The organism is Bartonella saheliensis (assembly GCF_902162175.1).
The window spans coordinates 1-42021 of sequence record NZ_LR607208.1; the positions used below are offsets into that span (position 1 = coordinate 1).

At 38.9% G+C, this 42021-nt stretch carries 40 protein-coding genes and 2 pseudogenes; 26 read left to right on the top strand and 16 right to left on the bottom strand.

Features of this window, described 5'->3' with window-relative positions; translation table 11 throughout:
• From FS875_RS05660 to FS875_RS05675, 4 genes are all read left to right on the top strand, one after another.
• Nucleotides 1-1181 (top strand): autotransporter domain-containing protein (locus FS875_RS05660; RefSeq protein ID WP_246067867.1); only part of this gene is annotated, 1181 nt, incomplete at its 5' end.
• Between the two features lie 1026 nt (nucleotides 1182-2207).
• Complete coding sequence (locus FS875_RS05665) at nucleotides 2208-4694, top strand: autotransporter family protein (protein WP_144754199.1); 2487 nt, start codon at nucleotides 2208-2210, stop codon at nucleotides 4692-4694.
• Between the two features lie 1026 nt (nucleotides 4695-5720).
• Nucleotides 5721-8210: an autotransporter family protein gene (locus FS875_RS05670; protein ID WP_144754202.1), complete on the top strand. Its 2490-nt coding sequence runs from the start codon at nucleotides 5721-5723 to the stop codon at nucleotides 8208-8210.
• Between the two features lie 142 nt (nucleotides 8211-8352).
• Nucleotides 8353-10335 carry an autotransporter outer membrane beta-barrel domain-containing protein gene (locus FS875_RS05675; RefSeq protein ID WP_144754205.1) on the top strand — a complete coding sequence of 661 codons (1983 nt, stop codon included), beginning with the start codon at nucleotides 8353-8355 and terminating at the stop codon, nucleotides 10333-10335.
• 205 nt (nucleotides 10336-10540) lie between these two features.
• Here the strand turns inward: FS875_RS05675 and FS875_RS10545 are convergent, their stop codons facing one another.
• Both FS875_RS10545 and FS875_RS10550 read right to left on the bottom strand, forming a co-directional pair.
• The gene (locus tag FS875_RS10545) at nucleotides 10541-10810 is read right to left on the bottom strand and encodes a hypothetical protein (RefSeq protein ID WP_246067868.1); all 270 of its coding nucleotides are present in this window, start codon (nucleotides 10808-10810) and stop codon (nucleotides 10541-10543) included.
• Nucleotides 10811-10831: 21 nt separating this feature from the next.
• Nucleotides 10832-11155, bottom strand: a complete 324-nt coding sequence (locus tag FS875_RS10550) for a hypothetical protein (protein ID WP_246067869.1) — start codon at nucleotides 11153-11155, stop codon at nucleotides 10832-10834.
• Between the two features lie 4 nt (nucleotides 11156-11159).
• Here FS875_RS10550 and FS875_RS05680 point away from each other — a divergent pair, with 4 nt between their 5' ends.
• A complete protein-coding gene (locus FS875_RS05680; RefSeq protein ID WP_246067870.1) occupies nucleotides 11160-13484 on the top strand; it encodes an autotransporter outer membrane beta-barrel domain-containing protein in 2325 nt (774 codons plus the stop codon).
• Nucleotides 13485-14063: 579 nt separating this feature from the next.
• Here FS875_RS05680 and FS875_RS05685 read toward each other — a convergent pair.
• From FS875_RS05685 to parA, 10 genes and pseudogenes are all read right to left on the bottom strand, one after another.
• Entirely contained in the window at nucleotides 14064-14507 is a 444-nt protein-coding gene (locus tag FS875_RS05685; RefSeq protein WP_144754211.1) for a flagellar protein FlgN, read from the bottom strand.
• 2135 nt (nucleotides 14508-16642) lie between these two features.
• A complete protein-coding gene (locus FS875_RS05690; RefSeq protein WP_144754214.1) occupies nucleotides 16643-16855 on the bottom strand; it encodes an EexN family lipoprotein in 213 nt (70 codons plus the stop codon).
• 252 nt (nucleotides 16856-17107) lie between these two features.
• Nucleotides 17108-17305: pseudogene (locus tag FS875_RS05695) on the bottom strand (EexN family lipoprotein); the annotation flags it as partial.
• Nucleotides 17306-17350: 45 nt separating this feature from the next.
• Nucleotides 17351-17563: an EexN family lipoprotein gene (locus tag FS875_RS05700; RefSeq protein ID WP_144754220.1), complete on the bottom strand. Its 213-nt coding sequence runs from the start codon at nucleotides 17561-17563 to the stop codon at nucleotides 17351-17353.
• A 15-nt stretch (nucleotides 17564-17578) separates the two neighbouring features.
• On the bottom strand, nucleotides 17579-17836 hold the full coding sequence (locus FS875_RS05705; RefSeq protein WP_144754223.1) for an EexN family lipoprotein: 258 nt from the start codon (nucleotides 17834-17836) through the stop codon (nucleotides 17579-17581).
• 15 nt (nucleotides 17837-17851) lie between these two features.
• Nucleotides 17852-18106 (bottom strand): EexN family lipoprotein, encoded by a 255-nt coding sequence (locus tag FS875_RS05710; RefSeq protein ID WP_144754226.1) that lies wholly within the window; start codon nucleotides 18104-18106, stop codon nucleotides 17852-17854.
• 2 nt (nucleotides 18107-18108) lie between these two features.
• Nucleotides 18109-18408, bottom strand: coding sequence for an EexN family lipoprotein (locus tag FS875_RS05715; protein ID WP_144754229.1), 300 nt, complete (start codon nucleotides 18406-18408; stop codon nucleotides 18109-18111).
• Between the two features lie 182 nt (nucleotides 18409-18590).
• Entirely contained in the window at nucleotides 18591-18878 is a 288-nt protein-coding gene (locus tag FS875_RS05720; protein ID WP_144754232.1) for an EexN family lipoprotein, read from the bottom strand.
• A 1503-nt stretch (nucleotides 18879-20381) separates the two neighbouring features.
• On the bottom strand, nucleotides 20382-20627 hold the full coding sequence (locus FS875_RS05725; RefSeq protein ID WP_144754234.1) for a hypothetical protein: 246 nt from the start codon (nucleotides 20625-20627) through the stop codon (nucleotides 20382-20384).
• Nucleotides 20624-21253 (bottom strand): ParA family partition ATPase, encoded by a 630-nt coding sequence (gene parA / locus FS875_RS05730; RefSeq protein ID WP_144754237.1) that lies wholly within the window; start codon nucleotides 21251-21253, stop codon nucleotides 20624-20626. Before parA ends, FS875_RS05725 begins: the two co-directional genes overlap by 4 nt.
• A 512-nt stretch (nucleotides 21254-21765) precedes the next feature.
• Here parA and FS875_RS05735 point away from each other — a divergent pair.
• Nucleotides 21766-22095: a protein tyrosine phosphatase family protein gene (locus FS875_RS05735; RefSeq protein WP_144754241.1), complete on the top strand. Its 330-nt coding sequence runs from the start codon at nucleotides 21766-21768 to the stop codon at nucleotides 22093-22095.
• A 692-nt stretch (nucleotides 22096-22787) separates the two neighbouring features.
• Here FS875_RS05735 and FS875_RS05740 read toward each other — a convergent pair.
• Nucleotides 22788-23789: a bifunctional riboflavin kinase/FAD synthetase gene (locus FS875_RS05740; RefSeq protein ID WP_144754244.1), complete on the bottom strand. Its 1002-nt coding sequence runs from the start codon at nucleotides 23787-23789 to the stop codon at nucleotides 22788-22790.
• Nucleotides 23789-24634, bottom strand: coding sequence for a TIGR01459 family HAD-type hydrolase (locus FS875_RS05745; protein WP_144754247.1), 846 nt, complete (start codon nucleotides 24632-24634; stop codon nucleotides 23789-23791). The genes FS875_RS05740 and FS875_RS05745 overlap by 1 nt, the downstream gene beginning before the upstream one ends.
• Nucleotides 24635-25613: 979 nt before the next feature.
• On the opposite strand from FS875_RS05745, the gene FS875_RS10160 reads away from it, so the two are divergent.
• Nucleotides 25614-25763 (top strand): hypothetical protein, encoded by a 150-nt coding sequence (locus FS875_RS10160; protein WP_166428887.1) that lies wholly within the window; start codon nucleotides 25614-25616, stop codon nucleotides 25761-25763.
• Nucleotides 25764-25902: 139 nt separating this feature from the next.
• A complete protein-coding gene (locus FS875_RS05750; protein WP_144754250.1) occupies nucleotides 25903-26292 on the top strand; it encodes a hypothetical protein in 390 nt (129 codons plus the stop codon).
• Between the two features lie 104 nt (nucleotides 26293-26396).
• Here the strand turns inward: FS875_RS05750 and FS875_RS05755 are convergent, their stop codons facing one another.
• Nucleotides 26397-27125, bottom strand: coding sequence for a nuclease (locus tag FS875_RS05755; protein WP_144754253.1), 729 nt, complete (start codon nucleotides 27123-27125; stop codon nucleotides 26397-26399).
• A 145-nt stretch (nucleotides 27126-27270) separates the two neighbouring features.
• On the opposite strand from FS875_RS05755, the gene FS875_RS05760 reads away from it, so the two are divergent.
• The 17 genes and pseudogenes from FS875_RS05760 to FS875_RS10990 all read left to right on the top strand — a co-directional run.
• Complete coding sequence (locus tag FS875_RS05760; RefSeq protein WP_144754256.1) at nucleotides 27271-27618, top strand: TrbC/VirB2 family protein; 348 nt, start codon at nucleotides 27271-27273, stop codon at nucleotides 27616-27618.
• A 28-nt stretch (nucleotides 27619-27646) separates the two neighbouring features.
• Entirely contained in the window at nucleotides 27647-27973 is a 327-nt protein-coding gene (locus FS875_RS05765; RefSeq protein ID WP_144754259.1) for a VirB3 family type IV secretion system protein, read from the top strand.
• Entirely contained in the window at nucleotides 27970-30330 is a 2361-nt protein-coding gene (locus FS875_RS05770; RefSeq protein ID WP_144754262.1) for a VirB4 family type IV secretion/conjugal transfer ATPase, read from the top strand. The genes FS875_RS05765 and FS875_RS05770 overlap by 4 nt, the downstream gene beginning before the upstream one ends.
• Entirely contained in the window at nucleotides 30327-31058 is a 732-nt protein-coding gene (locus FS875_RS05775; protein ID WP_144754265.1) for a TrbJ/VirB5 family protein, read from the top strand. The genes FS875_RS05770 and FS875_RS05775 overlap by 4 nt, the downstream gene beginning before the upstream one ends.
• A gap of 24 nt (nucleotides 31059-31082) precedes the next feature.
• Nucleotides 31083-31358 (top strand): EexN family lipoprotein, encoded by a 276-nt coding sequence (locus tag FS875_RS05780; RefSeq protein WP_144754268.1) that lies wholly within the window; start codon nucleotides 31083-31085, stop codon nucleotides 31356-31358.
• A 2-nt stretch (nucleotides 31359-31360) separates the two neighbouring features.
• Entirely contained in the window at nucleotides 31361-31732 is a 372-nt protein-coding gene (locus FS875_RS05785) for an EexN family lipoprotein (protein ID WP_144754271.1), read from the top strand.
• A gap of 140 nt (nucleotides 31733-31872) precedes the next feature.
• Nucleotides 31873-32277, top strand: coding sequence for an EexN family lipoprotein (locus FS875_RS05790; RefSeq protein ID WP_144754274.1), 405 nt, complete (start codon nucleotides 31873-31875; stop codon nucleotides 32275-32277).
• A 26-nt stretch (nucleotides 32278-32303) separates the two neighbouring features.
• Complete coding sequence (locus FS875_RS05795; RefSeq protein ID WP_144754277.1) at nucleotides 32304-33245, top strand: TrbL/VirB6 family protein; 942 nt, start codon at nucleotides 32304-32306, stop codon at nucleotides 33243-33245.
• A gap of 55 nt (nucleotides 33246-33300) precedes the next feature.
• Nucleotides 33301-33531, top strand: a complete 231-nt coding sequence (locus tag FS875_RS05800) for a type IV secretion protein VblB7 (protein WP_144754351.1) — start codon at nucleotides 33301-33303, stop codon at nucleotides 33529-33531.
• Nucleotides 33528-34199 (top strand): VirB8 family type IV secretion system protein, encoded by a 672-nt coding sequence (locus tag FS875_RS05805; protein ID WP_144754280.1) that lies wholly within the window; start codon nucleotides 33528-33530, stop codon nucleotides 34197-34199. Before FS875_RS05800 ends, FS875_RS05805 begins: the two co-directional genes overlap by 4 nt.
• Nucleotides 34200-34202: 3 nt before the next feature.
• Nucleotides 34203-35054, top strand: a complete 852-nt coding sequence (gene virB9, locus FS875_RS05810) for a P-type conjugative transfer protein VirB9 (RefSeq protein WP_144754284.1) — start codon at nucleotides 34203-34205, stop codon at nucleotides 35052-35054.
• A gap of 28 nt (nucleotides 35055-35082) precedes the next feature.
• Nucleotides 35083-36279 carry a type IV secretion system protein VirB10 gene (virB10, locus tag FS875_RS05815; RefSeq protein ID WP_144754287.1) on the top strand — a complete coding sequence of 399 codons (1197 nt, stop codon included), beginning with the start codon at nucleotides 35083-35085 and terminating at the stop codon, nucleotides 36277-36279.
• 12 nt (nucleotides 36280-36291) lie between these two features.
• Nucleotides 36292-37344: a P-type DNA transfer ATPase VirB11 gene (gene virB11 / locus FS875_RS05820; RefSeq protein ID WP_144754290.1), complete on the top strand. Its 1053-nt coding sequence runs from the start codon at nucleotides 36292-36294 to the stop codon at nucleotides 37342-37344.
• Nucleotides 37295-37528, top strand: a complete 234-nt coding sequence (locus FS875_RS05825; RefSeq protein ID WP_207999987.1) for a hypothetical protein — start codon at nucleotides 37295-37297, stop codon at nucleotides 37526-37528. The genes virB11 and FS875_RS05825 overlap by 50 nt, the downstream gene beginning before the upstream one ends.
• Nucleotides 37529-37576: 48 nt before the next feature.
• Entirely contained in the window at nucleotides 37577-37855 is a 279-nt protein-coding gene (locus FS875_RS05830) for an EexN family lipoprotein (RefSeq protein ID WP_144754296.1), read from the top strand.
• A gap of 154 nt (nucleotides 37856-38009) precedes the next feature.
• Complete coding sequence (locus tag FS875_RS05835; RefSeq protein WP_144754299.1) at nucleotides 38010-38360, top strand: EexN family lipoprotein; 351 nt, start codon at nucleotides 38010-38012, stop codon at nucleotides 38358-38360.
• Nucleotides 38361-38501: 141 nt separating this feature from the next.
• A pseudogene (locus FS875_RS10990) lies at nucleotides 38502-38594 on the top strand (EexN family lipoprotein); the annotation flags it as partial.
• An 817-nt stretch (nucleotides 38595-39411) separates the two neighbouring features.
• Here FS875_RS10990 and FS875_RS05840 read toward each other — a convergent pair.
• The gene (locus tag FS875_RS05840; protein ID WP_144754347.1) at nucleotides 39412-39759 is read right to left on the bottom strand and encodes a hypothetical protein; all 348 of its coding nucleotides are present in this window, start codon (nucleotides 39757-39759) and stop codon (nucleotides 39412-39414) included.
• A gap of 1199 nt (nucleotides 39760-40958) precedes the next feature.
• Here FS875_RS05840 and FS875_RS05850 point away from each other — a divergent pair.
• Nucleotides 40959-41978 carry an ATP-binding cassette domain-containing protein gene (locus FS875_RS05850; RefSeq protein ID WP_144754349.1) on the top strand — a complete coding sequence of 340 codons (1020 nt, stop codon included), beginning with the start codon at nucleotides 40959-40961 and terminating at the stop codon, nucleotides 41976-41978.
• The last annotated feature ends 43 nt before the right edge of the window (nucleotides 41979-42021 follow it).

Here is a 42021-nt window from a genome sequence, read left to right on the forward strand (position 1 = left end):
GATCTGGTCAGGGTAACGGTGGTAGCACTAACCCAGAAGGATCTGGTCAGGGTAACGGTGGTAGCACTAACCCAGAAGGATCTGGTCAGGGTAACGGTGGTAGCACTAACCCAGAAGGATCTGGTCAAGGTAACGGTGGTAGCACTAACCCAGAAGGATCTGGCCCAGAGACCGGTGGCTCTGGTTCCAACTCTGGTCCTGAGCAAAATGTGCAAGCCGTCGTACCTCAAATGGCAAGCTATTTGGTCATGCCAAATGCCCTCTTCTATACCGGCTTAACCGATATGGCGAAGCAAAACGCCTTGTTAGCTCATCTCAGAACATCTGTCATAGAAAAAGGACAAGAAAAACAGAGTGGTTTCTTCTTATACACCTATGGAAGTACAGGAAACTTCTCCTCTGAAAACGCTCCTCGCCAATATGGTTATAGCGGTGCGCATCTTCGCTATGCTGCTCTACAAGGAGGAGTGAACTTCACAGTGCGAGAAGGGCAAAATACCACAACACATTTCGGTCTTATAGGAACTTACGGACAGCTTTCTTTCACTCCAAAGAATATGAAAGATGCTGGGAAGAGTACGCTAGATAAATGGTCACTCACAGCCTATACCAGTATACAGCATGACAATGGTTTCTATCTTGATACTCTTTTATCCTACGGCACTATAAAGGGAGAAATCACCAATGCCATCATTGGAACAACAGCAAAATTGAAAAATGCCAAAATGTTGAACATCTCCACAACTGTTGGAAAACAATTTGCTACCGGTATTGCAGGAGTAACATTTGAACCCCAAGCACAACTTGCCTATCAACATTTGGCGTTTGATACAATTTCAGATGCCGATCACTTTACCATCGATATGAACAATCCTCATCAATGGATGATCCGTGTTGGTGGACGCTTGACAAAAACCATTGCCACTGCTGAAGATGGACGTGCTGTTTCCTTCTATGGAAAAGTCAATGCCCTCAAAACATTTGGCGATGATCAAGTAATCTCTATTGACAAGGATTATAAACTTGATCCTATGGGTTCTTTCCTTGAAGGTGGGCTTGGTATTAATGCACAATTGTCTTCAAACGTCTCACTTCATGGTGATGTGAGCTATCAACAAAAGCTGCAAAAAACAGGTATATCTGGAGCAAGCTTTACAGGCGGAATACGCTATCAGTTTTAAGAAAAGGCAGTAAAACAAGTCTATTGTTATTCCGTTCGTTTAGTAAAAAGACAGCACAATCTGCTGTCTTTTTGTTTTTTACAATCTACCGAACATATGACAAAGCGTAACTATTCTGCCTTCAAAATCCCACTTACTATCTATAAGTCTACTTACTATCTATAAGAATTTATTGATTTGCACTTGCCTATATAGTTTCCTAAAATAGGAAACTTTTAAAATAATTCCTCTCAAAGAAAATGTAACAAGACATTGATGGATAATGAAGAATTCAGCATTATTCATATTAAATAAGAACCACGAATACCGTAAGTTTCTCTCATCTCAAACCTGTTTATCTTGAAGCAATCAAAATCATTCGCTTGCAGCACGCTACAAGAAGAGTTGGCGTGTAGATAAATTTGATAAGAAAAGAGTAACAATAGCTCTTACGAATGCTCTCAAATGCAAGAGCTATCGCAACATGGGAGGCTGAAAAACATAAGGATGGTTCCGGCTTGTAACAAAGTGCTTCATCTCCACATTGAAGTAAAGCTCTCAAAAAAGCAGGCTTTATGAAGTAAAATTGGCTACTCTTACCCCTCCCCTTCTATCCTGATAAAAATCCACAGTATTTTAGCTTTTTTACTTTATATTTAAATATACAATGCACACGATGTTTCTTCTTCTATGTGCAAGAAAATCCACCGAAAGCTTTTTGTAAGCGCATAATATGTCCTCTCAAAAACTCTGTAAAAACTTTCACGACAACAAACTGCTGCATAAGCCATATTTTACAATCTCTTGATTGAGAGCCTGTATAAAACACAGCTTTATCAAGTAAGTTTTCTGCAAAGAATATGCACTGATTTGCCTATCCTTTTAAAAGATCTTCTAATCCTCATTTTTAAACGACAGAGAGCACCGGATAATATGTCGTTTTGTTCTTTACATAAAAAACATAATGATATAAGAACCGCTCAGCTACTTGCGCCATCAGGGGAAGGAAGTAAGCATCAAAGGCATACCAATACTAAAGGCATATCTATGTGTAAGAAATCTATTTATAAGAAAAACTTTTTGTTATGTACAATTGCTGGAACTTTGATTTTTTCTCATTGCGGTTCAACTTATGCAAATACACAACCTCCTAAAATTATTAATGAATTTGAGGTAAATAATAAAGAGAAAAAAACCTTCAATAATGTTTTTGTTCGCGGTAAGGGTCCTGCAGTATCTGCAACTGACGGAGCAGTAGTCACAATTACAGACGCGACAATACACACAGAATTAAGTGCTCTTTATGCATCAAAAGGTGGAATCATTCACGCTAAAGGAATTGATGCGAATTCGATATACGTAGGTTTAAGAACAACAAACGGTACCATAGAGGTTGAAGATTCAACTATAACCGTCCAAAAAGGGAGTGCTGGTACTGGTATCCTTATTTACGAAACCCCGAAAAATAAGCTAAAAAATGGTGAAAAAGTTGTTAATCATATTAGTCTTATCAACAGCAAAATTCTTGTACAAAATGGCGTCGGTATTCGTGGACCTTATGAATCCAAATCTGTTGCTGAGGTTTATCTCAAAAATTCAGAAATTCTTGCTGATGTCTTATTGAGAAATAAAACAAAGCGTAAATATCATGATGACGACACTCTTCCTGTTTCTCTCAGACTAACCGCTGATAATTCGGTTTTAGAAGGAAGAGCAAGAACTTTAAAAATAAATACAACGATTCTTTCTCTAAACAATAACAGTAAATGGCACTTAAAAGTTAGTGAGGAAGATGTAGATACTGATTTTAGTACCTTCAACTATGATCTCAGTGACATTAAACACCGCGCTCTGTCTACTGTTTCAGAACTAAATCTTAATAATAGCTCTATTATGTTTCATGCACCGCATACTTTAGCAAAGGGTCAGTATCAAACCTTGAGTGTAGGGCGAACCGCTGAGGTCTATAAATCAGAGAGTGATATGGTCCCCACTGTAGCGACTGCTTACCGCGCAACAGGCCATGCAAATATTTATTTCAATATCGAATGGAGTGATGGTCTCCCTAAAGAAAAACAAAAAGCTGACCGTCTTCTCGTTCATGGTAATGTATCAGGTACTACAACAGTCCATGTTCAAAACCTTGCAAAAGGTGAGCCATTAACGGCTGAAGATTCCACGCCCTTAAACAAACGTGGTCTCTCGCTCGTTCAGGTTTCTGGAGAAACAGATGAACATGCTTTTACACTGGCAAATGGTTACACCACAATGGGAAGCTCACCATATAAATATACGCTCAATGCCTATGGACCAACATCAAGCCGTGGAAAAGCAGATAGTGCGCAAAGTCATTTAGCAGATGTGTCTCAAGAATCAGAAGAAAACGATCTTAAAGACTACACGCGCTACGTTATAAAAGGCACTGCTGTTGAGGGAGTAAAAGACGGAAAAGAGAAAGCAACATCAAGTCATAATAAAGCGGATAGTGCACAAAAAAACTTGAAAGAAAATAAAGATTTCTGGGATTTCCGCTTGCAAAGAGAAACCCTTGATGATGAAGGAAAAATTCCAGCTCCTGTCCCGCAAGTGGCAAGCTATTTGGTCATGCCAACTGCTCTATTCTCCGCTGGTTTTGCTGATGTGAACAGCCAAAATGCACTCATCAATAATATGCGCACAACAGCATTTGACACAAAGGATCATAAAAACAGAGGAATCTTCTTATCCACTTATGGTAATAAGATGACATCATCTTCTCATCGTACTCCATTGCAATATGGCTATGGTGCTGATCTTCAGTATACAGCTTTACAAGCAGGCGTTACGTTAGCCACGTTAGAAGACCAAAACGTCATCACAAACTTTGGTCTTTTGGGAACATACGGAAAATTAGCTTTCACCCCGAAAGATATGGAAGGTGCTGATAAGACGACACTCGATAAATGGTCGCTTGCTGCATATAGTGGTTTGCACCTTAACAATGGCCTCTACATCAATGCACTCTTTTCCTATGGAATGCTCAAAGGAAATATCAAAACAGCTCTCACAGGAAATGTTGCAGAATTGAATAACAAGAATACAGTCGGTGCATCGGCCACCATTGGACAAAAACTTGTGACAAATGCGTCAGGATTGGTCTTTGAACCACAAGCACAATTTATTTATCAACATCTCATGCTTGGCACTCTTAAAGATGTCGATAATCTTGAAGTGAAGTTTGGAAACCCACATCAATGGTTAGTGCGTGTTGGTGGACGTTTAACGCAGACTACGCTTCCTGCTGCAAAAGATTGTGTCGTTTCCTTCTATGGTAAAGTAAACGTGATGAAGGCTTTTGCTGACAACAGCACAGTACAAATTGGTGACACTTTCCATCTTGATACGATGGGAACATCTCTTGAAGGGGGTCTTGGTGTGAACGCACAATTCTCAAAAAATATCGCCCTTCATGCTGATGTAAATTACCAACATAAGCTTCAAAAAGCTGGTGTATCCGGAGTGAATGTCTCTGGTGGAATACGCTATCAGTTTTAAGAAAAGGCAGTAAAACAAGTCTATTGTTATTCCGTTCGTTTAGTAAAAAGACAGCACAATCTGCTGTCTTTTTGTTTTTTACAATCTACCGAACATATGACAAAGCGTAACTATTCTGCCTTCAAAATCCCACTTACTATCTATAAGTCTACTTACTATCTATAAGAATTTATTGATTTGCACTTGCCTATATAGTTTCCTAAAATAGGAAACTTTTAAAATAATTCCTCTCAAAGAAAATGTAACAAGACATTGATGGATAATGAAGAATTCAGCATTATTCATATTAAATAAGAACCACGAATACCGTAAGTTTCTCTCATCTCAAACCTGTTTATCTTGAAGCAATCAAAATCATTCGCTTGCAGCACGCTACAAGAAGAGTTGGCGTGTAGATAAATTTGATAAGAAAAGAGTAACAATAGCTCTTACGAATGCTCTCAAATGCAAGAGCTATCGCAACATGGGAGGCTGAAAAACATAAGGATGGTTCCGGCTTGTAACAAAGTGCTTCATCTCCACATTGAAGTAAAGCTCTCAAAAAAGCAGGCTTTATGAAGTAAAATTGGCTACTCTTACCCCTCCCCTTCTATCCTGATAAAAATCCACAGTATTTTAGCTTTTTTACTTTATATTTAAATATACAATGCACACGATGTTTCTTCTTCTATGTGCAAGAAAATCCACCGAAAGCTTTTTGTAAGCGCATAATATGTCCTCTCAAAAACTCTGTAAAAACTTTCACGACAACAAACTGCTGCATAAGCCATATTTTACAATCTCTTGATTGAGAGCCTGTATAAAACACAGCTTTATCAAGTAAGTTTTCTGCAAAGAATATGCACTGATTTGCCTATCCTTTTAAAAGATCTTCTAATCCTCATTTTTAAACGACAGAGAGCACCGGATAATATGTCGTTTTGTTCTTTACATAAAAAACATAATGATATAAGAACCGCTCAGCTACTTGCGCCATCAGGGGAAGGAAGTAAGCATCAAAGGCATACCAATACTAAAGGCATATCTATGTGTAAGAAATCTATTTATAAGAAAAACTTTTTGTTATGTACAATTGCTGGAACTTTGATTTTTTCTCATTGCGGTTCAACTTATGCAAATACACAACCTCCTGCAATGGTCATGGTTCGTGCAGATAAAGCAGGAGAAGAAAAAACCTTTAATAATGTTTTTGTCCGCAGTAATTTTACTACAGGGGTCGCTGATGACAAATCTGTTGTTGTCATTACTAATTCAACGTTGCAATCCGGTAGTACCTTGCTTTCTGCAGCAACAGGTGGACGCATCTACGCTAAAAAAATCGTGGGAAAAGCCGGTACACGTGGCTTAGAAATTTATAATGGTATAATCCATGTTGAAGATTCAGTTATAAGCGTTACCGGACAGCATAAAAGTTATGGTATCCGCTTTGATCATATTCCAGATTCTCATGTAAAAAAGGGAGAAAGAGTTGTCAATAGGGCAGTTCTTGTAAATACAAAACTTCTTATGACAGATGGTATTGGTATTACGGGACCATACTCTTCAAAATCTGTTGCTGAGGTTTATCTCAAAAATTCAGAAATTCGTTCTGAAATGTTATTAAAAAACAAGACTGTACCAGAAGATACAAAACCTAAAACTCTCACATTAACTGCTGAGAACTCAACTATAGAAGGGAAAACAACAACTTTTCCTGAGAATACAACGATTTTCACTTTGAGTGATGATAGTAAATGGTACTTAAAAACTAGTCAATTCGAAGTAGAGGATGAATACAGTCCATCTAAACCATATACGCTCCTTGATATTAAACAACGAGCACAATCGGTTATCTCAGAGCTAAATCTTAACGATAGCTCTATTATATTTCATGCACCGCATGCTTTAGCAAAAGATCAATATCAAACCTTGTATGTAGGAAGATATCCACAAGCTGCAGAATCTCAAGCGCAAGAAAGTGGAGCGCCTGCGGTAACAAGCGTTTATAATGCAACGGGCCATGCAAATATTTATTTCAATATTGAATGGAGTGATGGTCTCCCTAAAGAACAACAAAAAGCTGACCATCTTCTTGTCCATGGTAATGTATCAGGAACCACAACAGTCCATGTTCAAAACCTTGCAAAAGGTGAGGTATTAATGGCTGCAGATTCCACGCCCTTAAACAAACGTGGTCTCTCGCTCATTCAGGTTTCTGGAAAAGCAGATGAAAGCGCCTTCACACTGGCAAATGGTTACACCACAATGGGAGGCTTACCATATAAATATACGCTCAATGCCTATGGACCAACATCAAGCCGTGGAAAAGCAGATAGTGCGCAAAATCGTTTAGCAGACGTGGTTCAAGAATCAGAAGAAAACAGTCCTAAAGACTCCACGCGCCACGTTAAAAAAGAAAATGTTGTTGAGGGAGTAAAAAAGGAAGCTGGAAAAGAAAAAGTCACATCCAGCTATGACAAAACAGTCCTTGCACAAAGCCATTTGAGAGGGAATAAAGATTTCTGGGATTTCCGCTTGCAAAGAGAAACCCTTGATGATGAAGGAAAAATTCCAGCTCTTGTTCCACAAGTGGCAAGCTATTTGGTCATGCGAAATGCTCTCTTCTCTGCCGAGTTTGCTGATGTGAACAGTCAAAATATACTCATCAATAATATGCGCACAACAGCATTTGACACAAAGGATCATAAAAACAGAGGAATCTTCTTATCCACTTATGGTAATAAGATGACATTATCCTCTCATCATACCCCATTGCAATATGGCTATGGTGCTGATCTTCAGTATACAGCTTTACAAGCAGGTATGACATTAGCCACGCTAGAAGATCAAAACGTCATCACAAACTTTGGTCTTTTGGGAACATACGGAAAATTAGCTTTCACCCCGAAAGATATGAAAGGTGCTGATAAGACGACACTCGATAAATGGTCACTTGCTGCATATGGTAATCTGAATCATGACAATGGCATCTACATCAATGCACTCTTTTCCTATGGAATGCTCAAAGGGAACATCAAAACAGCTCTCAGAGGAGATGCTGCAGAATTGAATAACAAGAATACACTTGGTGCATCGGCTACCATTGGACAAAGACTTGTGACCAGTGCACCAGGATTAGTCTTTGAACCACAAGCACAATTTATTTATCAACATCTCATGCTTGGCACTCTTAAAGATGTCGATAATCTTGAAGTGAAGTTTGGGAACCCTCATCAATGGTTAGTGCGTGTTGGTGGGCGTTTAACGCAAACTATGCTTCCTGCTGCAAAGGATCGTGTTGTTTCCTTCTATGGTAAAGTAAACGTGATGAAAGCTTTTGCTGACAACAACACGGTACAAATTGGTGATACTTTCCATCTTGATACGATGGGAACATCTCTTGAAGGTGGTCTTGGTGTGAACGCACAACTCTCAAAAAATATCGCCCTTCATGCTGATGTAAATTACCAACATAAGCTTCAAAAAGCTGGTGTATCCGGAGTGAATGTCTCTGGTGGAATGCGTTATCGCTTTTAAAGATCTCTGATTTTTATTTTAAAAATATATGCAGCGCTGAAAGATCAACAGCGCTGCATAGTTTTGTGCATTACGAAAAACGAAAACCAGCCTTAAATGATTCAATCTTCATCAAAAAGAAAAATATCTCAGGAGCATTTCTATGCATAAAAAGCATTCATTATTATGTACAGCCGCTTGTGCTTTGTTTTTTTCTTATTTTAATGCAACCTATACAAGTAATGCCTCTGGCTTAAGCCCGAACACGCGCCATACACTTGAAGAGATTATCAAATTACCTGAGCAATATCGCCATGCCATTGATCTCATCAATACTCCAACGCAGGAAGAAAAAAATCTTGAGATGATAGCTTCGGGGGGCATGATGGAGGGAAATTCCCATTTTGATGAGGAACTTAAAAGAGGATTAAGTGAGATAAAAAATAGTATTAATAGACAGTTTTTAGGTAGCGGTCTCTATGGTTCTAGTACACATACAAATGAATTCAATAAGGGCCTCAATGATGAATTTTCCCGCATTAAGTATGAACAAAGTTATAGGGATTTGCCGTATATGCTACAAGCCAATGCCTATCTTGGTCACTTGCAACAAAACCGCTTAAAAATGACGGAAGACTTATTAAAAGGCTATGAGAAAGCGCTTTCTGATGCGGCACAGGCAGCAGCAATACTTGAAGCTGATAACCAACAGCGTGTTAATGACGCACACAGACAATGGGTAATGCAAAACAATCAAGAGTGGCATAAACTACAAAATAAAGCGGAAATACTGCATAAAGCGGCAGAGATAGATCAGGCTTTACAAGGACACAACACGGAACTTTCCGATACTATACGCACAGCACTCATAGATACTTGGAACGCCGATACTATAAAAAACGCAGAAAAAAAAGGAGAGGCTTCTCTGCCTTCTCTTCCATCCAAAGAAAAGAAACCATCTCTTATCGATCACAATGGAAATAAAGAAGGTTTTATCAACGAATTCTCTTCTGCTAATGCTCCTCAAAAAGGTAAAGACAATACATCATCAAAAACAACTCTTACCTCATCACCAGATCATGTAAGTTTGCCCACCAAAGTTGCATCTGCCAGTCAAACTTCCGCTAATACTGAGAGCGCATTTCAGCTTGCAGAGGTTAAAGAAACTGCAGCTTTATCTCATGACGTGCCTAATCCTGAAGAAACAACCGAAGCTCTCACCCCACAACAAGCGAACTATTTGGCTATGCCTCATGCGCTGTTTTCTATTGGATTTGCTGATGTAAACAATCAAAATACATTATTAGACAACGTACGCATAACGATGTTTGAAGCAAAGGATCATAAAGAACAAGGAGTCTTCTTTTCTACTTATGCTAAGAAAAGTATCTTATATTCCAGCTCTCAGACACCACAAAAGAGTGCTAGTACCGATATTCGCTATGCCGCATTACAAGCAGGTCTCACATTAATAGCTTTAGAAGAACAAAATACCAGCACAGATTTTGGTTTTTTGGGGACATATGGCAAATTAGCTTTCACCCCAAAGAAGAAAGAAGAAGTGCAAAAAAATATACTTGATAAATGGTCCCTCACCGCATATGGCCATATGCAGCATGATAGCGGCGTCTATGCAAGTGCATTTCTTTCCTATGGAATTTTAAAAGGCGAGAACACCACCGCTCTCATCAAAAATACAAAAACACTGGCCGCCTCTGCTACCCTTGGTAAAAAATTGCCCAATATTGTTGAGGGAATAATACTTGAACCACAAGCACAATTTGTTTACCAGCGTCTCATGCTTGGCGTTCTTTCCGATACAGAAAGCTTTAAAATGAACATGGGGCATCCTTCTCAGTGGTTGCTCTGTATTGGGGGACGTTTAACACAAAACAAAGGTGGGGCTGTTTCCTTCTATGGTAAAGTAAATATTATAAATAGTTTCGGTAACAATAATACTGTACAGATTGATAAAAACAGTTTTCAACTTTCTCCTACAGGAACAAGCCTTGAAGGTGGTTTGGGTATTCACGCCCATTTATCGCAAAATATCGCCCTTCATGGTGATGTCAGTTATCAACGTAAACTCAAAGAAGCTAGTGAAACTGGCATAAGTGTATCTGCTGGAATGCGTTATCGCTTTTAAAAATACTTTTCTTCATATCTTGAAATATACCGACTGTCCCATATGTTTTATTTTGTATTTTATAAAAAAACATATGGGAGCAATCCCATTTTTTTCTGAGAAAAGGGGGAGAAAATATTTAGGGATATATTTATATGAAGAAAAGCTTCTTATTATACACAGTTTCTGGAGTCCTCTTTTGCTCCTCTTCCAATCTATCTTATGCCTATAATGCAATACCCACTCCACAACCGACCGTAAATTCTTTCTCTGCACAAATTACAGCCGACAATACAAAAGCGAAGAAGCGGAAGAGGGATCTATCTACAAGCGCCACATCTCCAGAAACAGCGTCTACAAGCCACAACACGCCAGTGAGCGCCTCTTCCTCTAGCAACATATCTCCTACAACGACAAACTCCAACTCTAAAGAAGTTGAAAAGCCCACAAATCCAACAGAAACATCCTCTAAAAACTCTGAGACTGGAGAAACCAACAGCGCTCCCTCTCAAAATCCTTACTCCACGGGAAACGGTGTTACAGAACCTAAAATGGAAACAGCGAGCGCAGGTGCTAAATCTAGACGACGCCCATCCCTCTCTTCCACAAGTCCGACCACAGAAGAGATGTCCACGAGTTCTCCTACAGCCACACAATCGATATCTCCAAGACCAACATCCGAAATGCCACCAATACCTGTAAATTCTGAAGCTGAAAAACCAAAAACAGGAACAGAACCTACAAAACCTGGGGATGCAAAACCAGCCATAGAAGCGCCACCAACACCTATACCCCCCAAAGCTGAAAAACCCGTAGCGGAAGGATCATTAGCGCCTGTCAAGCCAATGCCTGAACAACCAGTGCCCGAACAGCCTAAACAACCAGAACAAGATGACAAAAAACAATCTAAAATTGAAGCAAAAAATGGGCAAACCGTAGAGCGGTATGATGTTGACGTTTACGATAAGTATTTTGCTGTATCTGCAGAGGGTAAGAATTCACTTGTCAAAATACACAGGGGAACAGTTGGAGCAAATTTTGTTGCACTCAGTGCATCAGATGGGGGAGCAATTGATGCCGCAGGAATTACTGTAACAGCAGGACTAACCGGTTTGTTCAACATCAATGGTGAAATCAGCCTTAAAGATTCAACCATAATTGTCACAAGTGATTATGGGGCCAATGGTATTGTTTTCCGAAATGATCCATATTTTGCATCCAAACAACGCCATGCACACAGTGCTGAAAAACAACCAGAAACCAACCAAGAACAAACTCTTATCAATCAAGTAAAGCTAGAGAACACAAAGCTCCTCGTTGAAAATGGCGTGGGCATTAGCATTTATGGATTAGATACAGATGCTAACCTTTCCCTCAAAAATTCAGAAATCCATGCCGATCTTTTAGTAAAAAATACAAAACAACTGGGAGATCGTGCACATAGCCTCATATTAACGGCAGATCATTCTGATTTGAAAGGGCGCGTAAGAACATTGGGTAAAAACAAAACCATTTTTGATCTTAACAACGGTACGAAATGGCTGTTAAAAACAAATAGCAACTTAGAAAATAATGATAAAGACCCCTCTGACTATGAACAGTTTGGTGCTAATGGAAGGTCTTACTCTAATCTTTCTGCACTCAAGCTTACCGACAGTATGATTGTCTTTGCAGCACCAATGGACAAGCAATATCAAACTTTGTTTGTAGGCTCTCCTCCACGACAAGAGGAAAAAGAAACTGAAGATGGCAACGAACCTCATGCGGAAGCGGTTTATAGTGCAAAAGGTCAAGCAGAAGTTCATCTGAACTCTCAGTGGAACAGCCATTCTCCAGTGATTAAACAATCAACCGACCGCCTTGTCATTCATGGTGATGTATCTGGAACTACCACAGTTCATGTCAGTCTCTTGGAAAATAATCAAAAAATGACTGATAGCAGTTCTGTTTGGGGAGAACAGATGCTTTCAATACCCGTCGAGACACACGGAATTTCACTCATTCAGGTTTCAGGAAAAGCCAATGAAAATTCCTTCCAGTTGGCAGGAGGTTATCTGACAATGAAAGGCTTGCCCTATAAATATGTCCTCGCCTCCTATGCACCAGGGACATCCCATGAGAGCCAAAATCTCTTTGGCCAGAATAATCGTAATTTCTGGGATTTCCGCTTGCAAAATGAGTACCTTGATAAGGACAAGAAGATTAGAGCAGTTTTACCCCAGGTAGCGAATTATGTGGTTATGCCTGGTGCTTTATTTTCTGCTGGATATGCTGATGTCAACAACCAAAACACGTTATTAGACGATATATATACAACAATATTTGCAGCAAAGAATAGAAAACAGAAAGCTATCTTTTTATCCTCCTATGGCGAAAAGGTAACTTTATCTTCTAACCGTGACCCACTCCATTATGGCTACGATGCTGATGTGAAGTATAGTGCTGTACAAGGGGGTGTTGTATTAGCTGCGTTGGAAGGCAAAGATATCAGTACACATTTTGGTCTGTTAGGGGCATACGGAAAACTTTCCTTTACGCCAAAGGGTATGAAAGATTCTGAAAAGACCACTCTTGATAAATGGTCTCTCACAGCCTACAGCGGTGTCAAACATAGCAATGGCTTATACCTAAACACACTGCTTTCCTATGGGGCTTTGAAAGGAAATATCACAACAGCTCTTATTGGAAATGCAGCTAAATTGGATGGTACTGAAATATTAAATATATCTGCAACGGTTGGGCAAAAATTAGCAACCGGTGTACAAGGCGTGATGTTCGAACCACAAGCGCAATTTATTTATCAAAATCTCATGTTTGATACGATCTCGGATGCTAATAATTTTGAAGTTGAGATGAACAATCCGCATCAATGGTTGGTACGAATTGGTGGACGTCTAACGCAAACTCTTACCAGCGCCGAAAAAGACGATATCGTTTCCCTCTATGGAAAATTGAACGTTATCAAAACCTTTTCTGATGGTAAAACAATAAAAATTGCTGACACATTTTATCTTGATCCCATGGGTGCCGCAATTGAGGGCGGTATTGGTTTTAATGCTTTCCTCTCTCAAAATATCGCAATTCATGGTGATATGAGTTATCGGCATAAACTGCAAAAAGCAGGTGTATCTGGAACCAATTTTTCTGGCGGAATACGTTATCAATTCTAAAACACCATTAGGTCCATTTTAATAAAAGGCAGCATGACATGCTGCCTTTTATCAATAAATCTTTATTTTGCAAATTGTTATAAGAAACTGCTAAACACTACCCGATACACAGAGAGAGATTTTTCACGCAATGGTGTATCTTCTCTACATACAACATAGTGATTAACAATAACCATTGACCATTATTCATATGAAATGAAAGGCTCAAATACCGTAAGATTCTTTTACTGTAAATCTCTCCCATGTTGTATCCATTAAAACCACTATTTACATATTCTAAATGGGATAAGCACGTGGATAAAACATAAAAGAACAAACGAAAAAGATCTCTCATGAACATTCTTCCATTCAAGGGCTGTAGCAACTCTTAAGGGTTTGCATATATCTGGAAAAGATAATGGCATCAGCTTGTTACAACAGCACTCTCTCAAACGTTAAAGAGCATATCATAGCTTTAAGAAGCAGATTTTCTTTCTCTCGACATCAAAAACGCGTACATGATAACAGCCACAATAAAATATCCGCACGAGATTAAACGATACACAATTGCTCGATAAATCTACAAGCGAGATCATTATTTCATTCCTTAGAACGTCTTGTATTGACTGAAGGTTCACCAGTTCCGTCTATTTCTTTTGTATGTGCAGCGGTTTGTATAGCTTGTGAAAGATCATTGACGGCATCTAAATGGGTTTGTAACAATTGGCTATTACGATGTAGTTTTTCCTGTAAATCTGCTAACAAACTTTCGACCTCATTTTCAATGTCTTCATTCATATAGCGTTTCACATCGCTTATAGATTTATTAAGGTCACGCAAGCCACGTATTTTACAGAGATTGATTTCTTCATAATCTGGAACACCACTGCTCTCTAGCATATTGCTTTCATAATCGACCACTTGTGCCAATCCTTTAACAGCAGCAACAAATTTTGTCATAGCCCAATCACGATCAATAAGATTATTATCAAGGACTTTTGCTTTTGCAGAAAAACTCTCATCACCACATTGCATTACAGGCATTTTATTTCCCCTTCAACAGTATTGTTCAATCTTTCTCTCAAATAAAGGAGATTAAACAGCTTTCTCTTCAACGCCGATACACTCCACTGAATTTATTGTGCGAACATTGCCCCGACAACAGCACGATAATCTTACAAGTGTATCTCTTCGACTTTCAATACATTACGTTCACGCCATGGTATAAATTTCTTTGCTTCCCGATCACCCTCGACGTAATACCAGTTCAGTAAAACGCCATAAATCATCACATTACTCTGCAGGAGATATCCAAAAGCTCCAAATTTATTTTGCCTCTTTTATTCTGTATATCTTAGACAAAAAACGATAACGCGCCCCCATGCCAACAAGAATTTGTCGCATATAAAGGCTTAAATCCTCTAAGGCTCTAGCATTTTAAAGATTGCAGCATTTTACCCTCCATAGCCTTTGGCTTTCTATGCACTCCTGTTTTTTCCCTTTTAGCATTCAGAAAAACCAGTTCGCACACATTCAGAAAGATTTACCCTCACATGCTTTTTTCTGCATACATACAATATTTTGCATGAGACACAAAAACAGCACTCCTTTTGAACAAATCAATCACACACCAATATCAAAAGAGGCATTTAAAATAGCCAAACAGCTACAAATCCCCCTTTTTCACATCATTCGCTTTTCTTTGCAATGAGCCACTATATAGGATTTTCCCCCCCCTTTCAAGAGTTCCTAAAAACGCAGTCTGATAATCTTTCTATCCCATAAGTTCTTACAGCACTCTCACACTGACATTGCCATTATTGGATGAGATAACCAAGCTCCTCTCAAACCATTCACTCTATAGCATAGATTTGGCTGTTCATACCGTTTCGTTATACGAACGCATAGGTAAAAAAATCATAGATTTCTTAAAAAACAAAGCCTTTCCTACAAGCTCTATTGTTCTTCCAAATACTCAGGATAAAGCTATACTGTTGCTCTTTTTTTACTGATCATCTTCGCTCTTTCTTCATCAAACAGCTTGAACCGATTTTGTTTGATGTAACATCAAGTAACTTGTCTAAAAGAATTTTTGTCCCACAACGCCTATACATAAAAAACAGAGCAACACCATAAATTTTTACTGTTTTTATATCCCACAGTGCTAAAGCACCACACATCTTCATACGAAAAAAGAATAATTTAAAACTTGTTGCATATATTATATCAGCCACTATTACAGATGATAGTGAACTGTTATTCATAAAGCCCGTCATACAAAGAACAGACAGAGGTTCTGATAGCTGATACAATAAAAACTGCTATGTTTTATTCAACATTGACTGTCACTCTTCATACTTTTGTCGTGCTAGTCCTTAATAAATAGAGGCACAAGAGGCATATTTTGTTAAGCATCATCATCTGAACGAATAAGCACTGCGAATTTACAGTAATAAGTGAATTTTAGACAATCAAATCATCCACGTATCAATTTTAGTTGCTGCCTTCAGCACCGTTAATCTTTGCTGTTGATGTGCATCTTTAACAACCAGAGACAATATTTATTCTTCTCGATTTCCTTTTAAAAGAACCAACTCCACACCCTCAAAAACAAAGACTCTACCCCTTCTCACCAATCTGGAACAAAATTGCTTTTGCTAAAAAGCGTTCACTTAATGACCAAACATGTGCTCTCTTTCCAAACACACCAGACAACTCCTCCTATCTGTTCAACTTTATGCTTTTGTCCATTAATTGGAAAGAAATGGAAATCAGAGAAAGAAAACATGTCTTTTTCTTTGTAGAATGCTCCCTATCACCATATTGAAAGATTTCTTTTACGACCTTCACGAAGAATTTTTTCATTTTCTCTCCTCATAAAAGGCAAAAAACAACAGCCCCTCACCCCATGGGCGATAAGGTATATAAACAGAGTGTAACTTGTACTAAGATTTTAGAGACACATCTGTATTTTTTATAACAGCTAAAGACTTGGCATCCAGAAAGGGAAAAACCTCCACACAGAGGAGAGGTTTTTCATTTATTGAGAAGTATCTCTCTTTACTTTTCAAGCTAAAATGATCTTTCACTGAAAGCAGAAAACAATATTGTCACGCTTATTTTTTAAAGCTTCAGGACTGTCCTTTTATGCTCATATTGATAAAGCTTGAGAGCAATATTTAATGTCCAAAAAGAAGTTGTCGACCCGCTTTTGCGACATTCTCACAATTTTGAGATGCCTGTACAGATGGTCCTCCTAGGAAACATTTCTTCTCCCATTTGAGGCGTAATTCTTTATCTTTCTTAAACTCTTCGACACTGTAAGTTTTTTCGCAACCAGCAACGGCAAATCCAGTGCAAAACAGTAATGTTGCAATAATGGTTTTATTCATCAAGTAATTCCCCTTTTTGCAAATTTACAAAATTTGGGCACAATTGAATGTCCCATTAAAATTGCACATTCGCTTTATTGTGCATTTTCAAAAATCTTAAACTCCACTTCTGTACGCAATTTTTCACAACCTGTGGCGATAAACTGCGTACAAAGAAAAATACTGCTATCAATCTTTTGTTGATGCTTTAACTGTTACCCTATCTCCAGTTTTTTCATCATTATGGATTAATCTCGAGTGAGACTAACCACCTTTACGAATTTCACGCTCAGCTTGCTCTGCATTTATACAATTTTGCGAATCGAACTTCCCTGTAGCAAAACATTTCCTTTTCCACTGCTCAATTAATTTGGGATCTTTCTTAAACTCTTCGACACTATAAGTTTTTTCGCAACCAGCAGCGACAAATCCAGTGCAAAGCAGCAATGCTGCAATAATAATTTTATTCATCAAGTAATTCCCCTTTTCTCAAATTTATAAAAGTTTGGACACAATTTAGTGCCCCATAAAAAGTTCCACATACGCTTGGCGAAGGTTTTTACAATTTTGAGAGGATTTTAGCGGTGAATCATCCTTCTCACATTTCTTTGCCCATTCCTCGTATAATTTTTCATTTGTTTTAAACTCTTCTACGCTGTAGGTTTTTTCACAACCAGCAACAGCAAGTCCAGTACAAAGCAGCAATGCTGCAATAATGGTTTGTTTCATGATTTAATTCTCCTCCTATTTCTCTTCAGATTTTTTCTCGTCGTCATGCACAAAGCTTGCACCAGGCCAATCGTTTTTATGAACTTCACGATAAGCCTTGTCTGCATTTTTACAATTTGTTGAATCTAAACTCCCTGATATCATGCACTTTATTGCCCACTGCTCGAGTAATTTTGGATCTTTCTTAAACTCTTCTACGCTGTAGGTTTTTTCGCAACCAGCAACAGCAAGTCCAGTGCAAAGCAGCAATGCTGCGATAATAGTTTTATTCATGATCTAACGCCCCTCCTATTTTTCTTCCGTTTTTTTATCGTCATCCTTTCCAGAACCAAAACTTCCCCATTTTTTACGAGTTTCAAATTCAGCTTGTTCTGCGTTTTTACAATTTTTTGAATCGAAACTCCCCTCAATAAAACATTTCTCTAACCACTGATTGAGTAATTTGGGATCTTTCTTAAATTCTTCGACGCTATATGTTTTTTCGCAACCAGCCGCAACAAATCCAGTGCAAAGCAGCAATGCCGTGATAATGATTTTGTTCATGATTAATGACTATCCCCTTGTTGTTCAGATTGTTCTTTCGTTTTTTTCTTATCGTCATTGTTACGATATTTATTGAGATATTCCTGAAAGGATTCTTTACGAAGTTCGTCTAGTGCTTTTCCTAAGTTTTCACAATTTTGAGGAGATGCTGTTTCAGAAGGCTTTTTCCACATACATTGAGGTATCCACTCATCGCGTAATTTTTTGTCTTTCTTAAACTCTTCGACGCTATAGTTTTTTTCGCAACCAGCAACAGCAAACCCGGGACAAAGCAGCAGTGCTACAATAACGACTTTATTCATGAATAAATTCCCCTTTTTGTAAATTTACAAATTTGGGCATAACCCAGCAGCCCATAAAAAGTTGTAAATTCATCCCATTATGCGTTTTCCTCATTGAAAGCCGTCTATACACACGATTTTTGCAATCAGAAAAAGCTGGTTCAGTGCAAGAAAATACACTCCCATCCAAGATTTTTTATTATTTAAGGATGATCTTGTTGCTTCTCAGTTTCATCTTTCTTGAGATTTTCACGAAGTTCCTTGGCAAGATTTTTATAATGTTCTTGAAAAAGCTCCATACTGGCTTGGACGACATTTTGACAATTTTTGGATGTCATAGCAGAAGAGAAGCCCATCTTTTCACATTTCTTTCCCCATTCTTCCATCAGTTTTTTATCTTTTTTAAAATCTGCTACGCTGTAGTCTTTTTCGCAACCAGCCGCAACAAATCCAGTGCAAAGCAGCAGTGCTACAATAATGACTTTATTCATGAATAAATTCCCCTTTTTCCTTCCCATTCACTAACATAATGTGTTTCACATAGTCTCTGTATCGCACTTCAAACAGATTTCTTTGATAAATACGCAAAACGGCAGGAAAATATATTAAATCTTCATAGCTGCTTGCATTTTTAAGCCTTGCGTTTGAAACATGCCCAGCACAGCTACTCATGATGAAATCCTTAAATTTCCGTAGCAATGGTGAAATCTTGGCAGTCGAGAAGCTTTGCGCTTCTTTTCTATCAAATCTCATGTCACTGTGAAAAATAAAGCAACACGAAGTCTGCATTGACCACTTGGACTGCCTACAATCATGAGCTATTTATCAGCAAACACAAGCCATATCTTCTTCAATTCACTGATGGCCCTCTCATCATTCTTAAATGACCAGAAAAACAAAAAGTTTTGGTATAATTTTCTCTGTACTTACAACAATGCCAATAACAGTACTCAAAAAAACAATCTTACACATTCCAACAGAACAAAGAAATTGGCCAACAGAACGGAAAAAACAGCCTTTATTCCCTCAAAAGCCATTACAGCCAATCAAAATGCGAAACCATCAAACCACATAGATACAAGAAACAATACCAAGAAAATAACCAATAAGTTCTTTTATGTATTTGAGGAAAAATAAACTTTACCAAGCACCAATATCAGTGAAAAAACGAATTCTTTTACCCCTCCCTCTAAACTTTAAGAAAGTTTAACAAAATAATGTCATGCTGAAAAAATAATCAGCACCCCCATTTAACTATAGTACTAGCCTTTTTAGAATAACAGAAACAAGAAGGAACTTCGCGTTTAAAAACATTATCAACACAATTCTCACAAAAATTGTCCTCATCTCTCAAGGCAACAAACGATATGCCTTTATAAATGATCACTTCCATAGAGTAAGAAATGAAAAAAGAATTGTTCGCAATCTCTGCGCATAGGATCTTAAAATCCATGAAATAGAGCCATTTTTTTCGCCCAATAGAATAAAATATCCCTAGAAAAAGCTCTTTTTTGCTTCTTAGAGAGTGCTTTTGTGATCAGGTTATTTCGTTTTAATCAGCCGATAGCGCTTTTAGCAAACATACGATCATCAACAAAAAGAGCACGATGCACAGCGTTTTATGCATGGAGCTAAACTTTCCAGCTTGCAGCTTACAAAAAACATCACGGTTAAATTTCACAGAAAAATTCTATGCCTTCCCTTATCTGTATGCATACCGCTTTCCTTTTATAGCTAAAAGAATGAAGACGTACAAAACAGTGCATATTTTCATTGATCCCACATTTATTCTCTTAATGTCGTTTATGTTCCCATACAGAGGAAAGAAAGAGCCAAGTATAGACCTCTTCAACACTGCTTTTTAAAAGGATATGAAGGAAGATAATAATGGCCATGCACAATCACAAGACAGCCCTACTCAGGAATATATTGACACTCTCTGCTTATGAGCAAGAGAAATAAAGCGCGCCAAAACGTATAACCTATAGCGTTTTTTACACTTTTCCGTATTTCTGTGCACCGTATTTCTGTGCCAGCAATTCGCGCACCTCATCTGCCATTTTTTTGCCACGACTTGCACAACTCACCTTAATTAAACGATGCAAACTTTCCGGCACATCAATTGTGAGACGCTTCATACCGCCATCCACATTGCCTTTATTATTTCCCACCCATGCATCTGCTGTTAAAGGAATGGTTTTATTGGTTGGCTTTGTGCCAATCTTAATTTTTTTATTCATCGTATTAACTCCTTGATTTCCGCTGCAACAGCTTCGATCTCTGCTGCTGCTGGTCCATGTCTATCGACTTCATAAACGGCTTTCCCTTGTGCCACAGCTTCTGCAAAAACCACGCGCTGGGCAATGCTGGCAGAAAGAACACGAACAGGATACACTCCAAGAGCTTCGCTCACATCACGCCCTATCGCTGTATTGACTATTTTACGATTAATAACAAAAGCAGATTGCAAATTCTCTTTATAAACGCGTGCTTCATCAAGAAGCTTTACAATTCCCTCAGCTGCCCAAATATCATAGGGGCTAGGTTGTACAGGAATGAGTACAAAATCCGAAGCCATAAGAGCACTACGCGCAAGGTCTGTTACGCGTGGGGGACCATCGATAATAATATGATCGTAATGATGACCAATCTGGGTAATCTCTTTATGAATCGTTGCGCGCGGTAAACCAACAACCGAAAACAAGGGATCACCCTCACGGGCCGCCGCCCAATCCAATGCGCTCCCCTGGGGATCACCATCAATAAGCAACACACGTGCTCCCGCTCGCGCAAAGCTAGCAGCAAGATTCACACTTAAGGTAGTTTTCCCTACCCCTCCCTTTTGATTCAAGAGTCCAATAATCATAAATGACGTCTTTCCGCTTTATCGTTTTTACGATTATACAGAAAATCACAAAGGAAGCAAGCATCTCATACACGCAAAAACAACTCTCTCTCCTCTTTCATTATAAAGAAATAGCCCCAATTGTCCCTTCAACATATCCTCTTAAATATAAGCAGAGAACGCGATCAAAGAGGGGTATATTCTACAAGCTTTGAGCCACCGGTTCATCGCCCTTGAAAAGTAAAAGCAAATAATTTTCCCTTAAGATAAAAAGAATGAAAGCAAAAACATTGTCTCTCTTAGATAACTCATGTTACATAAGAGAAAACAAAAAACGAGCTCATATAGATCAAACTGTTCATGAAGGCGCAGCAAATAAAATGTACGACAATGCAATTATTGTTTCAAAACCAAGTCTTTTTTCTCAACAAAGGGGAGTTTTTTAAAGACACAAGCAAACGCTCATCCTTCATCATAGTTTTTGCATAGAGCAGAAAACATCCCGAAGAGAGCGCTATGGGAGAAAAACAAAAATGCACTTACAACAAATTGATGCCGATATTTTTATCAGCGGTCAAATCAATGTCGAAAATATCAAAATATTAGCACAAGCGGGCTTTAAAACGATTATCTGTAACCGCCCCGATCAAGAAGAGCCTCACCAACCTGATTTTTCTACCATTAAAGCAGCAGCAGATGAATATGGTATAACAGCCCATTATATTCCTATTGTACCACCGAGCATAAAACCATCAGATATTGAAACCATGAAAACAATTTTAAAAACAGCACAAAGACCTCTTCTCGCCTATTGCCATCATGGAACACGCTCCAGACATCTTTATCATCTATCCTGCCTTTAAACTTGCCGCAACAAGGATCATGTCCTTCATACAAAACAAAAAGACCATTCCTCAAATCCATAATAATACCTATTCAAGGGTTCATTTTAAAGCAACATCTTCTCATGCTCCTAGCCCATCCCACGGAGAACACCCATAAACAGCATAATGCTAAAACGCCAGATCATGATAACACCATGATGCACCAGCGCGCCTCTTTACGCCCATAAAGATGCAAGCCGGCACCACTCTACACGTTTTGTCAACTCAAAATGCTGCAAAATCCTTGGCATTTAAAAACGTTCATAACAGGTCTTTTATTCTTTTCTAAACAATTTATTCCCCTAGACCAATCTCAGTTGTAACATGCAGGGAAAAGAGAGTGATTGCTTTAGCGCAAACAATTAAAAAAACAGCATTTTTCGCCTATTGCTCTCACAAAATAAATTCCCTACACCTTTATTGGTGAATGCATCTTTCATCATGAATCTTAACGGATCAGAAAGAAAAAAGCAGTAAAATCTTCACACCATAGAATTTCATAGAGTTATGAAAAAGATTAAAAACAATGCTAAAATCAGATCTCCAAATATTCGATACCCCTTCCCAACAACGAAAAACGCACATATTCTATGATGTTTTAGAATATATTTTTATCATCATAGTCAGTTTAACGGCTATTTTTTCTGCTCTTCTCTCTTTTTCAGATCAACTTAAGTCATATTTTTAAAAGTAAGCAGTCTATCCAATTGTGATAATGGCTGTACGTCTGCTAAAATTGCTTTTGCTGCTTTTTCATCGCATTGCATTTGTGTAATCAAAGGTTCTAGCCCATCGAATTTTTCTTGCCCTCGCAAAAACTGAAAGAAAGAAACGGTACAACTTTCTCCATAAAGATCATCATTAAAGTCAAACAAATAAGTTTCCAATAAGGGAATCCCATCCTCCACAACCGTTGGACGACACCCGAAACTTGCCACCCCATCATGTAAGACACCGTTAGCACGGCGTAATCGCACAGCATAAACACCGTGCGCCAAACTCGCTTGGAGAGGGAGCATTTGGTTAGCGGTTGGAAAGCCCAAAAGGCGACCGAGTTGCTCGCCCTGGATAACATTTGAGCGCACCCGATAATGATAGCCCAACAAATGGGCTGCTTTTTTCACCTCACCTTGAGAGAGAAGTTTACGGATAGAACTAGAGGAAATGATCAATGATTGCGAGCCTTGTTTGCTCGATAGGCAAGGAATTTGTATAACCTCAAACCCATATTCTTTTCCCCTTTGAGAAAGCAGCTGTGAATTTCCACTTTTTTTGTGACCAAATTGAAAATTTTCTCCCGTTACCACCACACAAACATCAAAAGTTTCTTTTAAAATTTCATGAATAAATTGCTCTGCTGAAAGAGCAGCAAATTGTGCATCAAAAGGTTGTTCAATGACTCCATGAAACCCGAGGGTTTTAAAAATTTCAGCTTTTTCGGCAGCTTCTGTCAAACGATCAACGGGAGCAGTAGGCTGGAAAAAACTCCTTGGATGGGGTTCAAAGGTCAAAACAACAGCAGGTTTATTTTTGAGGCGCGCTAAATCAAGCGCTTTTTGCAGCACCATCTGATGTCCACAATGAACACCATCAAAATTTCCAAGTGCCAACACGGCTCCCCGCCACGCGACAGGAAGCTTATGAATCCCCTGAAGACGCAAAAAATCAGACATTACTGAAGAGCCCACATGATTGCTTGAGGCTTATAGCCATGACGTTCAAGAAAAGATTGCAATGCTTGCTTATCCACCACACCATTTTGCATATAGTCATAACGATGAATACCACCCATGATATAAAGAACATCAAGACCAAAATGAGCCGCACCTTTCACATCGGTCAAAAGCCCATCACCAATAGCCAAAACCTGACTTTTTTCTACTGTTCCGCGCATTTTTTCTAATTTTTCAAAGGCACATTCATAAATGGGCGCATGGGGTTTTCCAGCAATACGCACCTCACCTCCTAATTGTTGGTAAAGACGCGCCAATGCACCAGCGCACCAAAATTCCTGATTTCCGTAATGAACAATCACATCAGGATTAGCACAAATAAAGGGCAAATTCCGCGCACGCATACGCAAAAACATTTCCTCATAAGCGGCGGGTTCTTCATCAAGGTCGTCAAGAAAGCCACTACACACCACAACAGAGGCGTCTCGTTCTTCCACCAATTCGCAATCCAATCCTTCAAACAACATCAAATCGCGTTGTTGACCAATGAAAAACACTTTACGTGGTGCAGCGCGAATAAGATCGCGTGTAACATCTCCTGAAGTGATAATAGCATCATAATAATCGCTATGAACATTCATGCTTTGCAACTGAACAATAACATCTTCCCGTGGTCGAGGTGAATTAGTCAAAAAAATGACATTTTTCCCCATTTGTCGAATTTTGTATAATACGTTCAATGCCGGTTCAAAGGCATGCACACCATTGTGCACGACACCCCACACATCACAAAAAACAGCATCGTAATGCGCTATAACAGTCTCAATATGGGTAAGTTCATTCATTTTGCACCTATTATCTCTTTACCATTTATCAAACTGTCTTTTGCTTTCAAACTCCTTATCGAAAGAGTCTGGTTCTGTCACCTACTTTCCCACTGTTTTTTCCCCATATTAAACGTTGCATTTGCACATAGAAGTCATAAAAAATGATAAAACCCATGTAGTTATGTTGAGGAGTGCAAATTCATGCCTCATATCAAAAGCTCAGAATTCTGTAAGAATGCTTCTCCTTATCAAAACTTCAATTATTAGAATCGCTGTCTTGATACAGTTTTTAATCTTAAATGCTCAAGTTATTATTTTGCAAACAAACCACGAAATCTTTGCATAAAAACTGTTCAAAAGAAAAAGTTCCCCAACTCTAGATACCTAAACAAGTACAACAAAAAGTAGAAAGCACAGAAACTATGCGTCATATTTATGCAATACAGTAAACTTAACACCTAAAGCATGTTATAAACTGTCATAAGATAATTAAATATTTAAGATTTATTCGTTCAAAGATCCTTTTATGGCAAGGCAATATGATGCGGTCACAAAAACTTTGCGATAAGAGTTTTTTTATGTTTCTCAAAAAATTTGTCTCCATACAAGAATGTATCGATTTATAGGGATAATCCATATGCATCTTGAAGAAGAAAGCTGTATATTCTAAAACTTTCTCATTGCAAATTTCTTTCATGTTGCATCACGCAAAATCACCCCCTTACACGCCATAAACGGGATAAGCCTATGGATAAAAAATGTACAACAAAGCAACAAAACACCTCGTATGAATTGTTTTAAGCACCAAGCACTGTAACGACATGGGGGGGTGAGAAAAGTGAGGAATGAGACCAGTCTATGGCTACAAAGAATGATAGGTTTTCTGCTTTTGTAGTAATTTTCTAAAAGAAGAAATCAATGAAGTAATAAGCGCTCTACTCTGTTTCTACTCAAACTCTTGCATTCTTTGCGCTCTTTAAAGGAGGAAAATCAGCGTATGATACTTTTGGCGCAGTATTATGCTTTTTGCGCGGCAAATGAGAAATCATCTGCTGGTGAGGAAAAGCAAAAAACACGAGGAGTATCGGTCATTGGCTTTTATGATAACCAGCAGCATCTCTCTCCATCCCCCTCACCTCTGACATAACCTCTCACACCATCCAGTTTTGGCTTTTACAGTTATAATAAAGTAACAGTTGCATATTTTATTTCTGCCATGTAATGAAAAATGCGGTGAGAAATAAATAAAATTGTGCCTATGAAATGGAGAAATCAAAGGGGGGATAATGGATGATTTGATCACGCGTCAAGAAATTGAAGAAGAAGTAGAAGAAATAAGTTCAGAACCAGAACGAGAGATCTTACGGCGCATATACAGGAAAAAACATATCGTACGGATCTACTCCATTTTCCTTTTTCTCTATGCTATTCGTGGATGGGTTAAACGCATACTAGGAACCATAGCAGGAATAAGCTTTGTTCTGCTCATTACAGATATTCTAACATACTGGTTAGAAATACTGGGACCGAGAACCGTAGAATTGAGGGCGCCTTTCATAATCGTAACAATTATGTTAATAATCCTCACTTGTAGTGCTGTAGCTCTCAGTTGGTTTTATGACATGCTTTTATTTCGTCTTGCACCACCTGATATTCGGCTGATGCTCTTTGATTAAATTTACGCACCCCCCCTCAACAGCACTTATACACGAGCACAGTTAACAAAAAACGACTTAACCGTGCTACTATCTCTCTTACTTCTCAGTTTGTTTAAAAATCTTTAAGGATCGATAGGATTATAGCTACCATGATCTCTTCTCCACTCTTCTGGCTGGTCAAATTCACTAGACCACAACCCCACTTGTGCTTTTTGCGCAGCAAATTGTAAGTTTTTATAATCTGCTGGTGAGGGAAAATGCTGCTGATCTTTTGTCAACACCATCATGCCTTCTGCAAGCCCCAAGCGCGCCAGATCAACTCCATCAACAAAACATTGTGCATAATGAACTTGTTGAAGAACACGTGTTTGCCGACAAGTAACATTTTTATCGATTGTTTTTGCCACAAGCCACGCTGTGACAAAAGCCCCACAGGGCCATTTAATGCCATGGCGTGAGGCAAATTGCCGTGTCTCACATGTTTCAACACCATATAATCGGATATTGCGCACGATTCTTTTTCTCCACCCCTCATCCATGGGTGTGATCATTTTAAAGGTAATACCACTTGTTACCTCTATAGCACCGGAATAAACGGGGACATTTTCTTCATAAAATTCTCTTGACAATGATTCTAAAGGGGAAGGAAACTCTTGTCTTGGCGCATGATCATCCTCTTTTAAATCCGGCGTTTGCAACTGTTTTTCCACTGTTTGTGTTATTTTTTGCACAACAGGGTTTTGCATAACATCTTCAGAATGTTGACTAAAATAAAAAACAGCTGCAAGAATAATATAAATAAAAATCAGATATTTAAATGATGATCGAAAAGGTTTTTTAAAAAGTATCATTTTGTATATTATAAAGAATTTTGTTTATTTTATAAATAAAAAGAAAATACTCTAAATGAAACAGTAGAATTTTTTATTTATTTCCGTTATACATTACATTAAATTAATGTTAAGTCATTTTTATTTTAAACGCGGGGACATTTCCATGCTGAAAACAAGCAATTATTCTACAAGTAGTCGTTCTTTATCCAAATTAGCCTTTTCAAACAGCCAAAAGAAATGGTTAACGACAATTCTTATGTTGTTCATTGCCTTTATAGCACTAAGCGATCCAGCATTTGCAGAGGGTTTTGGAAAAATCGACGATGCTCTTAAAAAAATAGTTGAAGCTTTAACAGGAGCCATTGCAAGATCAATTGCCACCATTGCCGTTGCTGGTGTTGGGCTTGCTTGGATTGCTGGTTATGTTGAAATGCGCAAAGCTTTCTTCGTTTGTGTTGGCATCGGCATTGTTATGGGTGCATCGCAAATCGTAGCAATGCTTTCCAATTAAGTAACTGACTTTAGCATTTTCAAAAATCATGAAAGAGCGCGATAAGCTAACGGAAGATACGTTGTTTCTCGCTTGCACGCGTCCTGCAATGATTGCAGGTGTAACGGTGGAAGCTATGGGATTAAATGCCATGGGAACAATGATATTATTTATTATGACGAGCAATTTTTTCCTTATAACCTTTGGTGTTACGACACACTTTATATTCAAGGAAATTCTCAAACACGACCATAATAAATTTCGTATCCTCCTAACATGGCAAAAGACACACCTCTTTGCCAGAAATTCTAGTCTATGGGGTGGAGCAAGTCTTTCTCCATTACGATTAATTCGTAATTATGAGGAATTGAAATGAAAACACTAGAGCGCAAGCGTGAAAAACAACCGGAATCGATTATTCCTTATGTGCGCCATGTCAACAAGCATGTCATTGCACTGGATTCGCGTGCGCTCATGATGGTTGTGAAACTTGAAGGAATTAACTTTGAGACAGCCGATATTATTGATCTCAATGTACTTCATGAACAGTTAAATAACTTGTTTAAGAATATCGCTGATGAACGTATTGCCATTTATAGCCATATTATCAGAAAGCGTGAGACGGTTTATCCAGATGGGACTTTTAGATCAGCATTTGCCAAACAGTTGGATGACAAATACCGTGAACGGATGGTTTCTCAAGAACTTTATCGGAATGATCTTTATCTTTCCATTTTGTGGAATCCCCATGTTGATAAAGCGGATAAAATAGCGGAATTTTTTAAACGTTTAGGCAAAGCAAAAGCGGAAAAAACGGAAGTTGATGAAGAGTCTATTCGCAAGCTTGAAGATGTTACCACGGATATTGTTCAAAATTTAGAGCGCTATGGTGCAAAAAGGCTAAGCCTTTATGAACATGAAGGCAATATTTATTCACAGCAAAGTGAATTTATTCACCAATTGGTAGGGGGTCGTCGTGAGCGTGTGCCTCTGACATGGGGAACGATAGCCTCCTCTGTTTATTCAGACCGCCTTATTTTCGGTAAAGAAGTCATAGAAATACGCTATGAGGCAGGGCAAAGATTTGCCGGTATGTTTGGTTGGAAAGAATATCCAGCAAAGACCAGAGCAGGCATGACAGATGGTCTGCTCACCCTCCCCTTTGAATTTATTTTTACCCAATCTTTTGTCTTTAAAAGCAAAAACATTGCCAAGCAGATTATGGGGCGCAAGCAAAATCAAATGGTCAATGCCGGAGACCGTGCCGGCTCACAAATCATGGAATTAGATGATGCATTGGATGATCTTGAATCCAACCGTTTTGTTTTAGGCGAGCATCATTTATCCTTAGCTGTTTTTGCCGATAATACGCAAGAATTAGCAGATAATCTTGCCAAAGCCCGCTCTCGTCTCACCGACGGCGGCGCTGTGATTGCACGGGAAGATCTTGGGCTTGCGGCGGCGTGGTGGGCACAATTGCCTGGAAATTATGCCTATCGCATCCGCTCTGGTGCCATTACCAGCCGCAATTATGCTGCCCTTTCTCCTTTTCATTCCTTTCCGGTTGGCAAAATAGATGGCAATGTATGGGGACCAGCGGTCGCATTGATGAAAACCTCTGCTGGTTCGCCCTTTTATTTTAATTTTCACTTTGGCGATTTAGGCAACACCTTTGTCTGTGGTCCCTCTGGTTCAGGGAAAACAGTTATTGTTAACTTTCTTCTTGCACAATTGCAAAAGCATGATCCCCATATGGTCTTTTTTGATAAAGACCGTGGAGCAGAGCTTTTTGTCAGAGCGGGTGGCGGCACCTATATGCCTTTGAAAAACGGCAAGCCGACAGGGATAGCGCCGTTAAAAGGCTTAGACTATAACAATCCAGCAGACAGAGTCTTTTTGCGGCAATGGATTACCAAACTTGTTTCTGCAGAGGGGCAAAAGATTAGTGAATCCGAAAGACAAGACATTGCTGCAGCCGTTGACCAACTTGCTCTTTTGCCTAAGGAACAACGCACAATTTCTGCCCTACAAATGTTTTTTGACACCACGCACAGAGAAGGCATAGCAGGGCGTTTAGAGCGATGGTGCAAAGGCAATGCCTTGGGATGGGTTTTTGACAATCCTGATGATGACATTGGCATTGAGGCAAAATTCATTGGTTATGATATGACCGACTTTTTGGACAATGACGAAATTCGTCCCCCGTTAATGATGTATCTTTTTCATAGAATTCTTTCTCTGATTGACGGGCGGCGTATTATCATTGTCATTGATGAGTTTTGGAAAGCGCTAGAGGATGATTCCTTTAAAGCCTTTGCGCAAGATAGGCTAAAGACCATTCGAAAACAGAATGGCTTGATGTTGTTTGCCACACAATCGCCCAAAGATGCGCTCAATTCAACAATTGCCCACACCATTATAGAGCAATGCCCAACCCAGATTTATTTTCCCAACCAAAAGGGAAATCACGCAGATTATGTAGAGGGTTTTAAATTATCCGAAAGAGAATTCAACCTGATACAAACAGAATTAAGCCGTGAGTCACGGCGTTTTCTCATCAAACAGGGGCAAAGTTCTGTTGTCGCAGAGCTGAATTTACGCGGCTTTGATGATGAAATAGCCATCCTCAGCGGCACCACTAAAAACATTGAACTCTTAGAAACCATCATGGATGAAGTTGGTGAATCTCCAGAAAAATGGCTTCCTCTTTTTCAAGAAAGGTCAAAACAATGAAAAAACTTTTATATGCAACAGCCTTCTGCACAATTTCTTTTGCATCTCAAGCAAATGCATTTGGCGGTGGTCCCTTTGATTATGAAATACTGCAGCAAAACATAGGGCAATTTAATCAATTAAAAAAACAGTTTAAACAATTACAGGATCAACTTGATCAAATGAAGAATCTTTATAAATCCTTAAATGTTAAGCCTGACATTTCTGGATTGAAAGAACTATTCAACAAGCAGGGGAGCAATGGTGCCCTGCCTTCTGATTTTAATCATTTTCAACAATCGATGGGCAGCGGTGGTGGTAGCGGCGGCGGTGGTGGCGGCAGCAAAAACACGCAAAAATGGCAAGAAGAACTCTTATACAAAGAGCCCGCGGGGGGCGCAGGGTCAAAAGAGGCGGTGGATGCTTTTTACGCAGAGGAGGTGAAAAAAGCACAACAGCGCATGGTAGGGCAAGCGGCAAAAGGCCAAGACGTTTATGAAGAGGCCAGTGAAACACAAAAAAACATTAATAAACTTCTTGATAAACTTGGCAGTACGAAAGACGCTGGTGAAATTCAAGGCATTCAAGCACAACTAGAAGCAATACAAGCGAAACTGCAAACGCAAGTCCTCCAAATGCAAGCCACTGCGATGATTCAACAAGCGGAAGACAAAGCAGCAGAAAAACGTGAAATGGAAGAATTTAAAGCACGATACAAAGCATATGCTAAAAAACTCCGTGGTCAATAAAAGTAAAAAGAGAGGGGCTTGAATATGAACAAAGCCATTATCACAGCACTAATGCTTTGCACTGGAATTATCACTGCTGGTTGTGAAAAAACTTATAGCGTAGCAGAGTTTAAAAAAGATAAAAAACTACTCGAAGAATGGATGGTTAAATGTGGCGTTTCTGGCAATTCGAAAAATTGTGAAAACGCACGAATAGCGGATCATGAGCTTACTTCTGAAGAATATGAAGATATTGCAAATCAACTCCTTGGAGATGATAGCGAACAAAAAAAATCTGAAAAACAAGGGGACAATCATTGATCATGAACAAAGTCATTCTCACAGCACTATTGCTTTGCACGGGAATTATCACTGCTGGTTGCGAAAAAACCTATAGCGTTGCAGAATTTAAAAAAGATCAAAAATTGATGGAAGAATGGGGCGCAAGATGTGGATTCACAGGAACCTCAAAAAATTGTGAAAACCTCAGATTAGCAGCACTTGAACTTGACAAAGAACGTCGGGAAAAAGCTACAGAGAGAATTAGTAAACACAACGAAGAGCTTCGTGATGCTATGGAAAAATTTAAAGCCGAAATGCGTGCTCAACATGAAAAAAATGAAGCTGAATATCAAAAAAGGCAAGCCGAACGAAAAGCAAAAGAACAAGCTGAACAGAAACAGGACAGTAATTGAATTGTAGACCGAAATATTTATGGCAACATTCTGTCTGTGCCCTAGATTTGTCATCACGGGGGTACAAAAACCTAAAACACAGAGCAGAATTTAAAAATTGTGCTCAAACCAAAAACTGAAAGAAAGAAGGGGAAATATTTATGAACAAAACCATTCTCACAGCACTACTGCTTTGCACTGGAATTATCACCGCTGGATGTGAAAAAACCTATAGCGTTGCAGAATTTAAAAAAGATGAAAATTTACGCCTAGAGTGGGATGCTAAATGTGGATTTGCAGGAACTTCAAAAAATTGTGAAAACATGCGGTTAGCATTTTTAGAACTTGATAAAGAACGTCAGGCAAAAGCAGCAGAAAGAAGACGTAAAGCGGCAGAAGAAAATCGCAAAAGAGACGAAAAAGATGAAGCTGAAATGAGAGCCAGAATTGAAAAAATGAGAGCAGAGACTCAAAAAATACTAGCTGAACAAGAAGCAAAGCGCCGTGCTGAGGAAGAACGAAGAGCAAAAGAGCGCGCAGCAGAAGAACAACAAAATAACCATTAAGACACGATAAACAGCGGAGCATCTAAATGGCTGTAGAAACAAAAGGCGTCTTTACTAAGATAGACAATATGTTGATGAATCCCATTACAGATACAATGAGTAAAACCATTGCTAATCTTTCATCAAGCTTAGGTGTTCCGCTTAAGCTGTCTTGTACACTCTACATTATATTTATGGGCTATAATATCATCTATGGGCGCTCTTCCATGCCTTTATGGGAATTTATAGTGACAACTTTCAAACTCGGCATCATTGTTGCACTCGCCACAAACGCTGCTTTCTATAATGAGTGGGTCAGTGGTATATTTTTCCATGATCTACCGAATGCCATTGCAAATGTCACCCAAGGAGCACACTCGGATCGAAATGTATGGGATAATATGATGGGCCAAGCTGGAGGACAGGTTTTGGACGCCGCAAACCAGTACACAGGGCTGTCTCAAATGGGGAAGTTTATTGCGACATGGCTTGTTGGTATTATCTGCTTCATTATTGCTGGCTTTTTTTGTACAATCGGTTTTGTCGTCTCATTAATGGCTAAATTAGGTTTGTTTCTTGTCATATCAATCGGACCGCTCTTTATAGGGTTGTATATGTTTTCCTCAACCAGAAGATTTACAGAAGCATGGTTAAATCAAACAGCAAACTTCATCATTTTATATGTATTAGTCGTGCTGCTTGGTGGCTTATACGTTAAAATTTCAATGAACATTTTTTCAGCAAATGTTGACGATATCTTCACTACTTTAATTCAATTCTTGGTTGTTGGCATTGGTGGAATTTACCTTTTCTCCCATTTACCTGCCATTGCCTCTGCTTTAGCCTCTGGAGGAGCCTCCCTTACCGGAGCAACAAAATTAGGAGCAGACACAGCAAAAACGGCTGGGAAAGCTGCTCAAAAGTTAGAAAAATTTATAGAAAAAATGGCAAAAGGCATTCTGAACCACATGTTTAAGAAAAGGAAATAGGAAAGTGTTTAAAAAAATTGGGGTCATTTTATCGCTTATCCTTTTAACTGGTTGTATGTCTTCATCAAACACGCTGAAGTCACTTCCAAAATGCGATGGATATTCTAAACGTCCACTCAACAAATCGATGTGGAATTGGGAAGGGAAAAATCCCTCCTCCACCCCCATCATCATCAGCAACAATATCCCATCATCTGTGAAAGAGGGCAAACTCGAAACGCTTCTCAGCCAAAAACTCACCGATGAAGAAATGGAATCCTACAAAGACTGCGGGCAAAAAGCATGAAAGAACAAGACATAGAACAATATATTGCTGAGGCGCGCTCTTTTGATCAAGATCGCATGCTCGCTTCACGCCGCACCACCCGCGCCTCCCTCGCTATCGCCGCCATAGCCGTTGTCGTCGCGGTTATTTCCTCGCTGGCGGTTATCACCCTCACCCCTCTTAAAACCGTTGAGCCCTTTGTCATCCGTGTCGACAATTCAACCGGCATCACAGAGGTTGTGGAAGCCTTAAAAGAGGGCCCCACCAATGTTGATGAAGCAATCACCCGCTACTTTGCAGCAAAATACGTCCGCTGCCGCGAAGGCTTTGAAACACAAGAAGTACAACACAACTTCCAAACCGTCTCTCTGCTTTCTTCTCCAGAAGAGCAAGAAAGATTTGCCAGTTGGTATGGAGCAAAAAACCCCCAAAGTCCACAAATCCTCTACAAACACGCAAGTGTCACCGTAACGATAAAATCAATCTCCTTCATCAATCAAGACGTCGCACAAGTCCGTTATTACAGAACAATACGGGACGATGAAACCAACAAAGAATTCATCAGCCACTGGGTTGCAACACTCACCTTTGAATATATCAACGCCCCCATCTCTGTACAAAACCGTTTGATAAATCCTCTCGGCTTTATTGTTAGTGAATATAGAACAGATCCAGAAGTGGTCAACTAATCCATGAAAAAAAAATTCCTTTTTCTTTTTCTAAGCACCATCGCCCTTTCTCCTGCTCATTTGGGCAATGCCAGTGTTTTTCCCACCCGCGCACCCAATGACAGCCGCATTCGCTTTATCAATTATGATGCCTATAATGTCACAAAAATTATTGGCACCATACGCTCGTCTGTACAGGTAGAATTTTCTGCTGATGAAGAAATTGCCCATGTCGCTATCGGCAACAGCGTTGCCTGGGAAGTAGCCCCCGCTGGCAATATTCTGTTCCTCAAAGCACGAGAAGTCCAACCCATTACCAATCTGCAAGTGGTCACCACCCGCCGTGATGGCTCAAAACGCTCCTATCAATTTGAACTCATGGTCAAAGATGGAGAAATTTCCACCGCACAAGAAACCTATTTTCTTGTCAAATTTCGCTATCCACAAGACGAAGCCGAACGCAGAAGGCTTGCCGCACTTTTGCGACAAGAAAAAAAACAAGCCAGACAAATTGATGGTCTTTTTGATGCCTCTGAAACCTATGGACCACGCAATTGGGCTTATAGCGCACAAGGCTCTATCAATCTTGAACCCTCCTCCGTTTATGACAACGGCAAAACCACAACTTTTACCTTTCCAGACAATCAGGAAATCCCTGCCATCTATATTGTTGGCAGTGACGGAACAGAATCCCTCGTTCCCAAAACCACCAAAGGCAATATGGTCATTGTCCATGCCATCAGTGCCAGATTCACCTTAAGAAATGGCAGAAATGTTTTATGCATTTTTAATGAAGCCTATCAACAAAAAGGCATAAATCCAGGAACCGGAACAACCTCGCCATCTGTTGAACGTAAAATCGCATCAGATCTTTAAAAAAGCGGGAATAAAGGGGGGCACACCTATGAGTGATAAAACAACTAGCGAAGATCGTGGTGCAATTGGCGATAAACGCAACAATACCTCACAAAGTCTTGGCAAAAAAATTGTCATCGCTCTAGCCTGTATAGGATTTTGTGGCTATGCGCTCTGGAATATCTTATCCACCCCCGAAGAAAAAAAAGACACGGCAAAGTCTCATAAAAAACAAGCACAAAATTTTCACAATACACTAGCGCCTTTAGACTTAGCTCCCGCTGACCCACGTGCAAAACTTGGTCCCATAACCCTACCACCCCCACAACCACTTGCACCAGAACCCAAAAAAGACGATCCTTTACTTGATGCGGCAAGACGCGCCCCTGTTCTCGCTTTTGCTAGAGGCACAAAATCTGAATTAAAAGACATCGTCAACAATGGTCTTAACAACGCCTTTGACAAATTGAATCCCCTTGAAAATCTTGGGCATATGCAAAATTCTCCTGCTCTTCAAAATACCCAAAATTTTGCAACCCTCCTAAAACCAACCAAAACAGAAGAGACAAAAGCAAGTTTCATTGGCAATAGAAACTTTATCATCGCCATGGGAACCTCTATCCCCTGTATCTTAGAAACGGCATTAAACAGTGACCAACCAGGCTTTGCAAGCTGCGTCATTAACCGCGATATCCTCTCTGACAATGGTCGCGTTGTTTTGCTTGATAAAGGCACCCAAGTGATTGGTGAATACCGCGGAGGAATAAAACAAGGACAATCCCGCCTCTTTGTCCTCTGGACCAGAGCAAAAACCCCAACCGGTGTCATCATTCCCCTTTCCTCACCCGCAACCGATAGTTTAGGGCGAGCCGGCTTTGATGGCAATATCAACACCCATTGGTGGGAACGCTTTGGCTCTTCTCTGTTACTTACCGTTATTGATGGCGCCACAACAACCCTCACCAATAGAATGACAAACAAGTCCAACAAAGCGGGCGCCAATAACTCTGGAGGTGGAGATTTTGGAGACGCAAGCAACACTGGAAAAGATGCAGCAAGTATAGCCCTTGAAAACCAAATCAACATCCCCCCTACCTTAGAAAAATACCAAGGCGAACTCGTCAACATTTTTGTGGCACGGGATTTGGATTTTTCTTCCGTTTATAAACTTTCCATCACAACAAGAAGAAACAAAATCTTCCCACGCTCTATTCCAAGAAACTTCTTCTATCATTCTCAAATGTAGTAACAATAAATTATGGCCACAGCAAAAAATTCAGAACGCGCTTCTATCGTCTTAACCAAGTTAAAGATCTTAAGCGACTATCTCAATGACGATAATTTATTTGAAATTGTCATCAATCGCCCTGGTGAAGTGATCGTTGAAGGGCCACATGGTTGGCAAACCCACATCATCAAAGAATTGACCTATAGTGAATTAGAAGGCATTGCAAAAGTTGTTGCTGCCTATACAACACAAAAGATCAGTGTAGAAAATCCTGTTCTCTCCGCAACTCTGCCCAATAATGAACGCATACAAATTGTCATGCCTCCTGCCGTTGCCCCCAATACCATCAGCATGACAATTCGCAAACCTTCATCGCGCACTTTTTCTCTTGAAAGTTTACACGAAAACCAGCTGTTTTCTGTAACAAGGAACGTCAGTTTTACCCCTCTTGAACAAATGAAAAAGCGAGAAGGTGAACTTTCTGACACAGAACAAGAATTAACCGATCTCTTTATCGCCAAAGATTTTTGTAAGTTTTTAGAGAGAGCGGTTATGACTCAACAAAATATTTTGATATCGGGCAAAACCGGTTCGGGGAAAACCACCCTCTCCAAAGCTTTGATTGCCAAAATCCCTGACTATGAACGCATTCTCACTATTGAGGACACTCCAGAACTTGTCGTTCCCCATTTAAACAAAGTTCAACTTTTCTACTCAAAAGACAATCAAGGACTAGCAAAAGCGGGCGCAAAAGAGCTTCTTGAATCAGGATTGCGCATGCGCCCCGACCGAATACTCTTGCAAGAATTGCGTGATGGCACAGCTTTCTATTATATCCGTAATGTTAATTCTGGTCACCCTGGTTCCATCACCACCGTTCACGCCTCCACAGCACTTTCCGCCTTTGAACAAATGACCCTTCTTGTCAAAGAAAGTGATGGCGGTGGAAATTTAGCACGAGAAGATATCCGTGGCTTATTAATTTCTATGATTGATGTCATCATCCAATGCAAACGCTTGGAAGGAAAATTTCGTGTCACAGAAGTTTATTATGATCCTTTCAAACGCCGAGATGCTTTTTAAAAAAACGCAAAGTCAAGTCAATAAACATGAAAACAGTAAAGCTGAAGAAAAAGCAAAAAAACAATCTGAAAAACAACAGAACAGCAACGAAACTATAGGCAAAGATATCTCTCGCAACATTCTGTCTGTGCCAGAGATTTGTCGTCACGGGGTACAAAAACTTAAAACACAGAACAGAATTTAAAAATTGTGCTCAAATCTTAAAAACTGAATGAATGAAGGGGAAATATTCATGAATAAAGTTCTCATAACAACATTGCTGCTTTGTACTGGAATTATCACTGCTGGTTGTGAAAAAAACTACAGTATAGAAGAATTTAAAAAAGATAAAAATTTACGTGATGAATGGAGACGTAAGTGTGGATGGTCAGGAACTTCGCAAAATTGTAAAAACTTAAAAGAAGCAATAGAAGAAGTTCGTCAAGAGCGTTTTGATGACTACCTAAAACAATTGCATAAAGAATTGCATGAAGATATGAAAAAAACGAAAGAAGAGTCTGAAAAACAATAGGACAGCAATTGAATTGTAGACCGAAAGATTTATGGCAACATTCTGTCTGTGCCAGAGATTTGTCATCACGGAGGTACAAAAACCTAAAGCACAGAGCAGAATGTAAAAATTGTGCTCAAACCTTAAAAACTGAATGAATGAAGGGGAAATATTCATGAATAAAGTTTTCATAACAACATTGCTGCTTTGTACTGGAATTATCGTTGCTGGTTGTGAAAAAACCTATAGTGTCGCAGAATTTAAAAAAGATGAAAAATTACGCTTAGAGTGGGATGCTAGATGTGGATTTGCAGGAACTTCAAAAAATTGTGAAAACATGCGGTTAGCATTTTTAGAACTTGAGAAGGAACGTCAGGCAAAAGCAGCAGAAAGAGCGCGTGAAGATCAAGAAGAACTTAATAAAGCATTTGAAAAAGCTAGAGCTGCTAGAAAAGCTAGAGAGGAAAAATGGGAAGCCGAACAAAAAGCAAAAAAACAATCTGAACAGAAACAGAACAGTAATTGAATTATAGACCGAAAGATTTGTGGCAAAATTCTGTCTGTGCCAGAGATTTGTCATCACGAGTTACAAAAGCCTAAAACACAGAGCATAATTTAAAAATTGTGCTCATACTTTAAAAACTGAAAGAAAGAAGGGGAAATATTCATGAATAAAGTTCTCATAACAACACTGCTCCTTTGCACTGGAATTGTCGCTGCTGGATGTGAAAAAACTTATACCTTCACCACTTTCATGAAAAAATTATACGCTTAGAAAAGTTATCTTCATTTTTGTTGTAAATCTCCTGAAATGACTTTACGATTTAAAAGATGTTTTGGTCGTATATGCAACAACCAATAGAGATCTAAAACTCTAAGTTCGAGCGTAAAAATGAAGCCACTTTGTGAAGATCCTGATGTCTTGAGAGACCCGTGAAGCGTGATAAATATATCAAATTTTGGAATTTTATTAACTGTAAGATCATAAAAATGGAGGATACGCTTCTTATTCCAAATAAAAATATTAAAAAATGAATTAATGAAGTTAAAAGTCTTTAATAACTATAACAACTACACTCAAACGACTGGAGCAGTGTTATTAATGTTAAAAGAAACTAAAAAAGAATTTTTTATGAAAAAGCCTCAGAACTTCAGCAGTGAAGGCAAAAACTTTTGAGAATAAAGAAAAACACAAGGCATTTTCTGATGACTTGAGAGGAGGTACTTTAAATACTCTCCGATGCTTCAGCTATCGCGTACCATTCCTTGGTAAAGGAAGAAATACCTGTTTTCATTTAAAAAACGAAAAAGGACAAAGTTATTACAGTGCACCGAATATCCTAACAAAAGATCTAAGAGATAAAAGTAACTCCTTTTAAGCTTTTCAATAAAAACAAAAGCTGTAACTTAACCAATTTTATAACACTTTGCTTGCTATCACAGCTGATATATCCGTGAAAGGCACCAACCAATCTATTTTTCCAAGACCTAAACCGCTAAAAAATGTGCCTCTTTGTGAGATTGTGCACCTTGTATAACAAGGTGCACTTCCTCTATTCAAGAGTACCTCTCTACATCTAATCTCTCTCTCTCAAAAAGCAGTCCATCCTGGTTTCGCCGTCATCAAACGGACCTGGAATCTCTGTGCAACGTTTTTTAAATCCAAGATCTGCAGCAAAGCTATAATGCCTCGTCTTAATTTGAAAGCTGTCATAGTAATATGCGTGGGCTCTTGGCATAGGAATAGGAATTACAATTCTTGCAAGAAGATCCAACGCCTGTTGTCCCCAACCCCTCTTAATATAATTTTCGTGTTGTGCAATATGCGCTACGATCTTATCTTTATGCTCCGAACTACCAGCATTAGCGGGTAGCATCGAAGAAAAGAAGGAAAACAAAGCCGCTGCTAAAATAACTTTTTTCATAGGATAAACTCCTTGTAAGAATTAATACAAATGGCCTCTGCTATCAAATAAAGCAGTTCCACATTTTGCGTTATATACATAATGTATTATACGCATTTTTCTGATACACATTTTGGTTATATTTGTCAAATATATGTTATAATTATTTCATTTTATTAACACTCCTTATTTTAAACATATTTTTCATTGTCTGTTTGGAAGATACGGCATGTCGTTTAACTAGCTATGCTATAGTCAATTTGATCGTGTCATCATTCCAATGAAAGAACAGCAACAAGATGCTTTATCCACAATTGCGATTATCTTATACGCCGTAAAAATTCGTCCTTTAAGACACAGAAGAGGTTAGTACTTTTGAAAATAACAAGAATTCTCCCTTTTTCGAAGGAATCTCTTGAAGATGTATTCAACAACTCCAACAGGATCTCACCTTTGTTTTTTTAATGAGAGCAGTTTTTCGCATATTTTTAACCAATCTGATTAGTTTATCTCAACTTACCGAAGCAATCTCCGCACTTTCTGCTAATTTTCTGTATTCTATATGATATGCTTCTCTCTGTTTTTCGGATATTGTTTTAATTATAATTGTTTTAAGCTCCCTAATTAGAGACAAAAAATGGAAAAGCACCGATTTTCTACAAAATTCCTCTTGCAGAATGTATTTCCATAAACCAAAGCGTTATTACTTACCTGCGCATAGACATAAATCTTGGCTTTTATATATGCCTTTGCATTGAATAAAATTGAAAAAACCTTTACAGAAAGAATAGAAGCAGTTCTTAATATTCTGGAAGGAGATATATTAAAGCATTGAGCAGTGGGACTAAAAAGGCAAAATTTCTCGAAAGTGCTTATCATCTAAACAATGTCCTCCCATAAAGGTAGTTTGGTATACTTATAATATAAATTCGTGATTTGTACATTTAGCTACACAATAACCCTTTACGTGAAATGCCTCTCTTAAAGCTCTATGCCTTACCACCCCCCTTAATCTCTCTCAAAACGCCTCTTTTACAAAAACCAACACTTGAGAATATAATACCTAGCTAAAGTGAGCCCACTATGTTAAAGGAGTGCATCCTATCCAAGATGAAGAGAAAATGTAAAAAACATTTGCCATAAAGATCTCAAGGGTAAATTTATTTTTTACAGCAGAAAAAACAGAGCTTTAAAGAGAATATAAATGAGGGGGGAGACGAATGGCATCATTGTTGATTGATGTGAAAAACGTCTCAAAAACATACCGCAGCATAAATAATGCAACGGGTTTTACCAACAAAGTGGTTTCTCTTTTCAAGCCAATCTATGCAAATTATCATGCGCTAAAAGATATCAGTTTTACTTTGTTTTCAGGGCAAGCACTCGCAATCGTTGGTCCCAACGGAGCGGGTAAATCAACATTGATTAAAATACTTTCTGGCATACAAACCGCTGATGAGGGAGATGTTAAAGTCTTAGGAGTTAATCCCTATAACGCCAAAAAAAATCTGTTTAAGTCTTTGGGTGTAGTCTTTGGCCACAAAAATTGCTTATGGTGGGATTTGCCCCTACGCTATAGTCTGGAAATGGCGCGCCCCTTATATAACCTTGAACAGAGCTCTTTTCACCGCGATCTTAAAGAAATCAGCGAACTCTTGAACATTAAGCATATCATGGATAAGCCCGTGCGCATGCTAAGCCTTGGTGAGAGAGTCAAAAGTGAATTAGCGTTTAATTTGTCCTTTAGACCTCGATTATTATTTCTCGATGAGCCAACGATTGGTCTTGATATTACCTCTAAACATGAAATCAGGGAGCTCCTGAAAAAACTGAAAAAAGAGCAGTCTATAGGATACATCATCACCAGCCATGACATGGGAGATATCGATGGTTACGTTGATGATATTCTTCTTTTGCATAAAGGAAAAAAGCAATTTCATGGCGATATTGAAACGTTGAAAGAGATGATCCCTTCAAGTGTGCGAATAACGCTTTTTTGTGAACATTTGCCAACAGCTTTACCTCTTATAAAGAGCATTGATGAACTGGCAATAAAATTATCCACGCCTTTAAAAGAGAAACACTTTAATGATGAAAAATGTACATTGGAGATTTCACTCCCGCGTGAAGATGTGCCACGTTTCATAAGAGAAATCGCAACAGAATTTAACTGTCCCTTCTCTGTATCCACCCCCTCACTTGAAGAGATGCTCCGTGTTAAATTTAAAGAATTTCTCTAACCATTGCTTTGCTCTCTTTCTTTTTGCCAAGAATGGATTGCTT

Excerpts from the sequence above, each read along its gene's own strand:
- FS875_RS05665 (WP_144754199.1), top strand. The coding sequence starts at position 2,208 with ATGTGTAAGAAATCTATTTATAAGAAAAACTTTTTGTTATGTACAATT.
- FS875_RS05670 (WP_144754202.1), top strand. The coding sequence starts at position 5,721 with ATGTGTAAGAAATCTATTTATAAGAAAAACTTTTTGTTATGTACAATT.
- FS875_RS05675 (WP_144754205.1), top strand. The coding sequence starts at position 8,353 with ATGCATAAAAAGCATTCATTATTATGTACAGCCGCTTGTGCTTTGTTT.
- FS875_RS05680 (WP_246067870.1), top strand. The coding sequence starts at position 11,160 with ATGCCTGAACAACCAGTGCCCGAACAGCCTAAACAACCAGAACAAGAT.
- FS875_RS05685 (WP_144754211.1), bottom strand. The coding sequence starts at position 14,507 with ATGCCTGTAATGCAATGTGGTGATGAGAGTTTTTCTGCAAAAGCAAAA.
- FS875_RS05690 (WP_144754214.1), bottom strand. The coding sequence starts at position 16,855 with ATGAATAAAACCATTATTGCAACATTACTGTTTTGCACTGGATTTGCC.
- FS875_RS05700 (WP_144754220.1), bottom strand. The coding sequence starts at position 17,563 with ATGAAACAAACCATTATTGCAGCATTGCTGCTTTGTACTGGACTTGCT.
- FS875_RS05705 (WP_144754223.1), bottom strand. The coding sequence starts at position 17,836 with ATGAATAAAACTATTATCGCAGCATTGCTGCTTTGCACTGGACTTGCT.
- FS875_RS05710 (WP_144754226.1), bottom strand. The coding sequence starts at position 18,106 with ATGAACAAAATCATTATCACGGCATTGCTGCTTTGCACTGGATTTGTT.
- FS875_RS05715 (WP_144754229.1), bottom strand. The coding sequence starts at position 18,408 with ATGAATAAAGTCGTTATTGTAGCACTGCTGCTTTGTCCCGGGTTTGCT.
- FS875_RS05720 (WP_144754232.1), bottom strand. The coding sequence starts at position 18,878 with ATGAATAAAGTCATTATTGTAGCACTGCTGCTTTGCACTGGATTTGTT.
- FS875_RS05725 (WP_144754234.1), bottom strand. The coding sequence starts at position 20,627 with ATGAATAAAAAAATTAAGATTGGCACAAAGCCAACCAATAAAACCATT.
- parA (WP_144754237.1), bottom strand. The coding sequence starts at position 21,253 with ATGATTATTGGACTCTTGAATCAAAAGGGAGGGGTAGGGAAAACTACC.
- FS875_RS05735 (WP_144754241.1), top strand. The coding sequence starts at position 21,766 with ATGCACTTACAACAAATTGATGCCGATATTTTTATCAGCGGTCAAATC.
- FS875_RS05740 (WP_144754244.1), bottom strand. The coding sequence starts at position 23,789 with ATGTCTGATTTTTTGCGTCTTCAGGGGATTCATAAGCTTCCTGTCGCG.
- FS875_RS05745 (WP_144754247.1), bottom strand. The coding sequence starts at position 24,634 with ATGAATGAACTTACCCATATTGAGACTGTTATAGCGCATTACGATGCT.
- FS875_RS10160 (WP_166428887.1), top strand. The coding sequence starts at position 25,614 with ATGATACTTTTGGCGCAGTATTATGCTTTTTGCGCGGCAAATGAGAAA.
- FS875_RS05750 (WP_144754250.1), top strand. The coding sequence starts at position 25,903 with ATGGATGATTTGATCACGCGTCAAGAAATTGAAGAAGAAGTAGAAGAA.
- FS875_RS05755 (WP_144754253.1), bottom strand. The coding sequence starts at position 27,125 with ATGATACTTTTTAAAAAACCTTTTCGATCATCATTTAAATATCTGATT.
- FS875_RS05760 (WP_144754256.1), top strand. The coding sequence starts at position 27,271 with ATGCTGAAAACAAGCAATTATTCTACAAGTAGTCGTTCTTTATCCAAA.
- FS875_RS05765 (WP_144754259.1), top strand. The coding sequence starts at position 27,647 with ATGAAAGAGCGCGATAAGCTAACGGAAGATACGTTGTTTCTCGCTTGC.
- FS875_RS05770 (WP_144754262.1), top strand. The coding sequence starts at position 27,970 with ATGAAAACACTAGAGCGCAAGCGTGAAAAACAACCGGAATCGATTATT.
- FS875_RS05775 (WP_144754265.1), top strand. The coding sequence starts at position 30,327 with ATGAAAAAACTTTTATATGCAACAGCCTTCTGCACAATTTCTTTTGCA.
- FS875_RS05780 (WP_144754268.1), top strand. The coding sequence starts at position 31,083 with ATGAACAAAGCCATTATCACAGCACTAATGCTTTGCACTGGAATTATC.
- FS875_RS05785 (WP_144754271.1), top strand. The coding sequence starts at position 31,361 with ATGAACAAAGTCATTCTCACAGCACTATTGCTTTGCACGGGAATTATC.
- FS875_RS05790 (WP_144754274.1), top strand. The coding sequence starts at position 31,873 with ATGAACAAAACCATTCTCACAGCACTACTGCTTTGCACTGGAATTATC.
- FS875_RS05795 (WP_144754277.1), top strand. The coding sequence starts at position 32,304 with ATGGCTGTAGAAACAAAAGGCGTCTTTACTAAGATAGACAATATGTTG.
- FS875_RS05800 (WP_144754351.1), top strand. The coding sequence starts at position 33,301 with ATGTCTTCATCAAACACGCTGAAGTCACTTCCAAAATGCGATGGATAT.
- FS875_RS05805 (WP_144754280.1), top strand. The coding sequence starts at position 33,528 with ATGAAAGAACAAGACATAGAACAATATATTGCTGAGGCGCGCTCTTTT.
- virB9 (WP_144754284.1), top strand. The coding sequence starts at position 34,203 with ATGAAAAAAAAATTCCTTTTTCTTTTTCTAAGCACCATCGCCCTTTCT.
- virB10 (WP_144754287.1), top strand. The coding sequence starts at position 35,083 with ATGAGTGATAAAACAACTAGCGAAGATCGTGGTGCAATTGGCGATAAA.
- virB11 (WP_144754290.1), top strand. The coding sequence starts at position 36,292 with ATGGCCACAGCAAAAAATTCAGAACGCGCTTCTATCGTCTTAACCAAG.
- FS875_RS05830 (WP_144754296.1), top strand. The coding sequence starts at position 37,577 with ATGAATAAAGTTCTCATAACAACATTGCTGCTTTGTACTGGAATTATC.
- FS875_RS05835 (WP_144754299.1), top strand. The coding sequence starts at position 38,010 with ATGAATAAAGTTTTCATAACAACATTGCTGCTTTGTACTGGAATTATC.
- FS875_RS05840 (WP_144754347.1), bottom strand. The coding sequence starts at position 39,759 with ATGAAAAAAGTTATTTTAGCAGCGGCTTTGTTTTCCTTCTTTTCTTCG.
- FS875_RS05850 (WP_144754349.1), top strand. The coding sequence starts at position 40,959 with ATGGCATCATTGTTGATTGATGTGAAAAACGTCTCAAAAACATACCGC.